Source organism: Cellulomonas sp. WB94 (assembly GCF_003115775.1).
Classification (GTDB): domain Bacteria; phylum Actinomycetota; class Actinomycetes; order Actinomycetales; family Cellulomonadaceae; genus Cellulomonas_A.
The window spans coordinates 508,584-565,066 of record NZ_QEES01000002.1 but is presented as its reverse complement, the minus strand read 5'-3'; the positions used below and the strand labels follow the sequence as shown (position 1 = coordinate 565,066).

The 56,483-nt window shown below is 71.4% G+C and carries 53 protein-coding genes and 2 pseudogenes (2 of these 55 cut by a window edge); 36 read left to right on the top strand and 19 right to left on the bottom strand.

Annotated features, from left to right (window positions below; all coding sequences use genetic code 11):
- The 3 genes in view from DDP54_RS03740 to DDP54_RS03730 are tightly spaced (at most 49 nt apart) and all read right to left on the bottom strand, a layout consistent with a single transcriptional unit that may run on beyond the window.
- A protein-coding gene (locus DDP54_RS03740) for a sugar ABC transporter ATP-binding protein (RefSeq protein ID WP_197711310.1) crosses the window boundary here: on the bottom strand, positions 1–114 show its start. It extends 1,428 nt beyond the left edge of the window; 114 of the gene's 1,542 nt are visible here — the first part of the coding sequence; the start codon lies at positions 112–114; its stop codon lies beyond the left edge, outside the window.
- Positions 111–908, bottom strand: a complete 798-nt coding sequence (locus tag DDP54_RS03735; RefSeq protein ID WP_109132333.1) for a DeoR/GlpR family DNA-binding transcription regulator — start codon at positions 906–908, stop codon at positions 111–113. The genes DDP54_RS03740 and DDP54_RS03735 overlap by 4 nt, the downstream gene beginning before the upstream one ends.
- 49 nt (positions 909–957) lie before the next feature.
- A complete protein-coding gene (locus DDP54_RS03730; protein ID WP_242448205.1) occupies positions 958–1,986 on the bottom strand; it encodes a DeoR family transcriptional regulator in 1,029 nt (342 codons plus the stop codon).
- 426 nt (positions 1,987–2,412) lie between these two features.
- Here DDP54_RS03730 and DDP54_RS03720 point away from each other — a divergent pair, with 426 nt between their 5' ends.
- The 4 genes from DDP54_RS03720 to DDP54_RS03705 all read left to right on the top strand — a co-directional run bounded on the left by DDP54_RS03720 (position 2,413) and on the right by DDP54_RS03705 (position 7,137).
- Positions 2,413–3,483 (top strand): ABC transporter substrate-binding protein, encoded by a 1,071-nt coding sequence (locus DDP54_RS03720; protein WP_197711309.1) that lies wholly within the window; start codon positions 2,413–2,415, stop codon positions 3,481–3,483.
- A gap of 141 nt (positions 3,484–3,624) precedes the next feature.
- Positions 3,625–5,130 (top strand): sugar ABC transporter ATP-binding protein, encoded by a 1,506-nt coding sequence (locus DDP54_RS03715; RefSeq protein ID WP_242448204.1) that lies wholly within the window; start codon positions 3,625–3,627, stop codon positions 5,128–5,130.
- Positions 5,123–6,100 (top strand): ABC transporter permease, encoded by a 978-nt coding sequence (locus DDP54_RS03710; protein WP_197711308.1) that lies wholly within the window; start codon positions 5,123–5,125, stop codon positions 6,098–6,100. Before DDP54_RS03715 ends, DDP54_RS03710 begins: the two co-directional genes overlap by 8 nt.
- Positions 6,097–7,137, top strand: coding sequence for an ABC transporter permease (locus DDP54_RS03705; RefSeq protein WP_109130606.1), 1,041 nt, complete (start codon positions 6,097–6,099; stop codon positions 7,135–7,137). The genes DDP54_RS03710 and DDP54_RS03705 overlap by 4 nt, the downstream gene beginning before the upstream one ends.
- Before the next feature lie 31 nt (positions 7,138–7,168).
- Here the strand turns inward: DDP54_RS03705 and DDP54_RS03700 are convergent, their stop codons facing one another.
- Both DDP54_RS03700 and DDP54_RS03695 read right to left on the bottom strand, forming a co-directional pair.
- Positions 7,169–8,293, bottom strand: coding sequence for a substrate-binding domain-containing protein (locus DDP54_RS03700; protein ID WP_109130605.1), 1,125 nt, complete (start codon positions 8,291–8,293; stop codon positions 7,169–7,171).
- A complete protein-coding gene (locus tag DDP54_RS03695) occupies positions 8,290–10,278 on the bottom strand; it encodes a heparinase II/III family protein (RefSeq protein WP_109130604.1) in 1,989 nt (662 codons plus the stop codon). The genes DDP54_RS03700 and DDP54_RS03695 overlap by 4 nt, the downstream gene beginning before the upstream one ends.
- A gap of 152 nt (positions 10,279–10,430) precedes the next feature.
- Here DDP54_RS03695 and DDP54_RS03690 point away from each other — a divergent pair, with 152 nt between their 5' ends.
- The 9 genes from DDP54_RS03690 (at position 10,431) to DDP54_RS03655 (ending at position 19,710) form a co-directional block, all read left to right on the top strand.
- The gene (locus DDP54_RS03690) at positions 10,431–12,416 is read left to right on the top strand and encodes a DUF2264 domain-containing protein (protein ID WP_242448203.1); all 1,986 of its coding nucleotides are present in this window, start codon (positions 10,431–10,433) and stop codon (positions 12,414–12,416) included.
- A gap of 97 nt (positions 12,417–12,513) precedes the next feature.
- Complete coding sequence (locus DDP54_RS03685) at positions 12,514–13,839, top strand: extracellular solute-binding protein (protein WP_109130602.1); 1,326 nt, start codon at positions 12,514–12,516, stop codon at positions 13,837–13,839.
- Between the two features lie 74 nt (positions 13,840–13,913).
- A complete protein-coding gene (locus DDP54_RS03680) occupies positions 13,914–14,819 on the top strand; it encodes a sugar ABC transporter permease (RefSeq protein WP_109130601.1) in 906 nt (301 codons plus the stop codon).
- Positions 14,819–15,709 carry a carbohydrate ABC transporter permease gene (locus DDP54_RS03675; RefSeq protein WP_109130600.1) on the top strand — a complete coding sequence of 297 codons (891 nt, stop codon included), beginning with the start codon at positions 14,819–14,821 and terminating at the stop codon, positions 15,707–15,709. The genes DDP54_RS03680 and DDP54_RS03675 overlap by 1 nt, the downstream gene beginning before the upstream one ends.
- Before the next feature lie 5 nt (positions 15,710–15,714).
- The gene (locus DDP54_RS03670) at positions 15,715–16,398 is read left to right on the top strand and encodes a ferredoxin-NADPH reductase (protein ID WP_242448202.1); all 684 of its coding nucleotides are present in this window, start codon (positions 15,715–15,717) and stop codon (positions 16,396–16,398) included.
- Positions 16,399–16,439: 41 nt separating this feature from the next.
- Positions 16,440–17,621, top strand: coding sequence for a glycoside hydrolase family 88 protein (locus DDP54_RS03665; RefSeq protein WP_109130598.1), 1,182 nt, complete (start codon positions 16,440–16,442; stop codon positions 17,619–17,621).
- Positions 17,618–18,997, top strand: coding sequence for an acyltransferase (locus DDP54_RS18805; RefSeq protein ID WP_277949578.1), 1,380 nt, complete (start codon positions 17,618–17,620; stop codon positions 18,995–18,997). Before DDP54_RS03665 ends, DDP54_RS18805 begins: the two co-directional genes overlap by 4 nt.
- Positions 18,955–19,311, top strand: a complete 357-nt coding sequence (locus DDP54_RS18075) for a hypothetical protein (protein ID WP_158274442.1) — start codon at positions 18,955–18,957, stop codon at positions 19,309–19,311. Before DDP54_RS18805 ends, DDP54_RS18075 begins: the two co-directional genes overlap by 43 nt.
- Positions 19,312–19,395: 84 nt before the next feature.
- On the top strand, positions 19,396–19,710 hold the full coding sequence (locus tag DDP54_RS03655) for a putative quinol monooxygenase (RefSeq protein WP_109130597.1): 315 nt from the start codon (positions 19,396–19,398) through the stop codon (positions 19,708–19,710).
- A gap of 7 nt (positions 19,711–19,717) precedes the next feature.
- Here DDP54_RS03655 and DDP54_RS03650 read toward each other — a convergent pair whose 3' ends face one another.
- On the bottom strand, positions 19,718–20,704 hold the full coding sequence (locus tag DDP54_RS03650) for an aldo/keto reductase (RefSeq protein WP_109130596.1): 987 nt from the start codon (positions 20,702–20,704) through the stop codon (positions 19,718–19,720).
- A gap of 33 nt (positions 20,705–20,737) precedes the next feature.
- Entirely contained in the window at positions 20,738–21,109 is a 372-nt protein-coding gene (locus DDP54_RS03645) for a DUF2255 family protein (protein ID WP_109130595.1), read from the bottom strand.
- A gap of 149 nt (positions 21,110–21,258) precedes the next feature.
- Here DDP54_RS03645 and DDP54_RS03640 point away from each other — a divergent pair, with 149 nt between their 5' ends.
- The 3 genes from DDP54_RS03640 to DDP54_RS03630 are packed head-to-tail and all read left to right on the top strand — an operon-like array spanning position 21,259 to position 24,561.
- Positions 21,259–21,954, top strand: a complete 696-nt coding sequence (locus DDP54_RS03640) for a TetR family transcriptional regulator (RefSeq protein WP_242448201.1) — start codon at positions 21,259–21,261, stop codon at positions 21,952–21,954.
- A gap of 46 nt (positions 21,955–22,000) precedes the next feature.
- Positions 22,001–22,921, top strand: a complete 921-nt coding sequence (locus DDP54_RS03635) for an ABC transporter ATP-binding protein (RefSeq protein ID WP_109130593.1) — start codon at positions 22,001–22,003, stop codon at positions 22,919–22,921.
- On the top strand, positions 22,918–24,561 hold the full coding sequence (locus DDP54_RS03630; RefSeq protein ID WP_109130592.1) for an ABC transporter permease: 1,644 nt from the start codon (positions 22,918–22,920) through the stop codon (positions 24,559–24,561). Before DDP54_RS03635 ends, DDP54_RS03630 begins: the two co-directional genes overlap by 4 nt.
- Before the next feature lie 37 nt (positions 24,562–24,598).
- On the opposite strand, the gene DDP54_RS03625 is transcribed toward DDP54_RS03630, so the two are convergent.
- The gene (locus DDP54_RS03625; RefSeq protein WP_109130591.1) at positions 24,599–25,216 is read right to left on the bottom strand and encodes a TetR/AcrR family transcriptional regulator; all 618 of its coding nucleotides are present in this window, start codon (positions 25,214–25,216) and stop codon (positions 24,599–24,601) included.
- A gap of 223 nt (positions 25,217–25,439) precedes the next feature.
- Between DDP54_RS03625 and DDP54_RS03620 the strand changes: the two genes are divergently transcribed.
- The 10 genes from DDP54_RS03620 to DDP54_RS03580 all read left to right on the top strand — a co-directional run bounded on the left by DDP54_RS03620 (position 25,440) and on the right by DDP54_RS03580 (position 39,052).
- Positions 25,440–27,656: a glycoside hydrolase family 3 protein gene (locus DDP54_RS03620; protein WP_109132329.1), complete on the top strand. Its 2,217-nt coding sequence runs from the start codon at positions 25,440–25,442 to the stop codon at positions 27,654–27,656.
- Positions 27,657–27,660: 4 nt separating this feature from the next.
- The gene (locus DDP54_RS03615) at positions 27,661–28,944 is read left to right on the top strand and encodes an MFS transporter (RefSeq protein WP_109130590.1); all 1,284 of its coding nucleotides are present in this window, start codon (positions 27,661–27,663) and stop codon (positions 28,942–28,944) included.
- Between the two features lie 79 nt (positions 28,945–29,023).
- Positions 29,024–29,755, top strand: coding sequence for a sulfite exporter TauE/SafE family protein (locus tag DDP54_RS03610; RefSeq protein WP_109130589.1), 732 nt, complete (start codon positions 29,024–29,026; stop codon positions 29,753–29,755).
- 358 nt (positions 29,756–30,113) lie between these two features.
- A complete protein-coding gene (locus DDP54_RS03605; RefSeq protein ID WP_109130588.1) occupies positions 30,114–31,415 on the top strand; it encodes an extracellular solute-binding protein in 1,302 nt (433 codons plus the stop codon).
- Positions 31,416–31,423: 8 nt separating this feature from the next.
- Positions 31,424–32,440, top strand: a complete 1,017-nt coding sequence (locus DDP54_RS03600) for a sugar ABC transporter permease (RefSeq protein ID WP_109130587.1) — start codon at positions 31,424–31,426, stop codon at positions 32,438–32,440.
- Entirely contained in the window at positions 32,440–33,312 is an 873-nt protein-coding gene (locus DDP54_RS03595) for a carbohydrate ABC transporter permease (protein WP_109130586.1), read from the top strand. Before DDP54_RS03600 ends, DDP54_RS03595 begins: the two co-directional genes overlap by 1 nt.
- 99 nt (positions 33,313–33,411) lie before the next feature.
- A complete protein-coding gene (locus DDP54_RS03590) occupies positions 33,412–35,835 on the top strand; it encodes a glycoside hydrolase family 3 N-terminal domain-containing protein (protein WP_242448200.1) in 2,424 nt (807 codons plus the stop codon).
- A complete protein-coding gene (locus tag DDP54_RS03585; protein WP_197711306.1) occupies positions 35,832–37,184 on the top strand; it encodes a glycoside hydrolase family 43 protein in 1,353 nt (450 codons plus the stop codon). Before DDP54_RS03590 ends, DDP54_RS03585 begins: the two co-directional genes overlap by 4 nt.
- Positions 37,151–37,405, top strand: coding sequence for a hypothetical protein (locus DDP54_RS18800; protein ID WP_277949595.1), 255 nt, complete (start codon positions 37,151–37,153; stop codon positions 37,403–37,405). Before DDP54_RS03585 ends, DDP54_RS18800 begins: the two co-directional genes overlap by 34 nt.
- A 141-nt stretch (positions 37,406–37,546) precedes the next feature.
- Positions 37,547–39,052, top strand: a complete 1,506-nt coding sequence (locus DDP54_RS03580; protein ID WP_109130585.1) for an MATE family efflux transporter — start codon at positions 37,547–37,549, stop codon at positions 39,050–39,052.
- 96 nt (positions 39,053–39,148) lie between these two features.
- Here DDP54_RS03580 and DDP54_RS03575 read toward each other — a convergent pair whose 3' ends face one another.
- The 7 genes from DDP54_RS03575 to DDP54_RS03545 all read right to left on the bottom strand — a co-directional run bounded on the left by DDP54_RS03575 (position 39,149) and on the right by DDP54_RS03545 (position 46,394).
- Positions 39,149–40,195, bottom strand: coding sequence for an NAD(P)-dependent oxidoreductase (locus tag DDP54_RS03575; protein ID WP_109130584.1), 1,047 nt, complete (start codon positions 40,193–40,195; stop codon positions 39,149–39,151).
- Between the two features lie 27 nt (positions 40,196–40,222).
- Positions 40,223–41,548, bottom strand: a complete 1,326-nt coding sequence (locus tag DDP54_RS03570; protein WP_109130583.1) for an MFS transporter — start codon at positions 41,546–41,548, stop codon at positions 40,223–40,225.
- A 47-nt stretch (positions 41,549–41,595) separates the two neighbouring features.
- Positions 41,596–42,369, bottom strand: a complete 774-nt coding sequence (locus DDP54_RS03565; protein ID WP_109130582.1) for an SDR family oxidoreductase — start codon at positions 42,367–42,369, stop codon at positions 41,596–41,598.
- Positions 42,366–43,193 carry a triose-phosphate isomerase family protein gene (locus tag DDP54_RS03560; protein ID WP_242448199.1) on the bottom strand — a complete coding sequence of 276 codons (828 nt, stop codon included), beginning with the start codon at positions 43,191–43,193 and terminating at the stop codon, positions 42,366–42,368. Before DDP54_RS03560 ends, DDP54_RS03565 begins: the two co-directional genes overlap by 4 nt.
- Positions 43,187–43,681 (bottom strand): ribose-5-phosphate isomerase, encoded by a 495-nt coding sequence (locus DDP54_RS03555; protein ID WP_109130581.1) that lies wholly within the window; start codon positions 43,679–43,681, stop codon positions 43,187–43,189. The genes DDP54_RS03560 and DDP54_RS03555 overlap by 7 nt, the downstream gene beginning before the upstream one ends.
- The gene (locus DDP54_RS03550) at positions 43,678–45,402 is read right to left on the bottom strand and encodes a dihydroxyacetone kinase family protein (protein WP_109130580.1); all 1,725 of its coding nucleotides are present in this window, start codon (positions 45,400–45,402) and stop codon (positions 43,678–43,680) included. Before DDP54_RS03550 ends, DDP54_RS03555 begins: the two co-directional genes overlap by 4 nt.
- A 62-nt stretch (positions 45,403–45,464) precedes the next feature.
- Entirely contained in the window at positions 45,465–46,394 is a 930-nt protein-coding gene (locus DDP54_RS03545) for a sugar phosphate isomerase/epimerase family protein (protein WP_109132326.1), read from the bottom strand.
- A 219-nt stretch (positions 46,395–46,613) separates the two neighbouring features.
- On the opposite strand from DDP54_RS03545, the gene tkt reads away from it, so the two are divergent.
- The 3 genes from tkt (at position 46,614) to DDP54_RS03530 (ending at position 50,575) form a co-directional block, all read left to right on the top strand.
- Complete coding sequence (tkt, locus tag DDP54_RS03540) at positions 46,614–48,740, top strand: transketolase (RefSeq protein WP_242448198.1); 2,127 nt, start codon at positions 46,614–46,616, stop codon at positions 48,738–48,740.
- 49 nt (positions 48,741–48,789) lie between these two features.
- Complete coding sequence (locus tag DDP54_RS03535) at positions 48,790–49,767, top strand: sugar-binding domain-containing protein (RefSeq protein WP_109130579.1); 978 nt, start codon at positions 48,790–48,792, stop codon at positions 49,765–49,767.
- A 91-nt stretch (positions 49,768–49,858) separates the two neighbouring features.
- Positions 49,859–50,575, top strand: coding sequence for a GntR family transcriptional regulator (locus DDP54_RS03530; RefSeq protein WP_197711305.1), 717 nt, complete (start codon positions 49,859–49,861; stop codon positions 50,573–50,575).
- A gap of 29 nt (positions 50,576–50,604) precedes the next feature.
- Here DDP54_RS03530 and DDP54_RS18065 read toward each other — a convergent pair.
- Positions 50,605–51,504: pseudogene (locus DDP54_RS18065) on the bottom strand (helix-turn-helix transcriptional regulator).
- Between DDP54_RS18065 and DDP54_RS03520 the strand changes: the two are divergent.
- From DDP54_RS03520 to DDP54_RS03510, 4 genes and pseudogenes are all read left to right on the top strand, one after another.
- Positions 51,462–51,857, top strand: a complete 396-nt coding sequence (locus DDP54_RS03520; protein WP_109130578.1) for a cupin domain-containing protein — start codon at positions 51,462–51,464, stop codon at positions 51,855–51,857. The pseudogene DDP54_RS18065 and the gene DDP54_RS03520 sit on opposite strands and share 43 nt — an antisense overlap.
- Positions 51,858–52,039: 182 nt before the next feature.
- A pseudogene (locus DDP54_RS18885) lies at positions 52,040–52,168 on the top strand (CarD family transcriptional regulator); the annotation flags it as partial.
- On the top strand, positions 52,145–52,528 hold the full coding sequence (locus DDP54_RS03515; protein WP_347338529.1) for a CarD family transcriptional regulator: 384 nt from the start codon (positions 52,145–52,147) through the stop codon (positions 52,526–52,528). The pseudogene DDP54_RS18885 and the gene DDP54_RS03515, both read left to right, overlap by 24 nt.
- Positions 52,529–52,646: 118 nt before the next feature.
- Positions 52,647–53,579, top strand: a complete 933-nt coding sequence (locus tag DDP54_RS03510) for a zinc-binding dehydrogenase (RefSeq protein ID WP_197711304.1) — start codon at positions 52,647–52,649, stop codon at positions 53,577–53,579.
- A 47-nt stretch (positions 53,580–53,626) separates the two neighbouring features.
- On the opposite strand, the gene DDP54_RS03505 is transcribed toward DDP54_RS03510, so the two are convergent.
- Both DDP54_RS03505 and DDP54_RS03500 read right to left on the bottom strand, forming a co-directional pair.
- Entirely contained in the window at positions 53,627–54,115 is a 489-nt protein-coding gene (locus DDP54_RS03505; protein ID WP_109130575.1) for an SRPBCC domain-containing protein, read from the bottom strand.
- Positions 54,112–54,462 (bottom strand): metalloregulator ArsR/SmtB family transcription factor, encoded by a 351-nt coding sequence (locus DDP54_RS03500; protein ID WP_109130574.1) that lies wholly within the window; start codon positions 54,460–54,462, stop codon positions 54,112–54,114. The genes DDP54_RS03505 and DDP54_RS03500 overlap by 4 nt, the downstream gene beginning before the upstream one ends.
- A gap of 125 nt (positions 54,463–54,587) precedes the next feature.
- On the opposite strand from DDP54_RS03500, the gene DDP54_RS03495 reads away from it, so the two are divergent.
- Positions 54,588–54,803, top strand: coding sequence for a hypothetical protein (locus tag DDP54_RS03495; RefSeq protein ID WP_197711303.1), 216 nt, complete (start codon positions 54,588–54,590; stop codon positions 54,801–54,803).
- Positions 54,804–54,898: 95 nt separating this feature from the next.
- Positions 54,899–55,549 (top strand): histidine phosphatase family protein, encoded by a 651-nt coding sequence (locus tag DDP54_RS03490; protein ID WP_109130572.1) that lies wholly within the window; start codon positions 54,899–54,901, stop codon positions 55,547–55,549.
- 30 nt (positions 55,550–55,579) lie between these two features.
- Here the strand turns inward: DDP54_RS03490 and DDP54_RS03485 are convergent, their stop codons facing one another.
- Entirely contained in the window at positions 55,580–56,188 is a 609-nt protein-coding gene (locus DDP54_RS03485) for a TetR family transcriptional regulator (protein ID WP_109130571.1), read from the bottom strand.
- An 84-nt stretch (positions 56,189–56,272) separates the two neighbouring features.
- Here DDP54_RS03485 and DDP54_RS03480 point away from each other — a divergent pair, with 84 nt between their 5' ends.
- Positions 56,273–56,483, top strand: partial view of an MFS transporter gene (locus DDP54_RS03480; RefSeq protein WP_109130570.1) — the start only. 1,379 nt of this gene lie beyond the right edge of the window; the window shows 211 of its 1,590 coding nt (coding positions 1–211); the start codon lies at positions 56,273–56,275; its stop codon lies off the right edge, out of view.

Sequence of the window (56,483 nt, the reverse complement as noted above, 5' to 3'; positions counted from 1 at the left end):
CGGCCGGACCGACAGCGTCACGTCGGCGAGGACGGGCACCGTGCCGAACGACTTGCCGATCCCGAGCGCCTCGAGGATCGGTGCCGCGTCGGCGAGCCGCTCCGCCGAGCTCACCGGGGCCCTTCGGAGCGGGCGAGCGCGTCGCCCTCGAGGGGGGCGACGTGGACCTGGAGACCGGCCGCGACGAAGGCGGCCAGGAGCGCGGGGTCGGCGAGCTCGTCGGTCACGAGGTGTGTGATGCGGTCCGGGGGCACCGTCTGGAACGCCGACTCGTGGCCGAGCTTGGTGTGGTCCGCCAGGACGACGAGCTCCTGGGCGGACTCGGTGATCATGCGGTCGACGCCGGCCTGGTCCGAGCTCGTCGTCGAGAGCCCCCACGTGCTCGAGACACCGTCCCCCGACAGAAAGGCGCGCCGGACGCGCAGGTCGGCGAAGGTCTCCTCCGCGCCGCGTCCGACGAGGCCGTAGGTCGAGCCGCGCAGGGCCCCGCCCGTGATCAGCACGGTGGCGTCGGTGGACTGGCTGAGCGCCTCGCCGACAAGCAGGGAGTTCGTGACGACAGTGAGGGCCCGGACGCCGACCAGGGCAGCCGCGAGATGCTGCGTCGTCGTCCCGGCCCCGAGGGCCACGACGTCGCCCTCGGCCACGAGGGTTGCGGCCAGCCGTGCGATGGCCGACTTCTCAGCCGCCTGCTCCGGACGTTCACCACCGGTCGCCTGGTCGGCGGCAGGCAGAGTCACCGCTCCGCCGCGTCGTCGGTCGAGCAGTCCTTGTTCCTCGAGCGCCCGCAGGTCACGACGCACCGTCACCTCGGAGGCGAGGACGGACTGCGCGAGCTCACGGAGGCTCACATCACCGTGGGCACGCACCTGCTCGAGAATCCTGCGCCGTCGTTCGGTCGCCAGCACGGCCGTCACGCTACCGGACCGGGCCGACCAGCGCCCGGATCCGGTCCGGTCAGGCGGGGACGGCTTCCGGTGTGCGTCGGGCGACGTGGACGGCGACACCGCGCGCCCGCAGGGCCTCGACCACGCTCGAGTCCGGACCCTCATCGGTCACCAGGTGGTTGATCCGGCCGGTCGGCGCCACCGGGTACGTGGTCTCCACCCCGAGCTTGCTGTGGTCGGCCAGCACGACGACGTCGCGGGCGCTCCCGACGATGGCGCGGTCGACGGCCGAGAGTGCGAGGTTCCCGTTCGACAGCCCGCGGTCGGTGGTCACGCCACCGCCGGAGATGAAGGCCTTGCTGGCGCGGTGCCCCGACATCCACGCCTCCGCGGCGCTGCCGACAAGGGCGTGGGTCGTGTTGTCGAGCGAGCCGCGCGTCATGACCAGCTCGACGTGGGGCGTCCGGGCCAGCGCTCGTGCCACGAGCATCGAGTTCGTCAGGACCGTCAGGGGCGAGGTCGGCGCGAGCCGTCGCGCGAGCTCGTGCACCGTGGTGCCGGCGCCCAGCATGATCGCCTCACCGTCGCCGACGAGGGTCGCCGCGAGCGCGGCGATCGCCGACTTGGCGTCCGTGGTGTCCGACGTCGTGGACTCGTCGGTCCACGGCGCGTAGACCAGGGCGTCGGGTGCGTGCGCCCCGCCGTGCGACCGGGTGATCAGACCTCGCTTCTCGAGCGTGGCCAGGTCTCGGCGCACCGTGACCTCGGAGGCGTTGACGGCCTCGACGAGCTCGTGCAGCGTGACGACCTTGTGGGCGCGGACGAACTCGTGGATGAGGTGGCGGCGCTCCGCGCCGAACATCGTGGTGCGGCTGTGCGGCGCAGCCGCTCCGAGGACGAGCGTCTCGCCCGCCTCGCGGCCGGGCAGCATCGCCCCACCGTGGCTGCGTTCCAGCAGGCCACGGTTCTCGAGGGTGGTGACGTCACGGCGAACGGTGACCTCGGACACGTCTGCGGCCTGCGCCAGGTCCCGGATCGACGCAGCCCCTTTGGCGCGCAGCAGATCCAGGATCAGCTGGCGACGTTCCGCGCCGAACATCTCCGGACCCCCCGACCCCCTGGATCGATCTGACTGCATCGTGTCGTTCGTGTGCCTTCGTTTCTGATCGTATCGTGTCGCGGCTCGCCGGACCTGGGATCAGCCTGTGTCTTTCGCCTCATGAGGCCCGGCTGCCGCTGGCGAGCGTGAGGTGCGCACACCCCCAGCGGCTCGCCCGTGGCAGGATCGCTCCCGTCGCACACGACCAACGGACTGATCGTTTCCGGTCACATCTTGATCACGGTTTCGAGAACGGTTGACGTGCGATCGAGATTCGGTCAATATCGATCACACACGTTCCAGGGCGGCGCCGCAACGATGCGGCCCCGGGGCGTCGGGTTCCCCGACGGACGGCTTTCGCCCGGGGGGCTCCTGCAGGTGCTCGTCCGACGATTCCCGTTGCCTTCCCCTAGGAGCACACAGCACATGACGTACATCACCTCGCGCCGGCTCGGCGTGACCGCCCTCGCCGTGGGACTCGGCATGCTCGCCAGCGGGTGCTCCGGCAGCAGCACCCCCGCTGCCTCGTCGCCGGCCGCGGCGGACGTCAACCCGACAGTGGCGGCCGCGGCCGCCACCGGCGACGGCTGCACCGCAACCGGTCAGAAGTACAAGACCTTCGACCTCAAGGGCGCGACCGTCGGCTTCTCGCAGTCCGAGCCGGAGACCGCCGCGTTCCGCATCGCCGAGACCCAGTCGATCGTCGACGAGGCCAAGGCCCAGGGCGCCACCCTCGTCAAGACCAACGCCAACAGCGAGATCGCCAGGCAGGTCACGGACATCCAGGGAATGATCAACCAGGGCGTCCAGATGCTCATCGTGGCGCCGCTGAACTCCGACGGCCTGCAGCCGGCCTTCGACGCCGCGCGGGCCAAGGGCATCCCGGTCGTCACGATCGACCGTCTCGTCAGCTCCAAGCCCTGCACCGACTACCTGACCTTCATCGGGTCGGACTTCGTCTCCCAGGGCAAGCGCGCCGCTGACGCGCTCATCAAGGCGACCGGTGGCCAGGGCAAGGTCGCGATCCTCCTCGGCTCGTCGGGCAACAGCGTGACGACCGACCGGACCAGCGGTTTCGTCGACGAGCTGAAGACTGCGGCCGGCCTCGAGATCGTCGCTCAGCAGACCGCCAACTTCGCGCGGACCGACGGCCAGACCGTGACGGCGTCGCTGCTGCAGGCGCACCCGGACATCACCGCGGTCTACGCCGAGAACGACGAGATGGGCATCGGGGCGGAGACCGCGATCGTCGCGGCGGGCAAGGCTCCCGGCAAGGACATCAAGATCGTCTCGATCGACGGCACGCACGACGCGGTGCAGCTGCTCGTGGACGGCAACTTCAACGGCGTCGTCGAGTCCAACCCGCGCTTCGGCCCGCTCGCCTTCAAGGCGCTCGCGGACTTCGGCAGCGACACGGCGGTCCCGGCGAAGATCATCATCGAGGACAACGAGTACACGCCGGAGAACGCCACCGCGAACCTCGGCAAGGCGTACTGACCCGAACGGCTCTCGCTGCTACGCCCGCAGCCCGTCTGGCTGCGGGCGTAGCGCCCGGCCCGACCAAGCCCTCAACCGACGGAGACAGTGATGCCGGAGCCCACCAGGGCTGATCCCGCAACAGCCCTCGAAGCACGCGGCGTGAGCAAGGAGTTCCCGGGCGTCAGGGCGCTCGTCGATGTGAGCCTCGCGCTGGGCCGCGGCGAGGTCCATGCCCTCGTCGGAGAGAACGGCGCAGGGAAGTCGACGCTCATCAAGATCCTCACGGGCGTCTACCCGCTGGACCGCGGCGAGCTGTGGCACCAGGGCAAGCAGGTGACCTTCGCCGACCCGGGTGCGGCCCAGGACGCCGGCATCAGCACGATCTACCAGGAGCTCGACCTGGTCCCGATGCAGAGCGCGGCGCGCAACCTGTACCTCGGTCGCGAGCCACGGACCCGGCTCGGGCTGGTGGACTTCGCGAGGATGCGCCGGGACGCCCGCGCGCTGCTCGAGGAGTTCCGGATCCGGGCCGACGTCGACGTGCCGCTGTCAGCCCTGGGGCTCGGGACCCAGCAGATGATCTCCGTCGCACGGGCAGTCGCGCTCGACGCGAACGTGGTGATCATGGACGAGCCCACGTCCTCGCTCGAGTCGCGCGAGGTCGACACGCTCTTCGGCATCGTGAACCAGCTCAAGGAGCGCGGCGTCGCGATCCTGTACGTGAGCCACCGCCTCGACGAGCTGTACCGGATCTGCGACACCGTGACGGTGCTCCGTGACGGCAGGCGCGTGCACACCGGCCCCATGGCTGACCTGTCCCGCCGCGCCCTCGTCTCGACGATGCTCGGCCGTGAGCTGGCACCCTCCGTCCATCGCGCGCGCTCGAGCGACGGGGGCGCCGTCGTCGATGCCGAGCCGGTTCTCGAGCTGCGCTCGGTCAGCTCGCGCAACCGTCTGGACGACATCTCGCTCACGGTGCACCGCGGCGAGGTGGTCGGGCTGGGCGGGCTGCTCGGAGCCGGCCGCAGCGAGACCGGCATGGCGGTCCTGGGCGCGCACGAGATCTCGTCCGGCACCGTCGTCGTCGACGGCAAGCCGGTCCGCGCGAACTCGCCGGCCGCGTCGATCGAGGCCGGCGTCGCGCTGCTGCCCGAGGACCGCAAGCTCGAGGGGATCCTGCCGAACCTCTCGATCCGCGACAACATCGCGATCGCCGCCCTGCCCCGCCTCTCGCGCGCCGGGATCGTCTCGGACAAGCGCGTCGACGAGATCGTCGAGCGGTTCAGCACGCGGCTGCACATCCGCTCGACGGGGCCCGGCCAGAAGGTCCGGACGTTGTCGGGCGGCAACCAGCAGAAGGTCATGCTGGCACGCTGGCTGTGCCTGAACCCCAAGGTGCTCGTCCTGGACGAGCCGACGCGCGGCATCGATGTCGGCGCGAAGTTCGATGTGCGGGGGACCATCGACGAGCTGGCACGCGAAGGGCTCGCGGTGCTGCTCATCTCGTCGGAGACGGAGGAGCTGGTGGACGGATCCGACCGGATCGTCGTGCTGAAGGACGGCCGCGTCGTCGCGGTCCTCGACGGCGAGGACATCACCGAGCACGATCTGGTGGATGCCATCGCAGGCGTCCCCGAGCCGGACCTGGACTCCAGCCGTGGCTAGCGCCGTCGCGACGGTCGTGGACCGCGCCTCGCACATCGACCGGGCCTCGGCCCTGCGCTGGACCCGGGACAACGGCGTCTATGCCGCGCTCGTCCTCATCATCGTCTACAACGTGATCTTCACCCCGCGGTTCGTGACGCCGGAGAACCTCAACGTCCAGCTGGTCCTGGTGACCCGGGTGATCGTCGTGGCGCTCGGGATGGCGCTGGTGATCGGGACAGCGGGCATCGACCTGTCGGTCGGAGCGGTGATGGCCCTGTCCGGCGCGATCCTGGTGCAGGTCAGCGGGTTGACCGGGATCGCGGCCATCGCCGTCGCGCTGGGAGTCGGCGCCCTGGTGGGCCTCATGAACGGGTTCCTCGTCGGGTACGTCGGCATCCAGCCGATCGTCGCCACGCTGGCCTTCCTCTTCGCAGGCCGCAGCCTGGCTCAGCTGATGCTCTCCGGCAAGAACCCCAGCATCCGCGACTCGACGATCCTGGGGGTGTCGTCGGGCAGCGTCCTGGGCGTCAAGGGCTCGATCATCGCGGCGGCCGTCGTGGTGGCCCTCGCTGTGTTCATCGTCCGGCGCACCAGCTTCGGTCGACAGCTGCTGGCCGTCGGGGACAACGCCCGGGCGTCCTACCTGTCCGGGGTCCCTGTCCGGCGCACGCTCATCGGCGTCTACATCCTCAGCGGCCTCTTCGCGGCGTGGGCCGGGGTCATGGACACGGCCTCGATCACCTCCGCGAACGCGCTCTCCAGCGGGCTCAACTACGAGCTGTTCGCCATCACCGCGGTCGTCGTGGGCGGCACGCCGCTGACCGGTGGCCGGGTGCGCGTCATGGGGACGGTGGCTGCCGCGATCCTCATGCAGCTCTTGCGCAGCACGCTGATCTTCCACTCCGCGACGGACGCCGTCTCCCAGATGGTCACAGCAGTCGTCATCGTCGGGGCCGTCTACATCCAGCGAACGAAGGCACGCGCATGACGTCTGCAACGGAGCACCTCCCCGACGGCCAGGTGGCCACCGTCGACGCGCCATCGCCTGCCGGTGCTCCGGCGGACGGACTGGTCGCGCGCCTCACGGTCCTGCTGCGGCGCAACGGTGTGGCGGCGTTCGGCGCGCTCGCCGTCCTGCTGGTCGTCGGCTCCGTCATCTGGCCGAGCTTCCACAGCGCTGACAACCTGCGCAACACGGTCCTGGGGATCTCCTACATCGGGATCGTCGCCATCGGCATGACCCTGGTGATCATCACCGGCGGCATCGACCTGTCCGTGGGCTCGGTGTTCGCGCTCGGGGGCGTGGTCGGCGTCTACACGAACAACCAGGTCGGGCCGGTGGCGGCGGTGCTCGCCACGCTCGTGGTGTGCGGCGCCGTCGGGCTGCTCAACGGCATGCTCGTCGGCTTCGCGAGGATGGCGCCCTTCATCGTCACGCTCGCCTCGCTGTTCGGCGTCCGTGGGCTCGTCTACCAGCTCACCTCCGCCGGCTCGAAGACGTACACGGTCGAGAGCGGCTCTGCGTTCGCCCAGCTCGGGACGGGGACCTTCCTGACGTTCGGGCTGCCGGTGTTCATCGCCATCGCCCTGTACCTGGTCTTCCACGTCGTCCTGGAGCGCACGCGGTTCGGGCTCACGACCTTCGCGATCGGAGGCGGCGAGGACGCGGCGGTGCTGATGGGCCTGAAGGTCCGGCGCACCAAGGTGAGCCTCTACGTCGTCTCGGCGTCGCTGGCCGGTCTCGCCGGGATGTTGCAGGCCGCGCAGCTGGTGTCGGCGAGCCCCATCATCGCGACGGGATACGAGCTGCAGGCGATCGCGGCCGTCGTCATCGGCGGGACCCTGCTCGTGGGAGGCGCAGGCTCGCTGATCGGCACCGCAGGCGGTGTCCTCCTGCTGGGCACGATCAACGCGGTGATCCGCGAGCTGCAGCTCGACTCGACCTGGAACAACGTCGTCAGCGGCGCCTTCCTGGTGAGCGTCGTCGTGCTGCAGCGACTGGTCCACTACCGCCGCGGGGAGTGAGCCCCGCGGTCGGCGCGGTCTCGGCGGCCCGTCAGCTCAGGGTGGGCGGCGGCGCCGTGGAGTCCCGGACCCGGAGCGACGGGCTGATGACCACGCGGTGCGCGGGCCGTCGGGGATCGGCGAGCCGCGCCGCGACGAGATCGATCGCCGCGCGCCCGACGGACCGGCGCGGGGGTCGCACCGCGGTCAGGGCGGGGCTGAAGAGCCCGGCCAGGGCATCGTCGTAGGCGACGACCGACAGGTCGTGCGGTACGCGGATCCCGCGGGCCTCGCAGTGCTGGACGAGTGCCATCGCCTCGGAGTCGGCGTGCACCACGAGGGCCGTGGTGCCGGTGCGCAGGCAGTCGTCCAGGATTGCGTCGAGGGCGGCGTCGCACTCGGCCGACCCGGGGCTCGGGACGTTGGCGTCGATGGTCTGGGCCGAGCCGGCAAGGCCGCAGTCGGCGATGCCCTCGAGCCAGCCCTGGCGCACCTTGGGGCTCGTCGGGCTCTGCGCGCTGGTCACGAGACCCACGCAGCGGTGGCCCAGCGCGGCCAGGTGCCGGACAGCCATCGCCGAACCGAGCACGTGGTCGGAGACGACCGACTCCATCACCTCGTGGTGCGGACCCACGTTCGCGGTCCGCTCGACCAGCACCACCGGGATGTCGAGCGTGGCGAGCCACTCCACCGTCGCCCGGGCCGTGGAGTTGTCCATGCGTGGCGCCACCGCCAGGCCGTCCACGCGCAGCTGGTCCACGAGCCACTCGAGCTGCGGGCGGTCGTCCTCGGTCTCGTAGGAGGAGCCGCGCAGCGCCACCCGCAGGTTGTCCTCGCTGGCGGCCTCCTCGGCGCCCCGCACGACGTCCGGCCAGTAGTAGTCCAGCGACGGCACGAGCATCCCGACGGTCCGGACGGCCGTCGAGGCCCCCCGTCGTCGGGGCGCCGCATCGCCGTCGGCCTCGTCGCTGGCCGAGACGGCCGTGGCCCCACCGTGCACCCGGTGGACCAGCCCCTCGGCGGCGAGCTGGGCGATGTCCCGGCGGATCGTGTTCACCGTGACGCCGAGCTGGTCGGTCAGCTCTGAGACGCGCACCGTGCCCTCACGCTGCAGCGCATCGAGAATCTGGGAGCGGCGTGCGATCGCCAGCGGGCTCCGTGCATCGGGCACGCTCATCGGTACTCCTCCACGATCACGTCGAGCCTGCCGGCCGGTGCCCGGCCGACGTCGATGGTCAGCCGGGTGAGCCGATCACCCCATACCCCTGTCAACCATGGGTCGTCCAGCCTGCGCACGTCGATCGCGGCGCTGGAGGCGGACGGAGACCATGAGACGACGACCGTACCGGCATCATCCAGCGCGTGGACGACGGCTCGACCGTCGGCGAGCTCGACATCACCCGCAAGGAGCAGGCGGATCACCGTCGGTGGAGCGTCCGGACTGTCGGCGAGCTCCCACTCGTCGGTCACCGTGACCCGACCGGCCCTCCGGTCGAGTCGGGCGGTGCGCTGCCAGCTGACGACCTCCGAGCACGGATAGGCCTCGTCGAGCCGCATCGTCAGCTGCGCGCCGTCGTCGTCGACGAAACGGGTCGCCCCCGTCGCGCGGAACGCGCGCCCCGTCCCCTGAGCGGCGCCGCGGATCTCCGGCACGTTGTGCCAGGAGCTCTGCATGGTCCAGATGGCGTACCGGTCGGGTCCGAACGTCTGGGCGGTGTAGGTCGGTCGCCCGGCGTCGACGAGCACGGGGACGCCGCCGAGCGCGACGACGACCGATCCGACGTCGTTGTGGTTGTGGTGCTCGCCGTTGTGGCCGCCCTTGGCGGCCAGCGTCAGGCCGCGTGACGTGCCCGCTTCCGGACGCGCCAGCATCACCTCGATCGAGGGAAGCCACACGTCACGAGGCAGGGGAGAGCGGCTGGTGGTCGCGGTGCGCCACTCGTCGTCCGTCAGGGCCTGCAGGAGTCGTCCCAGGCCGTCGTCCTCACGGGCCACCGCGTGGCCGGGGCGCCGCTGGGCGGCGGCATGGGCCTGCGCCTGCATGTCACCGAAGCGGCGCGCGGCGCGGTGCAGCGCGTGCCAGGGCTGCTCGGCCGGGGGCCGGGCGGGGCCGTCGGCGACGTTCAGGTACCAGCCGTCGCCCAGGTGCATGCGGTGGGGAAAGGCCACGGTGGCACGCAGCGCGGGTACCGGGGTGCAGTCCAGCGCGCCGCCGGTCGCGTGGTGCAGGAGGTCGAGAGCCTCCAGGGTGCGGCACGCGCCGTTCCACCAGTAGGCGTACCCCTCGTCGGTCGCGCCGTCCGCGGGGAGCGTGGCGACATACCGGTCGAGACCTTCGATGACGAGGTCGACGAGACGGGCCCGGCGCTCGCGGTCGTCCACCAGCTGCAGGGCCGCGGCCAGGACGTTCCCGTGGATCCAGGGGTTCCAGTTGTGCACGTCCCCGTCCAGGCCGAGCCAGTGCCAGTCGCGTCGCCGCTCGAACGGCTCGAGGACGCGTCGGTCGGCCTCTCGGCGGATCCGCGCGCGCAGGCCGGGAACACGTTCGTCGAGCTGCTCGCCCAGCAGGTGGTCCAGCCAGGCCAGCTGGCCGACGACCTCACCGGCGCCGAGGTCGACGAACGGGTCGTCGACGGTCGGAACCACGGCTCCGTGCACCCAGAACGTGTCGTCGTGCGCGGGCCAGCACCAGCTGCTCTGCTCGCACAGCACGGTGACGCCGTCGGCGACCTCGTCGAGCCAGCGCGGTTCGAGCGTGAGCGCCGCCACGACGGCGGCCCGGCTGAGGCGCCGCTGCCGGGCGAACACCGCCTGCTCGTAGCCGTCGCGGTCACCGTCGCGGAAGTAGCGGGAGTAGTCCTGGGACCGCGTCTGCGGCCAGGCGGTGCCCAGGTCGGTGTCGGCGCGTGCCCTCAGGAGGACCAGGGTGGCGTCGTCCAGGCGTCCCCGGGCGGGGTCCCAGGTGTGTCGATCGGCGGCCGGCCGCACGGGCAGCGCCTCGCCGACGGGCAGGAGCAGCTGCCCGATGCCGGCCGTCCTGGCTGCGGCCCAGAGGGTGGACAGAGGCCCGACGAAGGGACCAGCTGACGCTCCGGTGTCGTCGGCCGTTCGTGCCGAGGTGGCGACGGCCGCTGGAGTCACCGCCGGGTCTGAGCTCTGCATGTCTCCCCTTGAACCCATCGTCTGTGATGGATTCTGATCGTATCAGTTCGAAGGTGGTTGACAATCGTGTTTGCGGTTGGTTACCTTCGAACTCGCTTGGCCCGCGAGGCCGAACGCGGCGGTGCGGAACGACACTTCGATGGAGAAGGCGCGTGATCCACAACCAGACGACGAACCTGACGCCCGGCGGGCGACCGCGCGCCGCGGACGCGACGGTCGACTGGCCGCGGGAGCGGTGGGTCGCTCTGGCCGACCGCATGCTCGGATCGGTGCAGCCCTTCGCCTCGCCGCAGCATGCCCTGATCACCCCGCCCGGCCCCGAAGGTGGCTACGGGCGCGCCGTGGACGGGCTGGAGGGGTTCGCCCGGACCTTCCTCATCGCCGGGTTCCGGCTGGCAGGCGAACGCGGCGCCGGGCTGGACGAGCTCGCCGAGTGGTACGCCCGCGGCCTGGCTGCTGGCGTCGACCCCGCGTCGCCGGAGCGCTGGGTCCGGCTCGATGAGCACGCGCAGGCGAAGGTCGAGGCAGCCTCGCTCGCCCTCGTGCTCGACATGACCCGCCCCTGGGTGTGGGACCGGCTGTCGGCACGCACCCAGCAGCAGGTCGTGGACTACCTGGCCCCGGCGGTCGGCGACACCACGTACCCGCGGATCAACTGGGTGTGGTTCCGGCTCGTGGTGCAGACGTTCCTGCGGTCCGTCGGGGGGCCGTTCTCCCTCGGTGAGATGGAGGAGGACCTCGCCACCCACGACGGCTTCGAGCGGGCCGACGGCTGGATGGCCGACGGCGCCGAGCGCTCGTTCGACCACTACGTCGGCTGGGCCCTGCACCTGTACCCGACCCTCTGGGCCCGCATGGACGGCGCGCAGGACCTGGCGCGCCGCCGACGCGACAAGGACGTGGCGGCCCTCGACCGGTACCTGCAGGACGCGGTGGCGCTGGTCGGGGCCGACGGGTCGCCGCTCCTGCAGGGTCGGAGCCTCGTCTACCGCTTCGCCGCCGCCGCGCCGTTCTGGGTCGGCGCGCTCGCGCAGGTGCCCTCCGTCAGCCCGGGCCGCCTGCGGCACGCCGCCACGACGGTGGTGCAGCACTTCGTCGATCGTGGCGCGCCGGACGCGCGCGGCCTGCTCACCCTCGGCTGGTACGACCAGTGGCCGAGGCTGGCCCAGGCGTACTCCGGGCCGAGCTCGCCCTACTGGGCCGCCAAGGGCCTCCTCGGTCTGGCGCTGCCCGCCGATCACCCCCTGTGGGCGAGCCCGGCGGAGCCGCTGCCCGTCGAGGTCGAGGACACGTTGCGAGCGGTGCGGGCCCCGGGCTGGGTGGTGTCCGGCACGCGGTCCGACGGCATCGTCCGGGTCGTCAACCACGGCACCGACCACGCGGTCGAGGGCCAGCTCGTGGGCGACTCCCCGCTGTACGCGCGCCTGGGCTACTCGACGGCGAGCGCCCCGCTGCTCGACGAGGAGTCCTGGCGCGAGCCGCTGGACCAGTCCGTCGTGCTGGTGGACGACGCGGGTCGGGCGACCCACCGCGCGGGGATGCGCACGCTCACGGCGCATGTGCAGGACGACGTGGACGGCCACCTCGCCGTGGCGGCCTCGACGGGCCTGGCCCACTGGCTGGCCCCGGAAGCCCAGCAGGAGCACCACGGCTCCGGCTATGCCGGTACGGCCGAGCCGGCCGGCAACCTGACGGTCGTGTCGCTCGTGCGGGGGCCCTGGGAGCTGCGCCTGGTGCGGGTGGAGGCGCTGACATCGTCCGAACCGACCTCGCTGCGGCTCCGGGTGGGCGGCTGGGCGCTTGCCGGCCCGGACGTCGCGGAGGCGCCGACAGCCGACGGAGCCGCGGTCGCCGGCCCACGTGCCTGGTCGTCGCTCTGCACCGTCGTCGGCCACGCGACCGCCGGCGTGACCCGGCGCACCGACGCCAGCCCGTTGGGTGAGCCCGCTCTGGTGCCGTGGCTCATGTTCCCGGTGCTGGTCGGCGCCTGGATCGCTGTCCTCGTCGAGCTCAGCGGCGACCGTTCGTCGTCGCCGCAGGGACCCTGCACCGCAGTGCTCGGCAACGTGAGCGACGGGGAGGCAGTGAGCGTGACGTGGCCGGACGGAGTCGGTACGTCGACACGTCTGGAGCTGTGACCCAGAACTGTGTGACCCAGAACTGAACGGGACACCAGCCCGGTGACCCGGTAGCGACATAGGCCCAACGACGGGCCTTGATCTCGAAGGAGCAAGGATGAAGCGCTCGATTCTGACCGCCATCGGCCTCGCCGTGGTGGTCCCGCTGGCCGTCGCCAGCTGCAGCAGCAGCCCGGCGACCACGTCGTCGACGACCGAGTCGGCGACAGCGGCCGGCCCGGTGACCCTCTCGCTGGCCGGCTGGAGCCTGAAGACGACGCCGGAGTTCCAGGCGCTCGCCGACGCCTTCCACGCCGCCAACCCGAGCATCACGGTGGTCCCCAAGGAGTACGACGCCACCAACTACGACACGCAGATGACGGCTGACCTCGCTGCAGGCTCCGCGCCCGACATCTACGTGCAGAAGAACCTCAAGAACTTCGCCACGTACCAGATCGGCGGCCAGCTGCTCGACGTGTCCGACGTGGCCACCGAGGTGGGCGGCGACGTGTCGGGCCTCTCGGGCTACAAGGTCGACGGCAAGACGTACGCCATCCCCTACCGGCAGGACTCCTGGTACCTCTACTACAACAAGGACCTGTTCGACGCCGCGAAGGTCGCCGTGCCCGACGGGTCGTGGACCTGGGACGACTACGCGGCCGCGGCCGAGGACCTCACCAGCGGACTGAAGACGGCAGGGAACGAGGCACTGGGCACGTACCAGCACACGTGGCAGTCCACGGTGCAGGGCCTCGCACTGGCGCAGACCCCCAAGGCGGACCTGCTCTCCGGCGACTTCTCCTACCTCAAGCCGTTCTACGAGCGTGCCCTGGCGCTCCAGGCGGCCGGTGCGCAGGCCGACTACGGCACGGTCACGACGAACAACCTCACCTACCAGGCGCAGTTCGGCACCCAGAAGTCGGCCATGATGATCATGGGGAGCTGGTACGTCGCGACGCTCATCGCCCAGCAGGTCAAGGGTGACGCCAACACCTTCAACTGGGGCATCGCCCCGGTCCCGCAGATCGACTCGAGCACCGCGGGCACCGACAACACTCCGGTGACGTTCGGCGACCCGACCGGCCTGGGCATCAACCCGGCGATCGACAAGTCCAAGATCGCGGCCGCCAAGGAGTTCCTGGCGTTCGTGGCCTCCGAGGACGGCGCCAAGACGCTCGCCGGGATCGGGATCACGCCGGCGCACGTGTCGGACGCGGTGACCACCGCGTACTTCAGCTTCAAGGGCGTGCCGACGGACGACCTGTCCAAGTTCACGTTCGGCACGCACGACACGAAGGCCGAGAACCCCGTCTCGAAGTACACGGCCGGGCTGCAGAACGTCCTCGGTGACCTGCACTCGTCCGTGATGTCGGGCAGCGCGTCGATCGACGACGCGATCAAGACCGCCGAGGACCGGGCGAAGAACGAGGTCCTCAACCAGTGACCCTGCGTCTCTGACCGCGGGTGGGCCCGGCTGCGTCGGGCCCACCCGCACCACTCGAGCCCTGGGAGGGTCTCATGGCAACGACGCTCGCGACACGGCGCCCCGGCGGCCGGCTGCGACTGCGGAACACCCTGACGGGGTGGAGCTTCATCCTGCCCAACTTCGTCGGCTTCGCACTCCTCACCCTGGTCCCGGTGGTGGCGCTCTTCTACCTTGCTTTCACCAGCTGGAACGTCTTCGGTGCCGCCAAGTGGATCGGCACGGCCAACTTCACGCGGATGGTCGGCGACGCCAGCTTCTGGACCGCCTTCCGCAACACCGTGTACTACACCGTCTTCCACATCCCGCTGACCCTGGTCATCTCGCTGGGACTGGCCATCCTGCTCAACCAGAAGCTGCGCGGCGTGGCGTTCTTCCGGACCGCGGCGTTCTTCCCCTACATCACGTCGATCGTCGCGATCGCGGTCGTGTGGAACATGCTGTTCAGCCCGCAGTACGGCCCCATCAACCAGTTCCTGCACGCCATCGGCGTCTCGAACCCGCCCGGCTGGACCACGTCCGGGACCTGGGCGATGCCGGCCGTCATCATCGTCGGGACGTGGCGGGAGATGGGCTACTACATGCTGCTCTTCCTCGCCGGCCTGCAGAGCATCCCCGGTGAGCTGTACGAGGCGGCGCGGGTGGACGGCGCCAACGCGTGGCAACGGTTCCGGAACATCACCATCCCCTCGCTCCGGCCCACCACCTTCTTCATCACCGTGATGCTCACCATCGGCAGCTTCAAGGTGTTCGACCTGATCCTCGTGATGACCAACGGCGGCCCGGGGCAGTCGACCCTCGTGCTCTCGCAGTACATCTACCAGAAGGGTTTCGTGGAGAACCAGTTCGGGTACGCCTCGAGCATCTCCATCGTGCTCTTCGCGATCTGCATCGCCATCACGATCTTCCAGTTCCTCATGAACAAGCGCAGGGACGCCTGATGGCCGCCACGATCGTCACGTCGCCACCCGCCCAGCTCCACCTCTCGTCGCCGACGGGTCCGCGCACGCGGCTCCGGGGCTGGCGCAAGATCCTGCTGTACGTCGTCCTCATCGTCGCCGCTGCGGGCGTGCTCCTGCCGTTCTACTGGATGGTGATGTCGTCCCTCAAGACGAACAACGACGTGTTCACCATCCCGATCAAGTGGGTGCCGGACGTCTTCGTCTGGCAGAACTACGTCGACATCTGGACCAAGGCCGACATGGCCACGTGGTTGAAGAACACGATGGTGCTGTCCGTCGCAGTGACGGCGCTGCAGGTGTTCACCGGAAGCTTCGCCGCGTACGGGTTCTCCAAGGTGCGCTTCCCGGGGCGCGACGTGCTGTTCCTGACGTATGTGGGAACGATCGCGGTGCCGTGGCAGTCCTACATGATCCCGCAGTTCATCCTCATGTCGAAGGTGCACCTGTCGAACACGCTGTGGTCGATCATCGCCCTGCAGGCGTTCGGCGCGTTCGGTGTGTTCCTCATGAAGCAGTTCTACGAGTCGGTCCCTGAGGAGCTCAGCGAGGCCGCCCGCATCGACGGGCTGTCGGAGTACGGCATCTACCGGCGGATCATCCTGCCGCTGTCGGTGCCGGCCCTGGCCAGCCTCACGCTGCTGACGTTCACCAACACCTGGAACGACTATCTCGGGCCGCTGATCTACCTGCGCAGCCCGGAGCTGTGGACCATCCAGCTCGGCCTGCGCAGCTTCATCAGCCAGTACAACGCCGAGTACGCGCTCATCATGACCGGCTCGGTCCTGTCGGTGCTCCCGATCGCGCTGATCTTCATCCTCGGTCAGAAGTACTTCGTCGAGGGCATCGCGACCAGCGGGCTCAAGGGATGACCGGCATGCGACGCCTCATCTCGCACGACATGTACACCACCGTGTTCGGCACGGTCTATCTGGCGCTCATGACCAACCTGCTGCTGGTGGTCGGCGCGCTGCCGCTCGTCGTCGGGCTCGTGACCACCGATCCCGTGCGGTCCTGGCCGCTGCTGGCCGTGCTCGCCACGGTGAGCGCACCGGCGGTGTGCGCGGCCTTCGCCGTGTTCGCCGCGTACACCGCCGACGGGTCCGTCGACGTCGTCCGCACCTTCGTGCGGGCGTGGCGGGCGTCGGCCCGCGGGGCGCTGCGCCTGGGCGCCCTGGCGGCGACGGCCACCGTCGTGCTCGCCGTGGACGTGCGTGCGCTGTGGGGCCGGCCGGTGGGCGCCGTGGCGATCCCTGTGCTCGTCGTGCTCATCGTGCTCGTGCTGGCGGTCACGGTGCTCTCGTTCGCCGCGCTCGCCGAGGTGCCCACGGCCCGGGTCCGTGACGTCCTGCGGGCGAGCGTGTACCTGGCCGTGCGCCGGTGGTACCTCACCGCAGCCTCGTTGGCCACGCTCGGCCTGCTGCTCGCCCTGTTCGCGGCCAAGCCCGCGATCGCCATGGGCCTCGCGGCCGCCCCGCTGCTCTACGCCGTCTGGGGAAACAGCCGGTTCACGCTGCGCCCGGTCCTGGCGCCGTCTGCCGCGCCGGTGGTTGCCGCGTGAGCGCCGTGACACCACCCCGCATCCCCGAGGAGACACCTGCCATGACCGCGACCGAGGCTCGTCCGACCCGCGACAGCGCGGCCAGGGCGGCGCTGTCTCGCGCCCTGACGACCATCGACGCCAACGTCGCGGCCTTCGGCGACCGGTACCCGGGGGACACGACCGTGGACGAGGTCTACGGTCTGCGGCCACCGACGGGTGACCTGCCGGCCGGCAGCAACGTGGGCTGGACCACGAGCTTCTGGTCCGGCATGCTCTGGCTCGCCTTCGAGCTGACCGGCGACGACACGTACCGGTCCGCGGCCCAGGGGCACGTGGCCGGCTTCGCCCGCAGGGTCGAGGGTCGCGTCGACGTGGCCACGCACGACCTGGGGTTCCTCTACACGTTGGGGTGCGTGGTGCCCTGGCGCCTGACCGGCGACGAGGTCGCGCGGGACGCGGCGGTGCTGGCGGCCGACCGGCTGATGGACCGGTTCCTCGAGCCGGCCGGGATCCTGCAGGCCTGGGGCGACCTGGACGACCCGGGCCAGCGCGGACGCACGATCATCGACAGCCTCATGAACACGCCCCTGCTGTTCTGGGCCAGCGAGGTCAGTGGGGACAAGCGCTACGCCGAGGCGGCGACCCGCCACGTCGCCCAGCTTCGCGACCACATCATCCGCCCGGACGACACCACGTTCCACACCTTCCACTGGGACCCGGTCACCGGCGCGGCGCTCTTCGGCACGACGGAGCAGGGTCACGCGGACGACTCGTGCTGGGCCCGCGGGCAGGCCTGGGGGATCTACGGCTTCGCGCTCAACTACGGCCACACCGGCGACGAGTCGTTCCTGACCGCCGCACAGCGGTGCGCGGACTACTTCCTCGACCACCTGCCCGCCGACCGGGTGGCGCACTGGGACCTGGTGTTCCATGAGGGGAGCGGTCAGCAGCGCGACAGCTCGGCGGCGGCCATCGCGGCGTGCGGACTGGCCGAGCTCGCGCGGCGGACACCCGCCGGGGAGCTGGCGTCGCACTACGCCCGGGCCTCCGACGAGATCCTCGACGCCCTGATCGCGGGCTACACGACGGCGGGCCACCCCGGCTCGAACGCCCTGCTGCTGCACGGGGTCTACGACCTGCCCAAGGAGGTGGGGGTGGACGAGGGGAACCTCTGGGGCGACTACTTCTACCTCGAGGCGATCACCCGGAGGCTCCTCCCGGACTGGGAGATGTACTGGTGACCCTGGCCGGCCCAGGGGCGTCGGCCCGTGAGCCGCTCGCGGCAGACTTCGCGGCCTGGGACTTCGACCGGTTGTCGGACAAGTCCGAGAAGGGCGACCAGCGTGAACGGCTGGCGGGCCTCCGGTCGCGCGGGTACGTCGTGGGGGAGGGCTGCGTGGTCTCCGGCCTGGCCGCGGTTCATCCGGACCGGCTCGTGCTGGGAGACCGCAGCTACGTCGCGGCGCATGCGCACGTCACCGGCGACGTGGAGATCGGGGAGGACTGCTCCGTCAACGTCGCGGCGGTCGTGCGCGGCCGCGTCCGGCTCGGTCGCGCCGTGCGGGTCGGCGCGCAGGCGGCGCTGCTCGGCTTCGACCACGGCTTCGACGACACGTCGACGGAGATCTACCGCCAGCCGCTGAGCAGCATCGGCATCGACGTGGGAGACGACGTCTGGATCGGCAGCCATGCGATGGTGCTCGACGGTGTGCGCATCGGGTCCCATGCCGTGGTCGGCGCCGCTGCGGTCGTGACGAGGGACGTCCCGGCGGGAGCCGTCGTCGTCGGGAACCCTGCGCGGGTCGTGCGTCGTCGTGGCGTCGCCGGTCCCGTCGTGCGTTCCCGTGAGCAGGCGCGGCAGCTCGGTGAGCAGGCGCGCGCGCAGGTCGGCGAGGTGATCGAGAGGGCGTGGTCGGACGGGCTGTACCGCGACTCGCCGGGTGCGACGCCCACCGTGCGGGCGCATGCCGACGCGGTCGAGCTCGCTGTGCTGCTCACCATGGCACCCCCGACGCAGCTGTCTCGCGAGGAGCACGTCGAGCGGCTGCGCGGCGTGCAGCACGCCGACACGGGTCTGGTCGACGAGCTGGTCGGCGGACGGTGGCCGGACGTGGTCACGGGGCCCGACGCGTCGGCGCGACTGCCCGTGCGTGACCTTCCCGTGCGTGACCTGCCCGATCAGGAGCGCGCGTACCACGTGCTCAGCGTCGGGTACGCGCTCGACCTGCTCGGGTCGTCGTTCGCGCATCCCGTGCGTGCGATCACAGAGCTGGACGCCCCTGCCCTCGTCGGGCTGCTCGACGCGCTGCCGTGGCGGACGGAAGCCTGGGGATCTGGCGCGTTGGTCGACGCCGTCGGCACGGCGCTCACCTGGCAGCTGCGAGCCGGCCGTCCTGCGGCGGGCCTCGCCGAGACGCTGGCCGGCTGGGCGATGTCCCGGCGCGACCCCGGATCCGGCCTGTGGGGGCTGACGCGGCGGACCTGCGCGCCGCGATCAACGGCACCTACCGCCTCGTGCGCGGGACGCTCGCGCAGTGGGGGGTGGGAGCCGGGGGTGTACCTCTGGTGGACACCGTGCTGCGTCGAGCGGCCGAGCTGTCGCTGGACCACCGCGTGACCGCGTGCGACCTGCTCGACGTCGTGCACCTGCTCTGGTGGGCCACCCGGACCGGCGCGACCCACCGGGCGGGCGAGGTGCGGGACGTCGGCGCGCAGGTGCTGGCGCGGGTCGCGGACTCCTGGGTGCCGGGCAGCGGCCTGGCCTTCGGGCCCGGACGACCGCCGTCGCTGCAGGGGACCGAGATGGGCCTGGCCGTGGCGTGGTACGCCGCGGACCTCGTCGGGCACGCCGACGCGCTGGGGTACGAGCCACGCGGTGTGCACCGGGCCGGACCGGCAGCTCGTCTGGGGCGGGCCGACGACGCCGGCTGAGGCCAGGCGCTCGAACCGCCGTGCGGAGGGGGCCGAGACGGCGACGAGGTGGTGACCGGACCGGATGCAGGGGATGCTGAACCCATGTACTGCCTGCTGGTGCGATTCCGGGTGCATGACGAGGCCGCCGCGCGGCGCTTCGACGAGCTGACCGCCACGGCGGTGGCCGAGATCACCGCGAAGGAGCCGGGGACGCTCGTATACGCCACCCACCGGTCACTCGACGAGCCGCTCTCACGGGTGTTCTACGAGGTGTATCGCGACGACGACGCCTTCCAGGCCCATGAGCGGGCGCCCCACGTCATCGACTTCCACGCGCGCAAGGAGGAGCTGCTCGCCGGCCCTCCCGACGTGGAGGTCCTGGCCTTCGGTCCGCTGCGCGGGTTGCCGACGGCCTGACGGCGGGTCAGAGGCCGACCATCGACATGCTGGTGTCGTTGTAGCGGTTGCCCTGGACGCCGATCCGCGCTGCGGCGGCGTCGAGGTCGGCGACGTCGTCGGCGGAGAGCGGGACCTGTGTGGACCCGGCGTTCTCCTCGAGGCGCTCGAGGCGCCGGGTGCCCGGGATGGGCACGATCCACGGCTGCTGCGCGAGCAGCCAGGCGAGGGCCACCTGGCCGGGTGTCGCGCCCTTGGTGTCGGCGAGGTGACGGACGTGCTCGACCAGGGCAGTGTTCGCGGGCAGGTTGTCCTGGGCGAACCGCGGGATCGTCGCGCGGATGTCGCCGGGCGCGAACGAGGTGCCGGGGTCGACCGTGCCGGTGAGGAAGCCCTTGCCGAGCGGGCTGAACGGCACGAAGCCGATGCCGAGCTCGGCCAGCGTCGGCAGCACCTCCGGCTCCGGGTCGCGGGTCCACAGCGAGTACTCGCTCTGCACGGCCGTCACCCGGTGGACGGCGTGGGCGCGGCGGATCGTCGTCGCCCCGGCCTCGGAGAGCCCGAAGTGGCGGACCTTGCCGGCCTCGACGAGCTCCTTGACCGCGCCCGCGACGTCCTCGATCGGGACGTCAGGGTCGACCCGGTGCTGGTAGAACAGGTCGATCACGTCGGTGCGCAGCCGGCGGAGGGAGGCGTCGGCGACCCGGCGGATCTGCTCGGGCCGGCTGTCGAGACCCACCGACCTGCCGTCCTGGATGTCCCAGCCGAACTTCGTGGCGATCACGACCTGGTCGCGCAGGGGCTCCAGGGCCTCGCCGACGAGCTCCTCGTTGACATGGGGGCCGTAGACCTCGGCCGTGTCGAAGAACGTGACGTCGCGCTCGACGGCGCCGCGCAGCACGGCGATCATGTCGGCGCGAGAGCCGGGGTTGGGGCCGTAGCTCTGGGACATGCCCATGCAGCCGAGCCCGATGGCGGACACCTCGAGGCCCTGGCCGAGTGTGCGGAGATGCATGGTGAGCTCCTGTGTCGCGGCGGTGCGGGTGCGTCAGGCGGGGTGGACCTCGAGGGTGGCGGCTCTCGGCCCGTCCTCCACGAGGTTGTCGACGATGGACGCGTACACGCCGTACTTGCGGCGGTAGGCGGCGTCGACCCGGGAGAGGTCGCTGCCCTGGGCCTCGGTGAAGGCCACCTCGTAGGCGGTGCCGCTGGCCAGGACCTGTCCGGTGCCGGTCGCGATCGCGCCACGGAACCAGTCGGCGGTGCGTCCGTTGACCGAGCGGATGAAGACCTGGTCGCCGTCGCCGACGATCCAGATGATGCGGGGTGGGCGCAGCGTCCCGTCGGGGCGGCGGATGACGACCTGCACCTCCTGCGGTGCGGTGAGGGACCGTGCTGCCCGGGGTGTCCACGTGCTCATGGCACAAGCAAACCCCCGAACGACGCCGCGGGGGAGTGCCTGCTGAACCAGGTACTGGCAGTGCCCCCGTCGCGCCTCGGACGCGAAGGACGCCGCTCGGAGCCGGGGCGCTGGCGTGTCGGACTGGTCACGCGTATAGGATGCTGGTCGTGGGTACAGCCGCTGTGCCGGACGAACGCTCGGCATCCGACCTGACCGCACGCGCGAGGATCCGCGACGTGGCGATCGAGGCGTTCGCCCTGGAAGGCTTCGGCGCCTCGTTCCGGACCATCGCGGCCCGCGCCGACGTCTCCCCGGGCCTCATCACGCACCACTTCGGCTCGAAGGCCGCGCTGCGGGCCGAGTGCGACGCCGAGGTGCTGCGGCACTACCGAGCGCTGAAGACCGAGGCCATCGCCGACCCGAGCGCGTCTCTGTTTGCCCAGCTGACCGTCCCCGGGGTCGCCAGCACGATCACGGTGTACATGCTCCGAGCGGTCAACGCGGGCGGTGAGCCGGCCCGCAGGTTCCTCGACAGCCTCGTCGACCAGGCCCGCGTCGTCATGGCCCAGAGTGTCGCGAGCGGGTTGGCGCGACCGTCGCGCGACGAGGAGGCGCGGCTGCGCTACCTCACCCACCAGGCGATGGGCGCGATGCTCGTGCGCTTCCTGACGTCGCCCGGCCTCACCCCGGACGAGTTCATCGCATCCCTGCACGACGCCCAGAAGGAGGCCGTCCTGCCGATCCTCGAGCTGTACACCGAGGGTCTGCTGGCCAGTCGGCAGATGCTCGACGACTATCTGGAGTACCTGTGGGAGCCGCCCGGCGGACGCACCGAGGGGCCCGCATCACCGCAGACCGCGTGACGGCGCCCGCCGCCCGCCCGCTCAGCCGCAGACGAAGGAACGAGAGATGTCCGCACCGCAGATGGCCGTCGAGGTCGAGGGCCTGACGAAGAGCTTTGGTCGAGTCCATGCCCTGCGTGGCCTCGACCTGACGGTCCCGGTCGGCCAGGTCACCGGCTTCCTCGGCCCGAACGGCTCGGGGAAGTCGACGACGATCCGCATCCTGCTCGGGCTGCTGCGCGCGGACGGCGGGCGGGTCGACGTCCTGGGCGGTGACCCCTGGGCTGACGCGGTGCGCCTCCATCGGTCGATCGCCTACGTCCCGGGCGACGTGACCCTCTGGCCCAACCTCACCGGCGGCGAGGCGATCGACATCCTGTCGCGGCTGTCCGGCTCCCTCGACCCGAAGCGCAAGAAGCTGATGCTCGACCGGTTCGAGCTCGACCCGACCAAGAAGGCCCGGGCGTACTCCAAGGGCAACCGGCAGAAGGTCGCCTTGGTCGCCGCGCTCGCGTCGGACGCCGAGCTGCTGCTCCTCGACGAGCCGACGTCGGGCCTCGACCCGATCATGGAGGCGGCGTTCACCGAGTCGATCCTCGAGGTGAAGGCCGACGGGCGTTCGGTGCTGCTGTCGAGCCACATCTTCGCCGAGGTGGAGCGGCTCGCCGACCGCGTGACGATCATCCGCGACGGCGTCACGGTCGAGGCGGGCACCATCGCCGAGCTCCGTCACCTGACGCGTTCGCAGGTGACCGTGGTGCTCGACGGCGGTCCGGAGGGCCTTGCCGCGCTGCCCGGCGTGCACGACCTGCGGCGGCTCGACGGCCACATCACCTTCGCGGTCGACGATGCGGAGCTGCCGGCGGTCCTGAGCGCCGTCGCCCGGTTGCAGCCGCGCTCGCTCGTCGCCAACCCGCCGTCGCTCGAGGAGCTGTTCCTGCGGCACTACGGTGACGAGCTCGCCGCGCTGAGCGGCGGCGACCGATGACCGCGACGGCGGTGCGGACGCCGACGGCGGTGCGGCGCCCGGCAGCCGACACCCTGGCCGGGCTGGGCTCGATGGTGCGGCTGGTCCTGCGGCGCAACCGCGTCCGCCTGGCGGTGTGGTGGGTGGTGCTGGTCGGGATGTTCGGGTATGTCGGTTCGTACTACAAGAGCGTCTTCGCCACGCAGGCCGCCCTCGACGACTTCGCTGCGCTGAGCAACACCCCGGGGATCAAGGCGCTCACCGGTCTGGCCGCGGCGCCGGCCACGCTGGGTGGTGCGGTCTGGACGAAGATCTGGATGACGACCGCCCTGTCGCTCGCGTTCGGCGTCGTGTTCCTCGTGACCCGCAGCGGACGCGCCGACGAGGAGGTCGGCCGCACCGAGCTGCTCCGATCGCGGGTGCTGGGGCTGCACGCCTACTCTGCGGCGTCGTGGCTGGTCAACGCCGCCCTGTGCGTGGCGGTCGGTGCGGGCCTCGCGCTCGCCTCGGTGGCCGGCGGCCTCGACCCGGACGGCGCGGGCATCACCGGCTCGCTCCTCACCGGTGCCTCGGTGACCGGCGTCGGGCTCGTGGCGCTCGGCATCGGAGCGATCGCCGGTCAGGTCGCGTCGACGTCGCGCGGCGCGAACGGGCTCGGCTCGATCGTCCTCGGTGTCCTGTACGTGCTGCGGATGGTGGGGGACCTCGGCGACGGGCGCCTCACGTGGGCCTCGCCGGTCGGGTGGGGCCAGGAGATGGCGCCATGGGGTGCGAACCGGTGGTGGCCGCTCGCCCTCCTCGTCGTGCTCGCCGCCGGGCTGCTCGCTGTGGCGGGTGTGCTCGAGGCGCGCCGTGACCTCGGCTCCGGGCTGATCCCGGAGCGCCCGGGCCCGGCTGCGGCACCCGCCCGGTATGCCACGCCGCTCGGTCTCGCGCTGCGCCTGCAACGCGGCCCCATCATCGGCTGGACCGTCACGATCGTCCTGTGCGCGCTGCTCTTCGGGTCCGTGGTCCAGGCCATGACCGACCTGATCAAGGACGCCGGGCCGTTGGCGGAGGCGATGCTGGGTGGGACCGGCGTCGATGCGCTGCTGTCGCTCCTCGTCGTGATGATCGCCATGATCACGGCAGTGTTCGCGCTCCAGTCCGCGGTCACGCTGCGGGCCGACGAGGCGAGCGGGATCGTCGAGCCGCAGCTGGCCGGGGCCCTGTCCCGGACCCGGTGGGCCGTCGAGCGCCTGCTGGTCCCCGCGGCCGGGTCGGCTGTCCTGCTGGCGATCGGCGGAGCGGGCATCGGGGCCGGCTACGGCTCGATCATCGGAGACCCGGGCCAGACGAGCCGCCTGGCGGGAGCGGCCCTCGCCTACTGGCCCGCGGTCATGGTGCTCGTCGGGGTGGCGGTGACACTGTTCGGGTGGCTGCCGCGCCTCGCGATCCCGCTGACGTGGGGGGTGCTCGCCGCGATGTGGTTCATCGTCATCGTCGGCGACGCGCTGCACCTGCCCAGCTGGGTGCTCGACGCGCTGCCGTTCTCCGCGACCCCCACCCAGCCGCTCGAGCCGCTGACCTGGACGCCGCTCGTCATCCTGACCCTCGTGGCCGCGGCACTGCTCTGGACCGGTCTCGACCGCTTCGCACGGCGCGACGTGCTGCCGGGGTGATCGATCGGGGGTCGGTGCCGTTCGCCTGGCCGACGGGTCAGCGGGTGGGGGCTCCGCCCAGCAGGACGTGTGCCAGGTGGCCCCACTCGTCGACCAGGTCCAGGTGCTCGAGGTCCCGGAGCCACCTGAGCTGTACTCCGTCCATCGCGGCGAGCACCATGCGTGCTCGCGACGCGGGGTCGCCGGCCATGTCGCAGCGCGCGGCAGCGAACGTCTCGAGGGCGATGCGCTCGCGCTCGACGAAGTAGTCGTGCGCGGGGTGGTGCGGGTCGAGGGACTCGGCGCTGAGCACCGAGTACAGCCGGACGATCTCGGGCTGCTCGGCGTTGCGTCGCATCATCGCCTCGCAGAGGTCGACGAGACCCGTGGTGCGGATGGACGCGTAGAGGTCTGACCGCTCGACCCCGAGGCGAGCCGCCAGCGCGGTGCGGTCGTCCTCGTCGCGTCGCTCGATCACGGCGAGGAGGACGCGTTCCTTGCTGCCGAAGTGGTGGAGCACGCCGGTGTCGGTGATGCCGCAGCCCGACGCGACGTCCTGCAGCGAGATGCCCCAGTAGCCGCGCTCGGCGATGAGCCGGGCGGCGACGTTGATGATCTGGGTCTTGCGCTCCTGGGGCTCCAGCCGACGGCCCGTGCCCCTGCCGAGTGTGCCCACCGTCGTCCCGCCTCGCCGCTCGTCCGCCACCTGCCGTGCCGGTCTGTGCCGGCGGGGTGCTGGTGCCCTCGCCCTCGACCTGCGGCGACGGCGGCCATGCTACCGCCGCGCCGTCGCCTGGGGCGTGTTGACACCCGCACGCCAGGCCTCCTAAGGTCTGCACTACATGGTGCCTACCAAGTACCAAGTAGTGACTGGCGACGACCACAAGGACGCACCTGCGATGACGCAGCTCGTAGTACCGACCGACCAGCTCAGCACGCAGGGGACCGCCTTCGACCAGGCTGTCGTCGCGGTAGCGGCAGGTGCCGACCCGCAGGCCGTGGCGCGGGAGCTCTACCTGCTCCTGGACGACGCCGAGCGCCTGTCGGTCCTGCACGGCGACGTGCCGTTCTGGACCGGGCGGCTCGGGATCATGGAGCAGGGCTACAACCACGTGCCCTACTCGATGGGCTCCGTGCCGCGGCTCGGCATCCCGGGCGTGCGGTTCATCGACGGGCCCCGTGGCGTGGTCATCGGGAATGCCACCGCGTTCCCGGTGTCGATGGCGCGAGGGGCGTCCTGGGACGTCGCGCTCGAGGAGGAGATCGGCCGGGCGATCGGCGCCGAGGTGCGCGCATCCGGTGGCAACTTCTTCGGCGGTGTCTGCATCAACCTGCCGCGCCACCCCGCGTGGGGCCGGTCGCAGGAGACGTACTCCGACCAGCCGATCCTGCTCGGGGAGATGGGCGCGGCCCTGGTGCGCGGCGTGCAGCGCAACGCGATGGCGTGCGTCAAGCACTTCGCGCTCAACTCCCTCGAGAACTCCCGGTTCGACGTCGACGTCCGGTGCGACGACGAGACGCTGCACGAGGACTTCCTGCCGCACTTCGAGCGCGCGCTCGCGGCGGGTGCCGCCTCGGTGATGTGCGCCTACAACGCGGTCAACGGAGAGTGGGCGAGCGCGAGCCGCGAGCTGCTCACCGACGTCCTGCGCGAGCAGTGGGGCTTCGAAGGGTTCGTCCTCAGCGACTTCATCTGGGCGATCCGCGACCCGGGCCGCTCGCTCGAGGCCGGGCTGGACCTCGAGGCGCCCTTCGCGCAGCTGCGCGCCGCGGGGCTGCCGGCCGAGCTCGCGGGCGGGACCGCGACCTGGGGCGCCGTCGAGCGCGCCGGGCTGCGGCTGCTCGGCGAGCAGCTGCGCTCGTATGCCGCCCGCGAGCCGGTCGAGCCCACGGTCGACGTGATTGCCGGGCCCGCGCACGTCGCGCTCGCCCGGAAGGTCGCCACCCGCTCGATGGTGCTGCTGCGCAACGAGCCGGTGGACGGCATGCCGGTCCTCCCGCTCGCGGCCCATCGCCTCTGCTCGCTCGCGGTCGTCGGCCGTCTCGCCGACGTGCCGACCACCGGCGACCACGGCTCGTCGAACGTCCACGCCCTGCACGTGGTGACCGCCCTCGAAGGGCTGCGTGCCGCACTTCCCGGCACCGACGTGCGGCACGACGACGGCTCCGACTGTGCGCGCGCGACCGCAGTCGCGGCAGGCGCCGACGCTGCGGTCGTCGTCGTCGGGTACACGGCGGCCGAGGAGGGCGAGTGGGTCAACGGGCGCGTGTACGTGCGCGACGACCTCATGGCGCTCTACCCCGAGCCGCGCACCGACGTCGAGCGGAGCGTGCGCGACACGATGCTGCAGCGCGCGGCGGCCGCGGGCGCGCGCCCCGAGCTCGGCGGCGACCGACGCGACCTGCACCTGCTGCCGGCCGACGTCGAGCTGATCCAGGCCGTCGCCGCGGCCAACCCACGGACCGTCGTCGTCGTCGTCGCGGCCGGCGCGGTGCTGATGTCCGAGTGGCACGAGCGGGTCCCCGGGCTGGTGATGTCCTGGTACCCGGGCATGGCGGGCGGGCACGCGCTCGCCGACCTCTTGCTCGGGACCGAGGACTTCAGCGGCCGCCTGCCCTACGCGATCCCCGCGAGCGAGCACGACCTGCCGTTCTTCGACATCGACGCGACCGAGATCACGTACGACCGGTGGTACGGCCAGCGACTCCTCGCACGCGACGGGAAGGTCGCGGCCTACCCGCTCGGGTTCGGCCTCACCTACACGGGGTTCGAGCAGGTCTCGGTCGAGGTCGGCGAGCGCGTGGCCGACCACCTGGACGTGACCGTCGTCGTCGCCAACGTCGGTCCGCGTGCCGGTCGCGCCAACGTCCAGGTCTACGGCACGCGCCTCGACGGCGACCGAGCCGGCGAGCGCGAGCTCCTGGGCTTCACCGTCGTCGACCTGGGCCCGGGCGAGGACGCGCGCGTGAGCGTCGACGCCTCGCTGCGGCCGCTGTCCCGCTGGGACGGCTCCGCCCACATCTTTCGGTGCCCGCCGGGCGCCGTTCGCATCGAGGCCGCCCGCTTCTGGGGGGACCCCGCCGCAGCGGTCACGACCGCACTACTGGAGGATTGACCACATGTCCATGAACAGCGTCGTCACGGACCCGCCCGAGATCGACAGCTGGAAGCCGTCGACGACCGACGCCGACCAGCCGAAGTTCCCCCTGCGCCTCGCCATCGGCCTGGGGGTCGGGGCCTTCTGCTGGATCGTCGCCTACCTCGGCTCCGTGAGCATCCTCCTGCCGGCTCGCATCGCCGAGATCGACAGCGTCCACAAGGCCGCGATCGTCGCGCTGAACTCGACCGTCGCGATGGTCGTCGCCACGGTCGCGAACATCCTCATCGGCGCGTCGTCCGACCTCACGCGGTCGAAGTGGGGTCGCCGCACGCCGTGGATCTGGGTCGGGTCGATCGGCTCGCTCGTCAGTCTCGTGGTGCTCGGGCAGGTGCGGAGCGCCGGAGCGCTCGTCGCGGTCTGGGCCGTCTACCAGATCTTCCTCAACTCGATCATCGCGCCGCTCCTCGGCACCCTGTCGGACCGGATCGCCCCGCGGTTCCGCGGCTCGATCGCGTCGTCGTACGCGCTCGGCATCGGCATCGGCACGGGACTCGGCCAGCTGATCGGCGCGCAGTTCCTCGAGAACATCGGCGCGGGCTTCGCCGTCATGGCGGTCGTCACGGCGCTCGCGGGTCCTGCCGCGTCGATCTGCTTCCGTGAGCTGTCGAGCCTCCCGATGCCCAAGAAGGCCTTCAGCTCGCGCATGGTGATGGACAACTTCGTCTTCGCGCACCGCGACGCCCGCGACTACTACCTCGCGCTCGTGGGCAAGTTCCTGGTGATGCTCGCGAAGTTCTCGGTGCAGGGCTACATCCTCTACATCCTCACCGACTACATGCTGCTCGGGAAGGCCGACACCGCCGCCTACATCGCGATGACGGCGACGATCATCATGGTGACCGGCATCGTCATGGCGTTCGTGGCCGGCCCGATCGCCGACCGCATCGGCCGCCTCAAGGCGCCGGTGATCATCGCGGCCGTGCTCATCGGGGTCGGGGTGTTCATGCCCTTCCTGTCGGCGCAGCCGAAGATGATCCTGCTCTACGCCCTCATCGCCGGGACGGGTCTCGGCGTGTTCAACTCCGTGGACCAGGCGCTCAACATCTCGGTCCTGCCCAACCCGGAGACGGCCGCCAAGGACCTCGGCATCCTCAACCTCGCCAACACGGGGGGCCAGATCGCCGGCCCGATCGTCTCGGCCGCGGTGATCACGGCGTTCGGCTATCACGCGATCTTCGCGGTCGCGGCCGCCTCGGCCCTGCTGGCCTGCGGCGCGTTCCTGGCCATCCGCCGCGTGCGATGACCTCTCGACGGCCTCGGGCGACCTCAGCGTCGTCCGAGGCCGTCGGGCTGCCCGCCGCGCGTCTACGGAAGGAACGCACGTGACGCTCGTCGTCGGCTCGGTCATGCTGGGCGCGGTGCTGCAGCGGGTGTCCGGCATCGGCTTCGCGATGGTGGTGGCACCCTTCGTCGTCATCGCCCTCGGGCCCGCCCAAGGTGTCGTCCTCGTGCAGCTGTGCGGGCTCACCGCCGCAGCGCTGGTGCTGGTGCGGGTGGCGCGGGACGTCGACTGGACCGCCTACCTTCGCCTGGTCCCGGCGAGCGTCGTCGGGATCGCCGTCGGCTCGGTGGCCGTGTCGCGCCTGCCCGAGGCGCCCGCTCAGGTCGTGACCGCAGGGGTCCTGCTCGTGTCGCTCGCCGTGGCAACCCTGGCGGGAGGGGCGCGTCAGGTGGCACGGGGGCCGTTCGTGATGGCCACGGTCGGCGCCTCGGCGGGCGTCATGACGTCCCTGGCGGGCGTCGGTGGGGTCGCGCTGTCGGTCCTCGGCCGGGTCACGCAGTGGGAGCACCGCGCGTTCGCCGCGACGCTCCAGCCGTACTTCCTCACCATCTCCGCCGTGACGGTCGTCGCGCGCGTGCTCACCGACCCGCGAGCGTGGCCCCCGCTCCCGGCGGCCGCCTGGTGGGCCATCGCCGCGGCCATGGCCGCAGGCCTCGCGCTCGGGGAGGTTGCGGCGCGGCGGCTGTCGTCGCGCTCCGCGTCGCGAGCGATGCTCGCCATCGCGTGGGCGGGCGCTCTGCTGACGCTCGTCGACGGGCTCGCGGGCCTGTAGGCCCCACCGCGCCGACGCGTCGTGCGCGGCTCACGCTGGAGGCACGACCGATCGCGACTGCACCGTCGGCCGTGACCCGTCCGTTAGGAAAACGTTATCGATAACGTTTGACGAGCGGGCCGGAGAGATGCCAAAGTGGCGCTTGCGTCCCCCTGTCGACGACGACCAGGAGTACTCGATGAAGAAGACCGCACCACTCACGACAGTGGTATCCGCCCCCCGGGGCGGGCGCAGCAACGGCGAGGACGCCGATCTGCGGCAGTGCCGGGTGGTGCGTCGGTAGCACCTGCGGTCCTCGGTTCGCCCCGCAACGGACGAACTTTCCACTCTGTGCAGCTCAACGAAGAGGACAGATCACATGAACCGTAAGAAGATCCTGGTGGCCACGGCCGCCCTGTCGATCGGCGCACTGGCGCTCACTGCCTGTAGCAGTGGCGGCAGCAGCACCGGGGACAGCAGCTCCGCTGCCGCCGGCGGCAACGTGTCGATGACCTTCTGGCACAACTCGACCACCGGTGAGGGCAAGGCGTACTGGGAGTCCACCGTCGCCGACTTCGAGGCCGCGAACCCGGGGGTGAAGATCACCATCCAGGCCATCCAGAACGAGGACATGGACGGCAAGCTCCAGACCGCCCTCAACTCGGGTGACGCGCCGGACATCTTCATGGCCCGCGGCGGCGGCAAGCTGTCGGACGTCGTGACGGCCGGCCAGGCGCAGGAGGTCGTGGTCGACGACGCGACGAAGGCCGCTGTCGGCGACGCGGCGTTCAGTGCCTTCACCGTGGACGGCAAGGTCTACGGCATGCCGATGTCGATCCTCCCGGGCGGCATCTACTACAGCAAGGACCTCTTCGCGAAGGCCGGTATCACCGGGACGCCCGCGACGATCGCCGACCTCGAGGCCGACGTGCAGAAGCTCAAGGACGCCGGGATCGCCCCGATCGCCCTCGGCGCCAAGGACGCATGGCCCGCCGCGCACTGGTACTACTTCTTCGCGCTCCGCGCCTGCTCGCAGGAGACCCTGGACAAGGCCACGGCCGACAAGAAGTTCGACGACGCGTGCTGGACGAAGGCGGGCGACGACCTCGCCGCGTTCTCCAAGACGAACCCGTTCAACGACGGCTTCCTGACCACCTCCGCCCAGCAGGGCGCGGGCTCGTCGGCCGGTCTGCTGGCCAACCACCAGGCGGCCATGGAGCTCATGGGTGCGTGGGACCCGGGAGTCATCGCGTCCCTCACGCCGGACACGAAGCCGCTGGCCGACCTCGGCTGGTTCCCCTTCCCGGCCATCGACGGCGGCAAGGGTGAGGCCGGCGCGATGATGGGCGGGCTCGACGGGTTCTCCTGCTCGAAGGCCGCTCCCGCGGAGTGCTCGAAGTTCCTGAACTTCGCGATGCAGAAGAAGTACCAGGAGGGCTACGCCAACGCCTTCCACACGCTGCCTGCCAGCAAGGACGCGCAGAGCGTCGTCACCGAGGGTGCCCTGGTGGACGTGCTCGCGTCCTACAACAAGGCTCCGTACGTCTCGCTGTGGCTCGACACGCTGTACGGCCAGAACGTCGGCAACGCGCTGAACGCCGGCGTCGTCAACCTGCTCGCCGGTCAGGCCGACTCGGCCTCGATCGTCAAGTCCGTGGTCGACGCGGCGGCGAAGGAGTAGTCGGCACCATGAGTGACAACTCGGGCGAGGGCAAGCTCGCCGTGACGTCATCGCCCGAGGGTCTGTCGGCAGCCGGGGACGGTGCTCGCAAGGCATCGTCCCCGGCCCGCCGGGCCGGACGGACGGGCTGGGGCCAACGCCTCGAGATCGCCCTCCTGGCCGGCCCCGCGATGGTCATGTTCATCACCTTCGTGATGCTCCCGGTCCTGCTGGCGGCCTACTACGGGTTCTTCAAGTGGAAGGGCTTCGGCCCGCCCACGAACTTCGTAGGACTGCAGAACTACCTCACGATCTTCAAGGACAGCACGTTCCACGACGCGCTCATGCACAACGCGGTCATCGTGGTGCTGTCCCTGCTCCTGCAGGGTCCGGCCGCAGTCCTGCTGGCTCTCCTGCTGAACCAGAAGATGCGCGGCCGGTCGGTCGTGAGGGTGCTGATCTTCGTGCCCTACGTGGTGTCCGAGGTGATCGTCGGCACCGGCTGGAGCCTCATGCTCCAGACCAACGGCGCGATCAACGACCTGCTCATCAAGGCCGGGCTGCCGAGCTGGACGGTCGACTGGCTGTCCGACCCGAAGATCGCCATCTGGTCGCTGATGCTCATCATCACGTGGAAGTACATCGGCTTCGCCGTGATCCTCTTCCTCGCCGGCCTGCAGGGCATCCCGCAGGAGCTCTTCGAGGCGGCGGCGATCGACGGCGCCTCCTACTGGCAGACGCAGCGGCGCATCACCCTGCCGCTGCTGGGCCCGACGATCCGGATCTGGGCGTTCCTGTCGATGATCGGCTCGCTCCAGCTCTTCGACCTCGTCTACATCATCTGGGGCCAGTACGTGGCCGCGACCGCCGGGACGTCGACGATGGCGACCTACATGGTCGTCAACGGGCGCAACGCCGCGAACTACGGCTTCGGCAACGCCGTCGCGGTGGTCCTGTTCGTCATCTCGCTCATCCTCGCCCTCACCTACCAGCGGTTCGTGCTCAACCGCGACACCGAGGGTGCACTCACGGAAGGAAAGAAGTGATGGCGACGATCACTGCGCCTCCGCTGAGCCCGTCGACGACCCGCAAGCGGCCCAGCCTCGGCCGGGCCAGCTGGGTCACCTACGTCGTCGCGTTCGCGCTCGTGGGCGTCTGCATCGGCCCGGTGATCTACATCATCATCGGCGGCTTCCGGACCAACTCGGAGATCACCAAGGACCCGTCGGGCTTCCCATCGACGTGGCAGGTCGTCAACTACTCCGAGGTCCTGCAGAGCTCGATCTTCTGGCGCCAGGTCTCGAACTCGGTCATCTGCGGCGTCTTCACGACCATCGGCGTCGTCGTCCTGGGCGTGGCCGCGAGCTTCGTGCTGGCGCGCTACAACTTCTGGGGGCGCAACGCGATGTACGCGCTCTTCGCCGCCGGGCTGATGTTCCCGATGACGGTCGCGATCACCCCGCTGTACATCCTCATCCGGGGCCTGGGCCTCACCGACAACCTCGCGGGCATCATCCTGCCGCAGATCGCGTTCGCCCTGCCGACGACGATCATCATCCTGGTGCCGTTCCTGCGGGCGATCCCCAAGGAGCTCGAGGAGGCCGCGGCCATCGACGGCGCGAGCCGGCTCGGGTTCTTCTTCCGGATGGTGATCCCGCTGTCCGTCCCGGGTGTCGTCACGGTCGGCATCCTGGCGTTCATCGCGAGCTGGAACAGCTACATGCTGCCGCTCTTCATCCTCAACAACGAGGGGTCCTACACGTTGCCCCTCGGCGTGCAGGCGTTCGCCGCGCAGTACTCCGTGGACACCGCCCGGGTGCTCGCGTTCACGTCCCTGTCGATGATCCCGGCCCTGGTGTTCTTCTCGCTCTTCGAGCGCCGGATCATCGGCGGCCTGAGCGGCGCCGTCAAGGGCTGAGCCCAGGTGCCCGACGGCGGCGGGGTGCACCGCCGCCGTCGGGCCCGGACAAGCGCCCCGGCATCGACACCCCTGCGTCACGACCAAGGAGAACCGCCCGTGTTCGACGCCGCCCCTGCCCTGCCGCACGCCTCCGAGCGCGTGCGCGCCCTCCACGCGCAGATGACGCTCGAGGAGAAGCTGGCCCAGCTCGTGGGCTACTGGCTCGACCAGAACGGCACGGTCGCGCCGATGCAGTCCGAGATGGCCGCCGGCCAGCAGGACTCAGGCAAGCTCGGCGAGATCACCCAGCACGGCCTCGGCCACTACACGCGGGTGTACGGCACCCGTCCCGTCGAGCCGGCGGAGCGCGCCGCGTGGCTGTGGGCCGAGCAGCGTCGCCTGAAGCGCGAGACGCGCCTCGGCATTCCCGCGCTCGTCCACGAGGAGTGCCTCACCGGACTCGCGGCGTGGCAGGCAGCCACGTATCCGACGCCGCTGGCCTGGGGGGCGTCGTTCGACCCCGACCTGGTCCAGGAGGCCGCCCGCGCGATCGGCGACTCGATGCGGGAGCTCGGGATCCACCAGGGGCTCGCGCCCGTCCTCGACGTGATCCGGGACCCGCGCTGGGGCCGGGTCGACGAGTGCATCGGCGAGGACCCGTACCTGGTCGGCACCATCGGCACCGCCTACGTCCGCGGCCTGCAGGAGGCGGGCGTGCACGCCACGCTCAAGCACTTCGTGGGCTACTCGGGCTCGCGGGCCGGGCGCAACCACGCGCCGGTCAGCGCCGGCCCGCGCGAGATCGCCGACATCTTCCTGCCGCCGTTCGAGATGGCGGTGCGCGACGGCGGTGCGCGGTCGGTCATGAACTCCTACACCGACATCGACGGCGTGCCTGTCGCGTCGAGCCCCGAGCTGCTCACGACGCTGCTGCGCGAGCAGTGGGGCTTCGACGGGGTCGTCGTCGCCGACTACTTCGCGATCGCGTTCCTCGAGGTCATGCACCAGGTCGCTGCCGACCGCGGGGAGGCCGCCGCGCTCGCGCTGACCGCCGGCATCGACATCGAGCTGCCCACGGGGGACGCCTACCTGCAGCCGCTCGCGGACCGCGTGCGTGCGGGCGACCTCGACGAGGCGTACGTCGACCGGGCCGTCCTGCGTGCGCTCACGCAGAAGGAGGAGCTGGGTCTGCTCGACCCCGGCGCGTTCGAGGACGAGCCGCCGACCGACATCGACCTCGACTCCCCGCGTCAGCAGGAGCTGGCCCGTCGCCTCGCCGACGAGTCGGTCGTGATGCTGTCCAACGACGGCGTGCTGCCGCTGGTCCGGTCGGGTGCGGCACCGGCACGCATCGCCGTCGTCGGCCCCAACGCCCACCGCGCCGAGGCGCTGATGGGCTGCTACTCGTTCGCCAACCACGTCCTGGCCCACCACCCCGAGTTCGGGGTCGGCTTCGCGATCCCGACGGTCTTCGAGGCCCTGGCTGCGGTGCTCGGCGAGATCGGGACGACCCAGCCCGCGCTGACGTTCACCGAGGGGTGCGCCGTCGAGGGCGAGGACACGTCCGGCTTCGCCGCGGCTGTCGACGCCGCCCGGGCCGCCGACGTCGCCGTCGTCGTCGTGGGGGACCAGGCCGGCCTGTTCGGCCGCGGGACCGTGGGCGAGGGCAACGACGCGGACTCGCTCGAGCTTCCGGGGGTGCAGCGTCAGCTCGTCGAGGCACTCCTCGCGACCGGCACGCCGGTGGTCATGGTGCTCCTCACCGGTCGCCCGTACGCGATCGGCTGGGCCCTCGACGGCGCGGGCGCCAAGCCGGGCGCCGTGCTGCAGGCGTTCTTCCCGGGCGAGGGCGGCGGCCTGGCGATCGCCGACGTGGTGACCGGGCGCGTCAACCCGTCGGGTCGTCTGCCCGTGTCGATGCCGCGCTCGGCCGGCGCGCAGCCGTACTCCTACCTGCACCCCGCCCTCGGTGGCCCGTCCGGTGTGACGTCGGCCGACTCCACACCGTTGCGCCCGTTCGGCTTCGGGCTGTCGTACACGACGTTCGCCTACTCGGACCTCGTCCTGGACGACTCGGTCGGGTCCGGTGGCCTCTTCGAGGCCGCCGTGACCGTGACCAACACGGGCCACGTGGCCGGCACGGACACCGTCCAGCTGTACGGGCACGACGTGCTCGGCACGGTCGCCCGGCCCGTCGTGCAGCTGCTCGGCTACACGCGCGTCGAGCTCGCGCCGGGGGAGTCGGTGCGCGCGACGTTCTCGGTGCCGACCGCACGGTTCGCGTTCTCGGACCGCCGGATGGTCAGGGTCGTGGAGCCCGGTGACGTCGAGGTGTGGGTCGGCTCGCACGCCGGTGCCTCGGGCGCGGTCACGACCACCGAGGACTCCACCGGCGGCGCGATCGCCAACCGGAAGGTCGCCGAGGCTCGGGACATCGCCGGGACCGCGACGGCGCGCGGCGTCGTCTTGATCACGGGCGAGGTCCATGACGTCACGGCCGACGACCACCGTTGGGTGGAGGTCAAGGTCGGGCCCGCGTGACCGTCGCGCGCAACCCGCTGCTGCCGGGGTGCTACCCCGACCCGACGATCTGCCGGGTCGGTGAGGACTACTACCTCGCCTGCTCGAGCTTCGAGTACGTCCCCGGGCTGCCGGTGTTCCACAGCCGCGACCTCGTGAGCTGGGAGCAGATCGGCCACGTCGTCGACCGGCCCGGCCAGCTCGACCTCGACGGCATCGCATCCTCCGGCGGGCTCTACGCCCCGACGCTCCGGCATCACGACGGCGTCTTCTGGGTGGTCTGCACCCTCGTCGACCAGCAGGACGAGACGCGCGGCGGCAACTTCCTCATGACGGCGACCGATGCGGCGGGCCCCTGGTCCGACCCGGTCTGGCTCGACGCCGACGGCATCGACCCATCGATCTTCTTCGACGACGACGGTCGCGTGTGGGTGCACGGCACCCGGCCGGCCCGCGAGCCCGCGTGGCACGACCAGACCGAGGTGTGGGTGCGCGAGCTCGACCCGGCGACCAAGGCGCTCGTCGGCCCGGAGCACGTCGTCTGGAACGGGGCTCTGACCGGCGTCGTCTGGGCCGAGGGGCCGCACCTGCACAAGGTCGACGGCACCTACTACCTCGTCGCCGCTGAGGGTGGCACTGAGTTCCACCACGCCGTCTCGGTCGCGCGCGCGGACTCGGTCACCGGGCCGTACGTGGGCAGCAAGGGCAACCCGATCCTCACCCACCGTCACCTCGGCCACGGCTCCGACGTCATCGGCGTCGGGCACGCCGACCTCGTGCAGGCGGTGGACGGCAGCTGGTGGGCCGTCCTGCTGGGCATGCGGCCCTATGGCGGCTACCACTACAACCTGGGCCGGGAGACGTTCCTGGTGCCCGTGGTCTGGGAGGACGGCTGGCCGGTGCTCGCTCCCGGCGTCGGTCGCGTGCCCGCCGAGGTCGACGTGCCGTTCGCCCTTCCGGCGCGAGCAGGCGCCGCCCAGGGTGGTGCGTCCGGGGTCGTGCGTCCTGGCGACCTGCGGTGGACTGCGCTGCGCCGACCCCCCGCACAGCTCGCCACGGCGCGCGGCGACGGGTGGGACCTGCCGCTGCGGCCGGCGACGTTGAGCGAGCCGGGCACGCCGGCCTTCCTCGGGGTGCGGCAGCAGCACCAGGACGTCGACGTGCGAGCGACCGTCCGCGCCGACCTCGCGGCGGGGGAGGACGTCGGTGTGGCGGTGCGCCAGTCGGAGGACGACCACGTGCGCCTGTTCGCCGCCGTCACGGCAGCGGCCGGGGTACGGCGCGAAAGGTCGTCGCCGTCCACCGCCGAGCCGGCGTCGAGACCACGCTCGGGGAGCTGGCGCTGCCGGGTGCCCCCGACGGGCCCGTGACCCTGACCGTCTCCGCCCGGGGCCAGGACTACGCACTGCTCGCAGGAGCAGCCGGCGACGATCCGGCGACGGTCGCGGTCGTCGACGGCCGCACGCTCGACAGTGTCGCGACCGGGGGCTTCCTCGGCCTGTGGATCGGCGTGTACGGCACGAGCAACGGGCGTCCGACGACGACGGTCGCGCGCGTGGAGACGTTCGAGTACCTGCCCGGCGGGCGCTGAGGCGGGAGCGGTCGGCATCCGGGTGGGGAAAATCACTCAGGATCACGCGGATCGTAACGATACGATTGACGAGCATCGGACCGGCCTGCCGGGCCCGGCGCCCGCCATCCGATCCACTGCTTCCTGAGGACTCGCCCCGCCATGCCCAAGGTTCTGACCGCCGGACGTCCGTGGCGCGTCATCCTCGCTTTCGCCGTCCCGTTGCTCGTGGGCAACATCGTCCAGCAGCTCTACCAGGTCGTGGATGCGATCGTCGTCGGTCGCGTGCTCGGTGTCAGCGCCCTCGCCGCGGTCGGTGCGACCGGCAGCCTGCTCTTCCTGCTCCTCGGCTTCGCCTGGGGCCTGACGTCCGGGTTCGCGATCCCGACCGCGCAGGCGTTCGGCGCGGGTGACGGCGCGGCGGTGCGTCGCTCGGTGGCGACCGGCGCGGTGCTGACAGCGGCGACGAGCCTGGTCCTCACGGTGGGCGCGCCGCTGCTCGCCGGACCTGCCCTCCGGCTGATGCGGACGCCGGCGGAGCTCGTGCCGCAGGCGACGACGTTCGCGGTCGTCAGCTTCCTCGGCGGGAGCACGATCATGTTCTTCAACTACCTTGCGGCGATCCTCCGGGCCATCGGGGACTCCCGGACCCCTCTCGTGTTCCTCGTCCTGAGCTGCTGCCTCAACATGGGGCTCGTCCTCGCCCTCGTCCCTGGCCTCGGGCTCGGCGTCGGCGGGGCCGCGCTCGCGACCGTCATCTCGCAGGGCGTCTCGGTCGCGCTGTGCCTGACGTACGTCCGGCGACGTGTCCCCGTGCTCCGGCTGCGCCGTGAGGACTGGAGGGTCACCCGCAGCGACCTTGCCCGGCACCTGCGGCTCGGCCTGCCCATGGGCTTCCAGGCATCGATCATCGCGATCGGGACGCTCGCGGTGCAGGTGCGGCTCAACAACCTCGGGTCCGACGCCGTGGCGGCGTACACGACAGCCGCGCGCGTCGACGGCCTCGCGGTCGCGCTGCTCGCGTCCCTCGGCATCGCCGTGTCGACGTTCGCCGCCCAGAACTACGGCGCAGGGCGACCCGACCGGATCCGGCTCGGCGTCGTCCAGAGCGTGTGGATGTCGCTCGCGGGCGGTGTGCTGCTCGGCGCCGTGCTCATCGCCGCCGGGAGCCAGATCGTGGGGCTGTTCTTCGGGACGGGGGAGGAGCAGGTCGTGGCGATGGCGGCCTACCTGCTCAAGGTCAACGGCCTCCTCTACGTGACCCTGGGTGTCCTCTTCGTGCTCCGCGGCGCCCTGCAGGGGCTCGGCCACACGTTCGTCCCGACGTTCACGGGGGTGATCGAGCTCGCCATGCGCGTCGGCGCAGCGGTCGTCCTCGGCGCGACCTTCGGGTTCAACGGCGTGGTGTGGGGCAACCCGCTCGCCTGGCTCGGCGCGCTCGTCGTGCTCGTCCCCGCCTACGTGCGGGCGAGCCGGCGGCTCGGGGTCCAGGCGGGGGCCCGCGTCGGCGGGGTCCGCGACCACGTCGTCCTGGAGGGCCCGATCGAGGGGTCCGTGGTGATCGACGCGGTCGTGCCCGGGCCCGACGGAGGGGTGGATGGCGGCTTCGTCGAAGCGGAGCACCACGACGGACTCCTCGAGGCGAGCGGCTGCCGACGCTCCTCCTGACGCGACGGACCGCCGCACCACCAACGACAGCTCGAGCCGGCCCGGGAGAGGATCCCGGACCGGCTCGAGCAGGTGCACGTCGCGACAGCGCGTGCGTCAGGCGCTGACGCCCGCGCGCTCCGCCCCCCGCCACGTCGCCTCGTCCAGTGCGTCCCTGCCGAGCGTCGTCGCGGGGACCTCGCCGCGCGATGCGGCGATGACGGCCTCGACCACGCTGGCCGAGACGTTCCGGGTGAAGTCCTCGGTCCAGCACAGCGCGTGCGGCGTGCAGATCACGTTGTCGAGGGCGAACAGCGGATCGTCGTCGGCCGGTGGCTCCGGGTCGAAGACGTCGATGGCAGCCCCGGCGATCACACCGTCGGTCAGCGCCCGGGTGAGCGCGGCCTGGTCGACCAGGCCGCCCCGCGCGACATTGATGAAGTACGCCGTCGGCCTCATGGCAGCGAAGAACTCGGCGTCGAGCATGTGCCGGTTGTCCTCGGTCAGCGCCGCGGTGACGACGACGAAGTCCGCGCGGGCCGCCAGGGTGTGCCGGTCCACGAGCTCCACGCCCATCGCGTCGGCACGGGCCCGAGCCTCGGGCCGGTCGTTGGCGATGACCTTCAGGCCGAGTGCCGCCGCCTGCTGGGCGAACAGCGACCCGACGCCACCGAACCCGATGATGCCCACGGTTCGACCGGCGATCCCGATGCCCCGGTGCTTGCCTCGCTCGGTGGACCACAGCCCACCGACCGTGACCCGATGGTTCTCGACGAGCCGGTGCGCACAGGCGAGGAGCAGCGTCAGCCCCGACAGGGCGACGGGCTCCCGGACCGCACCCGGGGCGGTGGTCAGGATGACCCCCTCCTGGGCGAGGGCGACCGGGTCGATGCCGTCGTACCCCGCCCCGAACCGGGCGACGTGGCGCAGGCGCGGTACCTGGCGCACGAGCTCGGCGCTGAAGGGGATGTGCCCGAACGAGATGACCGCGTCGACCCCCGCGAGCGCGGCGGGATCCACCGGTCCGTGGACGGGGATCTCGGGCAGCAGCTGCCACGTGATGCCCGCCTGGTCGAGCCGCTCCAGGCCGATGTCCCCGAAGATGGTGGCGCCGGAGGCGTCCGCACCGTCAGCTGTCAGGCCGACCACATAGTCGTTGCTCATGATGCTCCTCTCGAGCTCGCCGGACCGTCAGGCCTGGTCGGCGGACACGGACTCGTGGATGGGCGAGCGGACGAGCAGTCCGTAGAAGACCGCACCGAGAGCGGCGATGACGCCGGCGACGAGGAACGACGGGGTGTACGAGCCGGTCCGGTCGACGACGATCCCGGTCAGCACCGGGGCGAGCGCGCCGCCGAAGTACCCGCCGAAGTTCATGATCCCGCCGAACTGTGCGGCGTGCGTGTCCGGGACGATGTCGCTGGTCAGTGCCCACGACTGCGCCTGGATGGCGGCCACGAGCCCGAGCGCGAGGCACAGGGTGATGATCGCGAACACGAGGTTGTGCATGAACGGGACGATGAACAGCAGGACGCCGAGGCCGAGGCAGCCCCAGACCAGGATCGCCTTCTTGGACTCGATGGCCGTCTTGCCGTGGCGACGGACCAGCATGAGCGTGATCCGGCCCGCGTAGATCGCCGAGATCGCCGCAGCCAGGTACGGGATGGCCGCGATCCAGCCGGTCTTCGCGATCGAGACCCCAAGGGTGTCCTGGAGGAACAGCGGCAGGAACGTGATGAAGATGTTCCAGATCCAGATCGAGCTGAAGAAGCCGAGCATCATGCCCCAGGTCTGGCGGTACGTGAAGAACTTGATCCAGGGGAGCTTCGCCTTGGGCTTCGTGACGTCGTCCCGGCCCGCGAGGATGTGGCGGTACTCCTCGTCAGACAGGCGCTTGGAGTCCTCGGGTGCGCGGTAGAAGGCCCAGAACGCCGCCGCGAGCACGAGGCCCGCAAGCCCGATGACCAGGAACATGGCCCGCCATCCCATGCTCAGGGACAGCAGGGTGAGGATCGGCGGGGCGAACGCGGATCCCCACTTCGAGCCGGAGTCCCAGATGCCCGCGGCCTGGCCGCGCTCCTCGCGCGGGAACCACGCCGTGGTGATCTTGCTGCAGTTCGGCGAGTTGGGGGACTCGCCGATGCCGAGGAGGAACCGGAAGCTGAGGAAGTGGGTCATGGTCTGACCGAGCGCCATCAGCGAGGTCGCGATCGACCACAGCCCGACCGCGGTGAAGTACATCCGACGGGCGCCGATCTTGTCGATCAGGTAGCCGACGGGGAGCTGGCAGAACGCGTAGGTCCACGAGAACACGGCACCCATGAGGCCGATGTCCGTCTTGGTGAGGCCCAGCTCCTTGATCATGTGCGGGGCGGCGATCGAGACCGAGGAGCGGTCCATGTAGTTCAGGATCCCGGCGAGCAGCAGCCAGCCGAGCATCCAGTACCTGAGGTTCTTGATCTTCTTGCCGGGCTGAGCACGACGTGTCTCGTCGAGGCTCTCGGTTCGTGTGGACATGACACTCCTTTGTGTACCTGAAGGGGGTGGTGAAGGGAAATGCGACCTCAGTTGACGACCAGGCCTCCGTTGACGTTGTAGACGGCGGCCGTGATGAACCCGGCGTCCTCGGAGATGAGGAACTCGATCGCGGCGGCGATGTCCTCGGGGCGTCCGACGCGGTCGACGAGCAGGCCTCGCGCCATGTCGGCCTTGCGCTCGTCGGTCAGGGTGCCGCCCATGATGTCGGTGTCGATGGGGCCCGGTGAGACGACGTTGACCGTCACGCCGAACTTGCCGACCTCGCGCGCCACGGACCGCGAGAAGCCGATGACCGACGCCTTCGAGGCGGAGTAAGGGGTCTTGCTGTAGGTGCCGCCGCCGATCTGTGCGGACGCCGACGAGAGGTTGACCACCCGGCCGAGGCCGCGCTCGACCATGCCCCGGATGGCGCGCTGGTTGACCACGAACGTCCCGGTGCTGTTGATGTCGAGCACCCGGTTCCACTCGGCGAGCGTCACGTCGAGGAACGGCACGGGCGACGCGACGCCGGCTCCGTGCGCGAGCGCGACGACGGTGGGGAGCTCGGCCTCGATCGCGGTGAACGCCACGTCCACCGACTCGGGCGAGGTGATGTCCACCCCGTACCCGATCACGGTCGTGGAGACCTCCTTGTCGACCTCCTTGGCGAACTCGATGACCGCGTCCGCGTCGATGTCCAGCGCGGCGACGTTCCAGCCTGCTGCGGCCAGACGGCGTACGACCGTGCGACCGATGCCGCGGGCCGATCCGGCACCGGTGACGACGACGGTGCGATCGAGGGGAAATGCGTGCTGCGTCATGACGACCTGCTTCCTGTGGAGAGGGGTGACTTCGTGCTGGTGGTGGCGATGGCCCCGAGCTCGTCGAGGACGGCACGCAACGTGGTGAGGTCGTGCGCGAACCTGCCGAGGAACAGGCCGTCGACCGCAGACCCGAGCTCGGTGGCGGTGCCTGGTCCTGCGCTGCCGCCGTAGAGGACGCGGCTGGACGCGGCGCGCTGACCGAGCGCGGTGCGCAGGGCCAGCGTGACGGCGCCGATGTGAGCGGCGGGTGCGGCGTGAGCCGCGCCGATGGCCCAGCACGGCTCGTACGCGACGACGACCTGTGCCTGCGGAACGCCGCGCAGCGCGTCGAGGGCCTGGCCGACGCAGTGCTCCGCTGCGTCTTGCGCGAGGCCCTGTGCGGGCTCGCCGACGCAGAGCAGCGGGATCATGCCGTGCGCGACGATCCGCTCGACCTTGCTGCGGACGATGTCGTCGGACTCGGCGAACGCTGTGCGCCGCTCGGAGTGGCCGACCTCGACGTACCGGCAGCCGAGCTCCGCGAGCACCGACGCGGCGACCTCGCCCGTCTGGTTGCCCGCGTCGTCGGCGGCGACGTCCTGGGCGCCCCAGGAGATCCCGGTGCTCGCGAGGGTCGCCGCTGTCGACTCGAGGAGCGGGAACGTCGGCAGGACGGCCAGCTCCACGCCGATCGCCGCGGCCGGCGTGGCCAGGGCCGCGAGGCCACGGATCCACTCACGGCTCTGACGGACGCCGAAGTACATCTTGGTGCTGACGGCGAGGAGCGCGCGAGACTCTCGCGCCCCGCCGTTCTCGTCGTCGCCGGCCAGGGCGTTCAGCACGCGACGCCACCGGGCACCGTCTCGAGGTCGTCGACCTCGAGCGCGCTGATCGCAGCGACCTTGGACGCCGACGCCGAGGTCGGGTCGAACCGCAGGTCGAGCCAGCCCGAGACCAGGCGACGGGCCAGCTCGATGCCGACGACCCGCTGACCCATGCAGAGCACCTGGGCGTCGTTGGAGAGCACGGAGCGCTCGACGGAGAAGATGTCGTGCGCGGTCACGGCGCGCACACCCCTGACCTTGTTGGCGGAGATGGCCACACCGAGCCCCGTGCCGCAGAACAGCAGCGCACGGTCCACGGTCCCGTCGGCGACGAGTCGCGCTGCGCCGGCTGCGATGTCGGGGTACAGCACGTGCCCGTCGGGTCCGACCCCGACGTCGACCACCTCAGCGACCCGCGGGTCGGCGAGCAGGTCCGCGCGCAGCAGCTCCTTGTAGTCGTAACCGGCGTCGTCCGAGCCGATCGCGACCCGCCATCCGTTGCTCATGCGAGGACCTCCGTCGTGTCGTGGACCAGCTGCGCGAGTGCATCCAGGAGGAGCACGAACGAGGTGGCTCCGGGATCGGGTGTGCCGAGGCTCTTGTCGCCGAGCACTCGCGCACGTCCGCGGCGCGCGACGATCGACGTCGTCGACTCGGCGCCGGCGCGTGCCGCCTCGACGGCGTGGGCGTACGCCCGCGCCGGTTCGTGCCCGACGCTCGTGGTGAGCGCCGTGGTGAAGGGGGCCAGAGCGTCGACCACGGTCTTGTCGCCGACGACGGCCCCGCCGACCGCCTGCACCGCGGCCGTCGCCTCGCGCACGCCCTGGGCCAGGTCGGCGAAGGTGACGTCAGCGTCCGTCGGCAGCTGCGCGGCGAGCGCGAGCAGCGCCACGCCCCACAGGGCGCCCGAGGTCCCGCCGGCGCGGTCCGCCCACGCCTCGGCGGCCACCGAGATGACCGTGGGCGCGTCGGCTCCAGCCGCCACCGCCCGTCGCGCCTCGGCGACCGCGGCGTCGACGCCGCGGGACATGCCGCGCCCGTGGTCGCCGTCGCCCGCGACAGCGTCGAGCTGCCCGAGGTGCTCCTCGTGCTCGTGCAGGGTCGCGGCGGCGATCTCGAACGCGCTGAGGGCTCGCACGCCCGCGGCCGCGCCGGCGGCTCCGGCGGCGACGAGCGGCACGGCCTTGTCCGAGACGTCCGGGTCCTCGTCGAGAGCCGGGCCGGCCAGCACCTGCGCGGTGCGCCGGAACGCCGGTGTGTCCGCCGGGGCGAGCCACAGGCGCTCGAGCTCGTCGTCCAGCCACGTCACCGTGAGCGAGCAGCCGGCCATGTCGAGCGACGTGACGAACTCACCGACCTCGGGGGCCACGACCTGGACGCCCGCCTCCGCGAGGAGCACCGCGACCGTGTCCCACAGGACGAACAGCTCCTCGTACTTCACGGTGCCCAGACCGTTGAGCACGACGGCAGCGCGGGTCTCCTCACCGGCCGGCCGCTCGCCGAGCACGCGCGCCACCATCTCTGCGGCGAGCGCGGAGGCGGACGGCACCGGTTCCTCTCCGACGCCGGGCTCGCCGTGGATGCCCAGGCCCCAGCCGACGAGGCCCTCGGGCAGCCGGAACAGCGGGTGGTCGGCCCCCGGCAGCGTGCAGCCGTCGAACGCCACACCGAACGAGCGGGTGCGGTCGTTGGCCCTGGCCGCCACCGCGGCGACCTCGGCGAGTGCCATGCCCTCTTCGGCGGCGGCCCCCGCGATCTTGAACACCACGAGGTCACCGGCCACGCCGCGCCGCGACGCGCACTGGTCCGCCGGGGCCGAGGCCACGTCGTCGGTCACCGCGAGGACGGCCACGTCCATGCCCTGGGCGCGCAGCCGGGTCGCCGCCGCGCCGAAGTTGAGCACGTCGCCCGCATAGTTGCCGAACGAGAGCCACACCCCGGCGCCGCGGTCGGCCGCACGGCACACGTCGATGACCTGGCGGGTCGACGGCGAGGCGAAGACGTTCCCGCACACGGCGCCGTCCGCCAGACCCTGACCCACCAGCCCGGCGAAGGCGGGGTAGTGCCCGCTCCCGCCGCCGACCACCACAGCGACCTTGGCCGCTCGTGCCGGGTGTGCTCGCACGACGCCGCCGGGGGCACGGCGCACGTAGGGAGCGGCAACCTTGCAGAGCCCGTTCAGCGCCTGGTCGGCGAAGTCCTCGGGCGAGTTGGAGACGTGGGTCATCTCAGCGTCCTTGCTGTAGTGAGGGAGATCAGGGTCGGGCGGCGAGCTGCGTCGCCGCCCGGTCAGCGCCGCGCGGAGTGCAGCACCTGGCGGATGTACTCGCGGTTCATGGCGGCGACGCCCAGGCTGTCCGAGCCGTAGTGCTCGCACACGAACGGCCCGTGGAACCCCAGCTCGAGGGCCTTGAGGATGTGCGTGCGGTAGTTGACGATGCCCATCGCGAGGGGGACCGGCGCCGTGAAGACCTGCCCCGTCGTGGGCTCCTCGTCGCGCAGGTAGTTCTTGATGTGCCAGAAGTTCGTGTAGGGCAGGACCTTCTCGAACATGGTCGGGATGTGCTCGATCGGCCGGTGCAGGCGCACGATGTTGCCCAGGTCGGGGTTGAGCCCGACGTTCTCCCGGTCGACGTCGAGGACGAACTGCACGGCCCGGTCGGGCGTGCCGATGAACGTGTCCTCATACATCTCGAGGCTGATCTCGACGCCGACCTCGGCTGCGTGCCGGCTGAGCTCGCGGATCCGCTCGATCGCGACGTCCCGCAGCGGGGAGTCGTCCTGCGGGTCGTGGTAGCCCTCTTCGAGCCAGAACCACAGCGCCGTGCTCTGCGGCGGGGTGAGCGCCTGCATGAACCCGAAGTTGACGACCGTCGCCCCGAGCTCGGGTGCGCGGTCGATGATCGCGTGACCGATCTCCAGGAACCGCTCGCCGTCGCGGGCGTCCACGACGCTGCGTCGCGTGGTCGAGACCGAGGGGACCTTGAGGCCGACCTCGTCGAGAACCGTGAGGAGCTCCTTGAAGCGGACGTCCGTCAGCTCGCCGATCGACAACCAGGCGTCCGTCGGGTCGACGTGGGCGAAGCCCAGGTCCGCGACCTGCCGCAGCTGCGAGGCCCACACCTCGGCGGGGGCTTCGAGCATCGGCGTCCCGTCGGGTGCGGTTGCTCCGAAGGACAGCATGTTGGCCGCGATGGGCCAGTTTTCGGCGGTGAGCATCATTGGACTCCGTTCGAAGGGAAGTGCGTGGCTATAGGATATAGATATAGGAAGTGGCGATGTCAAGTCATCTTGCAAGACGCATCCGCCCGCTCCCGCACCGCGCGAACGACACGAACGCCGACACGGTGGGAGAATGAGCCATCGTGTCGTAGTCTGGTTTCAGGACCCCCGCAGGGGTGGGAGCCGGCTGGGCAGGCACGACGAGACGAGGTCGATGTGGACGTGGTCGAGGAGCGGGCGCCGCGCGCGCTCGGGGTGGGCTGGAACGAGCTCGACGAGGAGGCGGTGGCCCTCTCCCGGGTCCTGGCAGCCGATGCCGTGGAGAGGGTCGGCAACGGGCACCCCGGCACGGCGATCAGCCTCGCGCCGGTCGCCTACCTGCTCTACCAGGACGTGCTGCGCCACGATCCGGCGGACCCCACGTGGCTCGGCCGCGACAGGTTCGTCGTGTCCTGCGGGCACAGCTCCCTGACCCAGTACGTCCAGCTGTTCCTCGGGGGGTTCGGGATCGAGCTCGACGACCTCCGCGCGCTGCGCACCTGGGGCTCGCTGACCCCCGGGCACCCCGAGCACGGTCACACCCCCGGGGTGGAGATGACCACCGGGCCGCTCGGTCAGGGTCTGGCCAGCGCGGTCGGCATGGCGATGGCGGCACGCCGTGAGCGAGGGCTCTTCGACCCGCACGCGGCGGCCGGGACCAGCCCGTTCGATCACCAGGTCGTCGTGCTCGCGTCCGACGGCGACCTCGAGGAGGGCATCACCGCCGAGGCGAGCTCTCTGGCCGGCACCCAGGAGCTCGGGAACCTCCTCGTGGTCTGGGACGACAACCAGATCTCCATCGAGGGGGACACGTCGATCGCGTTCACAGAGGACGTCGTCGCCCGCTATGCCGCCTACGGCTGGCACACCCAGACGGTCGACTGGACGGCCGGCGGCGTCTACCGGGAGGACGTCGACGCCCTGGCCGCAGCGATCGCCGCAGCGCGATCCGTCGCCCGGCGCCCGTCGTTCATCCGGCTGCGCACCGTGATCGCGTGGCCGACCCCCGGCAAGCAGGGCACTCACGGGGCGCACGGCTCCCGGCTGGGCGTGGAGGCGGTACGCGGCCTCAAGGAGACGCTCGGCCTGGACCCGGACGGCGCGTTCGCGGTCAGTCCCGAGGTCCTCGCGCACACGCGCTCGCGGCTCGCGGCGCGGGCTGCCGACGAGCGCGCCCGCTGGCAGAGGGCGATGGACGACTGGAGCGCGGCGAACCCGCGGCGCGCCGAGCTGCTGGACCGGCTCCGGACCCGCAGCCTGCCGGACGGCTGGACCGACGCCCTCCCGAGCTTCCCCGCCGGCCGGGCGGTGGCGACCCGTGCCGCGTCGGGTGACGTGCTGTCCGCGCTGGCCCCGGTGCTGCCGGAGCTGTGGGGTGGCTCCGCGGACCTCGCGGGCTCGAACAACACGACGATGGCGGGCGAGCCGTCGTTCCTGCCGGCGCACCGGTCGAGCGACGAGTTCGCGGGCGAGCAGTACGGCCGCACGCTGCACTTCGGCATCCGCGAGCACGCGATGGGCGCGATCCTGTCGGGCATCGCGCTGCACGGGCCGACGCGCCCCTACGGCGGCACGTTCTTCCAGTTCGCCGACTACATGCGTGGTGCCGTCCGACTGGCAGCGCTGATGGGCGTGCCGGTCACGTACGTGTGGACGCACGACTCCATCGGCCTGGGTGAGGACGGGCCGACGCACCAGCCGGTCGAGCACCTGGCCGCCTACCGTGCGATCCCAGGGCTGGCCGTCGTGCGCCCGGCCGACGCCAACGAGACGGTGGCGGCCTGGCGCGCGATCCTCGAGCGCGACGAGGGACCGGTCGGCCTGGTCCTGTCCCGTCAGGATCTGCCGACGGTGCCCCGCGGCATCGGTGGCTTCGCCGGGGCGGAGGGCGTGTCCCGGGGCGCCTACGTGCTGCTCGAGGCCTCGACGGGTGCGCCGCGGGTGCTGCTCGTGGCCACCGGGTCGGAGGTGCAGCTCGCCGTCCTCGCGCGTGAGGCGCTCGAGGCCGAGGGTGTGCCCACGCGCGTCGTGTCGGCTCCCTGCCTGGAGTGGTTCGCCGCGCAGGACGACGCCTACCAGGAAGCGGTGCTGCCACGCTCGGTGCCCGCGCGCGTTAGTGTCGAGGCAGGAATCGCGATGCCGTGGTACCGGATCCTCGGCTCGTACGGGCAGGCCGTCAGCCTGGAGCACTACGGCGCGTCGGCCGACGGCGCGACGCTGTTCAGCGAGTTCGGCCTCACTGCTGATGCTGTGGTCGCGGCCGCGCGCGCGTCGCTCGCAGCGGTCACGGCGAGTGGTGGCTGACCCGCGCGACGGCTGGCGCCGGAGCGCTACCCGCGCAGGAGGAGGAGACATGGACGTCGTGGTCGAGCCGCTGGGCGACGACGAGCGCGCCCGGGTCGCGGCCGTCGCCGAGCTCTACTACCTCGAGGGCGTCCTCGTCGAGGAGATCGGTGCGCGCCTCGGCATGTCCCGATCGACGGTCTCGCGCAACCTGGCGAAGGCCCGGCGGTGGGGCGTCATCGAGTTCGTCCTGCATCGCAACGCCAACGGCGCCGAGGCCGGCCTGCTCGCCAGCCGGCTCAAGGAACGGTACGGGGCTCAGGCCCACGTGGTGCCCACCGAGGCCGCCGCCGGGCCGTCCGAGCGCCTCGAGGTCGTCTCCGAGCTGGCGGCGCAGCGGCTGGCGTCCATCGTCGGTTCGGAGTCGACCGTGACGGTCGCGTGGGGGACGACGATCGAAGCCGTCGGACGGCACCTCGCGCCGAGCCCGACCCGCGGTTCCCGGGTGATCCAGCACAACGGCTCCGGCAACACGTTCACGTCCGGCGTGCACTACGCCGGCCGGGTGCTCGACCTCTTCGGCCTGGCGTTCACCGCGACCGTGCACCACTTCGCTGTGCCGGCGTTCTTCGACTCAGCGGAGACCCGTCGGGCGATGTGGGCCGAACGGAGCGTGCAGCGCGTCCTGGCCATGCGAGCCAACGCCGATATCGCGGTGTTCTCGGTCGGTGCCCTGTCGAGCGACGTGCCCGGGCACCTGTACCGGTCCGGGTACCTCGACGAGAGCGACCTCTCCGACCTGCAGCGCCACGGGGTGGTCGGCGACCTGGGCAGCGTCTTCCTGCGCGCCGACGGCACGTCGGACGGCATCGAGATCAACGACCGCAGCACCGGCATGCCGATCGACGACCTGCGTCAGGTCCCCGTCCGCGTGCTTGTGGTGAGCGGGCCGGGCAAGGCGCCCGCGGTCGCGGGAGCACTGCGCGCGGGCGCCGTGACCGACCTCGTGGTCGACGACGTCACGGCCCGCGCCGTGCTGGACGTCTGAGCCCGCCATGGCCGTCCCGGTGACCAACGTCCGCGACCTCCCGTCCGGTGGAGGTGGCTCGGCTGTCCGCGTGCGTGGGAGCATCGGCACCATGGAGTCTGCCTCTGTCGACGCTCGCCGGCCCGTGGCGCGTCGAGCGATGCGCGACGACGTCCGCGATGCCGTGATGGCCATGCTCATGGACGGCCGGCTCGCACCCGGCAAGTCGGTCGGGATCGACCAGCTGGCCCGTGACCTGGGCGTCTCCCCGACACCGGTCCGTGAGGCGCTCGTCGAGATCGAGGGTACGGGTCTGGTGCAGCGGGTCGCGCACCGCGGCTACCAGGTGACACCCCCGATGACGCGCGACCAGACCGCGGAGCTCGCCGAGGCCCGCATGGCCGTCGAGCCCGCTGCGGTGGCCCTGGCGGGCAACCGCGGCGACGCCGACCTGCTACCCCGGCTGCGAGCCGCGCACCACGCCCACGAGGACGCGGCCCGTGGCGTCCACGAGTGGGACGGCGTCACGAAGGACCGCAACGGGCTGCCGTTGCCGCTGGTCCCGTACTACACGGCCGACTGGACGTTCCACATGACGATCCTCGACCACTGCGGAAACCGGTATCTCAAGCTCATGGTCAGCACCCTGGGCGTGTCGGTGCAACGCATGCGACAGAGCATCGGCAGCGGCGTGCTCGACGCCGACGAGGCTGTCGCCGAGCATGCTCGCATCCTCGCCGCGCTCGAGGCCGGCGACACCGAGGGCGCCGCCGAGGCGATGCGCCTGCACCTCGCCGGCGTGCGGGATCGTTCGGTCGCCGAGGCCTGACCCGGCATCGGTGCGAACAGCTACAGCGCCTACGGGCTCACGGTCGCGTGCTCGTCACGCATCTGCGTCGCGGCCCAGCTGGCCAGCATCGTGAGCGCGTCCGCCGTGGGGCTGCCAGCCTCGGCGGTGTAGACGAGCAGCGTCAGGCCCGGGTCCGCGGGCAGCTCGAGCGTGTCGTACATGAGCTCGAGGCGCCCGACGACCGGGTGGTTGATCAGCTTGTTCCCGGTGCGGTGCAGCCGCACGTCGTGGGAGGCTCAGCGGGTGCGGAACTCCTCGCTGCGCGTGGACAGCTCTCCGACGAGGTCCGTCAGGGGCTTGTCGTAGGGGTTCCGGCCGGCCTGGGCCCGCAGGATCCCGACCGTGTCGTCGGCGGCGCGCTCCCAGTCGATCCAGAAGTCCCTGGCCGTGGGGTCGAGGAACGCGAACCGGGCGTGGTTCGCCGGGCGCACCGGGTCGCGGTACAGCGGGGCGTAGAGCGCGCGGCCCAGGGCATTCGTCGCCAGGATGTCCAGCCGGTCGTTGCGCAGGACCGCAGGCGCCCCGGTCATCGCGTCGAGCATGGCGTGCAGGCTCGGGCGCACCAGTGGCCGGGACGGGCGACGCCGTGCCTTGGCGGGGGTCGTGCCCGGCGTCCGCGCCAGGTCGAAGAGGTGGATCCGCTCGGCCTCGTCGAGCTGGAGCGCGTTGCCGATGGCCTCGAGGATGCCGTCGGAGACGCCCTTGAGGTTGCCGCGCTCGAGCCGCGTGTAGTAGTCGCTGCTCACGCCGGCCAGCATCGCGACCTCTTCGCGGCGCAGGCCCAGCACCGGCGCCGGACGCGATGAGGTGGTGAGCACGTCGCCGCTGTGGCGAACCCGCACCGCACCACCGCTAGGAGAGCACGATGGAGATCGTCCCGAAGCAACCGACCGTGAAGGCCCCCGCAGAGCTGGGTGACGTCTGGTTCGACGTCGTCGCCGCAGGGCAGGAGCCGTCGCGGCTGCGGGTCAACGTCGTGCGCTTCTCGCCCGGCGCGCACACCGCCTGGCACAAGCACGCCATGGGGCAGACGCTGCACGTCACCGACGGTGTGGGGCTCGTGCAGTCCCGCGGCGGTGAGGTCGTCGAGATGCGCCCCGGCCAGACCATCTACACCCCGCCCGGCGAGTGGCACTGGCACGGCGCCGCGCCCGAGAGCTTCATGACGCACCTGGCGATGTGGGAGGGCCCGGGCGAGGGGAACGGGCCGGAGACCGAGTGGGGTCAGCACCTCACTGATGCCGAGTACCCGGGGCGCTGACGCGCGAGCGAGCGGGTGTGACCAGGGTCACACCCGGACCGTGTGGCCGCGGAATGGGACAATGGTGCGTCGGCTCACAGGGGCTCTGCGCGCTCACCAGCGTGAGCGCACCGGCCCCTGCGCTCCCACGGTGAACCGCGCGACCCGTTGCGTGCGCAGGTTCGAGGCGGGTCGTCCACCCCCACCACGGTCCGTCCACCGTCACCCAGGTCGTGCACCGCTCGATCAAGGGCGTGGACAGGCGCTACGTCGAGCTGCAGGTGCACCGGACGGACCTGCGCGTGTCGGTGCCGATCGACAGCGCGGACGAGGTCGGGCTCCGCCCGCCGCGCGCCGGCGCTGAGCTCGAGGAGCTGTGGGACGTCCTGCGCGAGCCCACGCTCCACGAGGAGCAGCAGTGGTCGCGCCGCATGAAGGGGAACCAGGAGAAGCTGCGGGTCGGCGACGTCCTGGTGACCGCCGAGGTGGTGCGAGACCTCACGCGCCGCCAGGAGGAGCGGGGACTGTCTGGGGGAGAGCGGGAGCTGCTCAGGCACGCATCCCGACCGCTCGTCGTCGAGCTCGGGCTGTCGCTCTCGCTGTCCGACGAGGAGGCGGAGCGGGTGCTCGACTCGGCGATCCACGGCGAGGGGCCTCGCTCGGCACCGCGCGTCCTCGAGGCGGTGCGATGACCGCGACCGCGATCCTCACCGGGGCGCGGGCAGCACGGGTTTCACCTCCCGCGGGCACGGCGGATGGATGGCGTGGGGATCGCCACGATGGCGTGGTCATCCACAGGAAGAGGTCGCCGTGAAGGGCTGGGAGCTCGTCGCATTCGGTCAGCCGTTGGAGCTCGTCGAGCGTGAGGACCCGACGCCGGGCCCGGGCGAGGTGGTCCTTGACGTCAAGGGCGCAGGCCTGTGCCACTCCGACGTCGCTGCGATGCAGGGCGGCGCCGACTGGATGCTGCACAAGATCATCGGCCACGAGCTGGCGGGCGTCGTCTCGGCCCTCGGGGAGGACGTGACCGAGTGGACGATCGGCGATCGCGTCTCGGTCTGCCCGACGGCCAGCGCATCAGTGCCGGGCTACATGCGCGACGGCGGCTTCGCCACGAAGCACCTGGCACCCGCCGGTGACCTCGTGGCGATCCCCGACGCGGTCGACTGGACGCTGGGCGCCCAGATGACCGACGCCGGGATGACGTCCTACCACGCTCTCGTGGTGCGCGGGGGGCTCACGGCCGGCATGAAGGTCGGCATCATCGGACTCGGCGGGCTCGGCCAGATCGCTGCGCGCGTGGCCGTGCTGCGCGGCGCCGACGTGCACGTGGCGGAGCCGAAGAAGGACGCGTGGCCGCTCGCCGAGCGCCTCGGTGTCACGCACGTCGTGGCCGACGTCGCCGAGTGGGAGAACGGCGGCTTCGACCTGATCGTCGACTACGCCGGGTACGGCACCACGACTGACGCGGCACTGCATGCGGTCCGCTTCAACGGGACGGTCGTCCTCGTCAGGCTCGGCGTGCGGGAGGGGCAGATCAGCCTCGGCGAGATGATCACTCGTCAGTCCAGCCTGCTCGCCTCGCGCGGCGGGACCAAGCAGGACATCGCGGAGCTCTACGAGCTTGTCGCCACCGGCGAGCTCGTCCCGGAGGTGACCGAGATCGGGTTCGACGACATCCCGCGGGGCTTGGCCGACCTCACCGCGAACAAGGTCACCGGGCGGCTGGTCGCCCTCATCTGACGCCTGCGCCGTCGGCCCGCCTGTTGCTCGGGCGGGCCGACGGCCTGTCAGACGCGGACCAGGAGGTCGTCGATCTGACCCATGGCGCCCGTCATGCCCTCGACCATGCCCATGGCCACGAGCTGTTCCATCTGCTCGAGCGTCGCGAAGCGGGACGTGACGGTCATGCGGGTGCCGTCGGCGGTCGCGCGCAGGTCGACCCTGGCGCGGATCGTGGGCATGTCGGGGTTGGGCGTTCCGGCGTCGTCGGCGAAGCCGTCCTCGAACTCGAGCGAGTGCGGCTCGTCGATGGACACGAAGCGCCACCATCCGCGGGCCTTCTCGCCGTCGGGCCCGGTCATGTAGTAGCTGGAGCGCCCGTCGACGACGACGTCGTGCTCGACGAAGGTCGCGGGCCAGTCCGGCGGTCCCCACCACCGCTCGAGCTGGCGCGGGTCGACCCAGACCTGCCACGCCCGCTCGGGCGGGGCGGCAAGGTCGGCCACGATGGTCAGGGTCAGTGCCGAGGTGTCCGGCGTGGTGCTGATGACGGTCATGGTGCTGCTCCTTCGGCTGGCTCGGCGAGGATCTCGTCGATTCGGTCGATGCGGCCGCGCCAGATCTGCTCGTACTCGCCGAGCAGTCGTGCGGCCGTGCGGATGGTGGTGACCTCGCCCGAGACGATCTGCTCGCGGCCCCGGCGCCGCTTGGTCACCAGATGAGCCCGCTCGAGCACGGCGACATGCTTCTGAACTGCGGCGAAGCTCATGTCGTAGTGCCGGGCGAGGGTCGAGACCGAGGCCTCGTCGCGCAGGACGCGCGTGACGATGTCCCGGCGGGTGGCGTCGGAGAGGGCGCCGAAGATCTGGTCGGTCGCCTCGCGTTCCGCCTGTCGTGTAACCATGTGGTTGTACGTTACGCGGCACGTCGACTCCCCGCGAGAGGTCGGTCCCGGGACGCCTCGCGGCCAGAGCCAGACCGGGGGTTGCCGATCTGTCCTGGTTCGGCGATGGTGGGCCGATGGTCACGATGGATGAGGATCAGGCGATCGCGCACGTGCAGGACCGGCTGATCGAGCGGTATCCCGACGTCGGCCCGGACGTGGTTCGCGACGCGGTGCAGGACATCCACCACCACTTCGACGGACCCGTGCGCAACTACGTGCCGATCCTGGTCGAGCGTGAGGCGGCGAGCCGTCTGGACGAGCTGTCCGCCCGGTCCGAGGACGAACAGCCCGCGACCTGACACACCGCGTGCACCTCGCGGACATCCTGTGGTCATGAGGCCCTCCTAGCCTGCAGTCAACGGCCGGCGCCGCCGGCTGACGCCTGGAGGTTCCTGTGGTCCTCACCCTCTCGCTCGTCCGGCACGGCCAGACCGAGTACAACGCCGAGCACCGGCTCCAGGGCTGGTGCGACTCGCCCCTGACGGAGCGCGGCCTCGACGGCGTGCGCACCACCGCGGCCTTCCTCGCCGCCCATCCCTTCACGGCCGCCTACGTCAGCCCGACCGGTCGCGCCCAGTCCACGGCGCACGAGATCCTCGCGCACCACCCGTGGGCCCCGCGGGTCACCGACCCGGACCTGCGCGAGTTCGGCTTCGGCGACTACGAGGCGCGCCCCGAGGCCGACCTGCTCGCCCGGTATGACCCGGACACGATGTTCGCCGAAGTGCTCGGCGGGACGTTCGCCGGCATCGCGGGTGGGGAGCCCGGGCACGAGTTCCTGGCGCGCGTCCGGTCGGCGTTCGGACGGATCGAGCGCGATCACCCGGACGGTCACGTGCTGGTCGTGAGCCACGGCCTGACGCTCCGCGCGTACCTGGCGATGATCGACGCGCGCCCGATGGACCCCTTGCCGAACGCGAGCATCTCGACGGTGGAGGTGCACGGCGACGGCCGGCGCCGGGTGGTCAGCCTGGCGATCGACCCGGCCGGGCACGGCGTGCCCGACGCGATCGTCGCGGCGGCCGCACCCGCACTGGTCCGGTAGGGCACACGGCCGCTGCCGTCGCTCGACCGGCTACGGGAGCGGTGCGGAGAGGTCGCCGGTGAGATAGCGCTGCAGGGTCGGGGCGATCGCGTCGGCCACCGCCTGGTGCTCGCGCGAGGCGAGGGGCTCCACCTCGACGATGTAGCGGGCCATGATGAGGCCGACGATCTGCGACATCAGCAGCGCAGCCCGGTAGTCCGCGTCGTCCGAGCCGATGCCCTCGGCAAGGGGCGCGAGCACCTCGCGGGTCAGCAGGTCGCGGACGACGCGAGCCGCCTCGGGCTCCGAGGTGGCCGCCCGGATCAGGCCGACGGCGCGGCTGCGGCCCTCGTCGGACTCGAACACGCCGAGCGCGAAGCGCGCGAGTCGAGCCCCGGCCTCGTTCGGGTCGCCCGCGAGGAGCCCCGGCAGGACCTCGGCGGGCTGGAACGGCAGCCCGATCACCGAGAGGAACAGCTGGCGCTTCGACCCGTGGAAGTGGCTGACGAGGGTGGGGTCGACCTGCGCCTCGAGGGCCACCTGCCGCATCGACGTGCGGTCGTAGCCGAGCTCGGCGAACTGGCGTCGCGCAGCGCGCGCGATGGCCTCCCGCGTCCCGCTGTCGCCCGGTCGTCTGCCCGAGTGCGCGCGTGCCGTCATCCTGTGCCTCCCTGACTCCTTGACATCCGGACTCTACACGCGCAGAATTCCACACGCCACGAATTCATAGCGTGAGGATTTTCGATGACCGACGCCAGCCCCGCTCTGTCCCGTCGACGCCGTACCGCTGTGCTCGCGGTCATAGCGCTCGCACTGATGATGGTGGTCTCGGCCGTCAGCGGCCTGAACGTCGCCCTGCCCGATCTCGCGGTCGACACGGGCGCCTCGCAGACCGACATCACGTGGATCGTCGACGCCTACACGCTCGTCTTCGTCGGGCTCCTCCTGCCCGCCG

Bases quoted from the DNA above. Each gene is read 5' to 3' on its own strand.
- DDP54_RS03565 (WP_109130582.1), bottom strand. From the start codon at position 42,369: ATGACGCAGCACGCATTTCCCCTCGATCGCACCGTCGTCGTCACCGGT.
- DDP54_RS03485 (WP_109130571.1), bottom strand. From the start codon at position 56,188: ATGACGGCACGCGCGCACTCGGGCAGACGACCGGGCGACAGCGGGACG.
- DDP54_RS03495 (WP_197711303.1), top strand. From the start codon at position 54,588: ATGGATGAGGATCAGGCGATCGCGCACGTGCAGGACCGGCTGATCGAG.
- DDP54_RS03680 (WP_109130601.1), top strand. From the start codon at position 13,914: ATGGCAACGACGCTCGCGACACGGCGCCCCGGCGGCCGGCTGCGACTG.
- DDP54_RS03505 (WP_109130575.1), bottom strand. From the start codon at position 54,115: ATGACCGTCATCAGCACCACGCCGGACACCTCGGCACTGACCCTGACC.
- DDP54_RS03520 (WP_109130578.1), top strand. From the start codon at position 51,462: ATGGAGATCGTCCCGAAGCAACCGACCGTGAAGGCCCCCGCAGAGCTG.
- DDP54_RS03605 (WP_109130588.1), top strand. From the start codon at position 30,114: ATGAACCGTAAGAAGATCCTGGTGGCCACGGCCGCCCTGTCGATCGGC.
- DDP54_RS03720 (WP_197711309.1), top strand. From the start codon at position 2,413: ATGACGTACATCACCTCGCGCCGGCTCGGCGTGACCGCCCTCGCCGTG.
- DDP54_RS03665 (WP_109130598.1), top strand. From the start codon at position 16,440: ATGACCGCGACCGAGGCTCGTCCGACCCGCGACAGCGCGGCCAGGGCG.
- DDP54_RS03695 (WP_109130604.1), bottom strand. From the start codon at position 10,278: ATGCAGAGCTCAGACCCGGCGGTGACTCCAGCGGCCGTCGCCACCTCG.
- DDP54_RS03620 (WP_109132329.1), top strand. From the start codon at position 25,440: ATGACGCAGCTCGTAGTACCGACCGACCAGCTCAGCACGCAGGGGACC.
- DDP54_RS03575 (WP_109130584.1), bottom strand. From the start codon at position 40,195: ATGAGCAACGACTATGTGGTCGGCCTGACAGCTGACGGTGCGGACGCC.
- DDP54_RS03645 (WP_109130595.1), bottom strand. From the start codon at position 21,109: ATGAGCACGTGGACACCCCGGGCAGCACGGTCCCTCACCGCACCGCAG.
- DDP54_RS03535 (WP_109130579.1), top strand. From the start codon at position 48,790: ATGGACGTCGTGGTCGAGCCGCTGGGCGACGACGAGCGCGCCCGGGTC.
- DDP54_RS03675 (WP_109130600.1), top strand. From the start codon at position 14,819: ATGGCCGCCACGATCGTCACGTCGCCACCCGCCCAGCTCCACCTCTCG.
- DDP54_RS03580 (WP_109130585.1), top strand. From the start codon at position 37,547: ATGCCCAAGGTTCTGACCGCCGGACGTCCGTGGCGCGTCATCCTCGCT.
- DDP54_RS03500 (WP_109130574.1), bottom strand. From the start codon at position 54,462: ATGGTTACACGACAGGCGGAACGCGAGGCGACCGACCAGATCTTCGGC.
- DDP54_RS03615 (WP_109130590.1), top strand. From the start codon at position 27,661: ATGTCCATGAACAGCGTCGTCACGGACCCGCCCGAGATCGACAGCTGG.
- DDP54_RS03705 (WP_109130606.1), top strand. From the start codon at position 6,097: ATGACGTCTGCAACGGAGCACCTCCCCGACGGCCAGGTGGCCACCGTC.
- DDP54_RS03550 (WP_109130580.1), bottom strand. From the start codon at position 45,402: ATGACCCACGTCTCCAACTCGCCCGAGGACTTCGCCGACCAGGCGCTG.
- DDP54_RS03630 (WP_109130592.1), top strand. From the start codon at position 22,918: ATGACCGCGACGGCGGTGCGGACGCCGACGGCGGTGCGGCGCCCGGCA.
- DDP54_RS03685 (WP_109130602.1), top strand. From the start codon at position 12,514: ATGAAGCGCTCGATTCTGACCGCCATCGGCCTCGCCGTGGTGGTCCCG.
- DDP54_RS03530 (WP_197711305.1), top strand. From the start codon at position 49,859: ATGGAGTCTGCCTCTGTCGACGCTCGCCGGCCCGTGGCGCGTCGAGCG.
- DDP54_RS03545 (WP_109132326.1), bottom strand. From the start codon at position 46,394: ATGCTCACCGCCGAAAACTGGCCCATCGCGGCCAACATGCTGTCCTTC.
- DDP54_RS03570 (WP_109130583.1), bottom strand. From the start codon at position 41,548: ATGTCCACACGAACCGAGAGCCTCGACGAGACACGTCGTGCTCAGCCC.
- DDP54_RS03700 (WP_109130605.1), bottom strand. From the start codon at position 8,293: ATGAGCGTGCCCGATGCACGGAGCCCGCTGGCGATCGCACGCCGCTCC.
- DDP54_RS03595 (WP_109130586.1), top strand. From the start codon at position 32,440: ATGGCGACGATCACTGCGCCTCCGCTGAGCCCGTCGACGACCCGCAAG.
- DDP54_RS03635 (WP_109130593.1), top strand. From the start codon at position 22,001: ATGTCCGCACCGCAGATGGCCGTCGAGGTCGAGGGCCTGACGAAGAGC.
- DDP54_RS03655 (WP_109130597.1), top strand. From the start codon at position 19,396: ATGTACTGCCTGCTGGTGCGATTCCGGGTGCATGACGAGGCCGCCGCG.
- DDP54_RS03670 (WP_242448202.1), top strand. From the start codon at position 15,715: ATGCGACGCCTCATCTCGCACGACATGTACACCACCGTGTTCGGCACG.
- DDP54_RS03555 (WP_109130581.1), bottom strand. From the start codon at position 43,681: ATGAGCAACGGATGGCGGGTCGCGATCGGCTCGGACGACGCCGGTTAC.
- DDP54_RS03650 (WP_109130596.1), bottom strand. From the start codon at position 20,704: ATGCATCTCCGCACACTCGGCCAGGGCCTCGAGGTGTCCGCCATCGGG.
- DDP54_RS03730 (WP_242448205.1), bottom strand. From the start codon at position 1,986: ATGTTCGGCGCGGAACGTCGCCAGCTGATCCTGGATCTGCTGCGCGCC.
- DDP54_RS03600 (WP_109130587.1), top strand. From the start codon at position 31,424: ATGAGTGACAACTCGGGCGAGGGCAAGCTCGCCGTGACGTCATCGCCC.